Below are 57671 nucleotides of genomic sequence, written 5' to 3'. Positions count from 1 at the left end.
TTACTACCGCCGATATTGTTCGCGTAGACGTAACCTGCGTCGACAATACCGTACAGCGTCACGCTGCTTTGTGCCTGGGCTGCACCAGTGAATGTTCCCAATGCTGCAAAAGCGAGAAGTAATTTTTTCATTTGTTTTCCAAAATTTTAGTTAGCAGACGACGTGGGGAAATTCTTTGCTTCATCAATTTTCGATGAGATGACTAGCACTACATAAGACACTTTGATATAAATTAATTATGCAGTCCGAAATAAATACACTAAATCAAAATTCTCTGCCTGAGACTCTACGCCGCCACCGCTTCGAGAAACCAATGATCGTCAGACTCCTTTCACCCTCACCCAAAAGTGCGAGTGACACTGCGCGCAACAATACGGAGCTCGGACGCCCTCAATCTCAGCTGACGGGGACATAAACATGCTTCATGTACCAAGAACCACAATTCAAATGAAGAGTTGAATCGCAGGTAACGCGGCGTCGCAGTTGAGCAAGTTGACTCGCTTGACCTTGATCTTGAGAACATCGTCGAAGACCATGAGATCGTGGAACACCGTAGCGGCAAATATCTGCTGCTCGTCTCCTCGTGTCTCGGTATAAATCATTGGGGTACGCATTCGGTAGATACCATTTTCCACGGCATATAACGCTGGACGATGCAGTACATGAAGACAGCGGCTTTCCGGTTGTTGTGAAAATGCCCGCGGCTGCTTCAGCCTGTCGATGCGCAGCTTAAGCAGCAAGCGATCCTCATACATGAGCGAAGCCTGATTGAGACCATCACTTTGATTTAGCGTAAGGGGCATCCAGTACGTGCCGTCTTCAGTAAAAAGCTCGTACCATTCCTCGAAGCGCTTCTCATCAAGCAGAAGCGTTTCGTCATACACGAATTCGATCAGCGCATCGCGCAAAGAGCCAGCGATTTCCATATGTTGTTTCCTTATATTTCGTCGACTGTCGGCGGTCGTCCGACAGAACACGCTAGAAAGAAGACATGGCAGCGGACCAAAACGAGGCCCGTTGGCCTGGACGCTCCCCCCACAGTCAAGCGTCAAGCACGAGCTTCGGGCCACGCGCTCGCGACACGCAGATTTGCATGACGCGACCCGCCCGCTTTTCCGCGTCAGTCAGGCAATAGTCGCGATGCTCGATATCGCCCTCGAATACCGAAGTCCGGCAAATGCCGCACTCTCCACGTTGGCAGTCGAAGATCGGATCTAGACCTGCTTCAATCATAGCGTCCAGTATTGTCTGGTCCGATCGGACCGACAGCACCATCCCGGCCTGGCGTAACTCCACTTCGAACTCACGGTCGCCTGCCTGAGGCGCCGCCTCAGCGAACAGCTCGACGTGAATATTCTCTCGTGGCCAGCCTCGCGCAGTCGCCAGCGCGATAGCGGCATCGATCATCCCTTTAGGTCCGCATATGTAGAGAGGCTGCGTCAACTGAAGGGTCTCAAAAAGTCCCTCCAGATTCAGGCTCTTCGATGGATGGTCATCGGTATAGATATGGAGCCGTTCGCCGGCCAGTCCGCGCAGTTTGTCGACAAATGCCATATCCGGGAGGTTGCGACCACTGTAGTGCAATGTGAAGCCATGCCCCGCACTGACCAGTGCGGTCGCCATCGACGCAATTGGGGTAATGCCAATACCACCGGCAATCAGAACTGCGCGATCGCAAGCGTCCAGCGCGAATGCGTTCTCCGGTTCAGACACCTGCAACGTATCGCCAAGGCGTACGTTGTCGTGCATCCAGCGTGAACCACCCTGTCCGCCCTCCTCTCGTCGCACCGCGATCAGGTAAGCGCCGGGATTCAGTGTTGCGTGGGCGCCCAGTTCAAAGTTGACAAGCGAATAGTGTCGCCATTGACGACCATCCTGCGGCGAAACGCACACACGGATGTGCGCTCCGGCAGCAAAGGCTGGCAATGGCGTGCGGTCGGGCGCATGCATGCGGAACGTCTTGATTTCGGCAGTCACATCGCGGACCTCGTCGACAATCACATCCAGTATCTTTCCAGCGTGAGCATTCATCGCATACTCCTGCACTCAGTCCTCATATTGAATCAATCGTGGGTAGCCATCAGGTCAACCCAGGCGCGAAACTGATTGCGCATCAGAATTTCATTGTTGCCGCTAACATCCACGGGCAATTGACTACCTTCATCGACCTGGCATTCGCGGTGTAAGCTTATCCATGGATTGCCGCTGGAAGCCAACGCTTGCTGCATGGTCGTGAAGACGTGAATGTCGTCATGCGCAACGATGGACATCGGGGAGAATACGAGCCGGTTGTAAGTCAAGGTTCGCTGCAGCAGTTCGTCAGGCGCATCCACGGGCGCCAAGGCGAAAATCTCGACAAGTGTTCGGTTGACAGCGAGTGGGCGGATTGCGCGCAAGGTCTGCGGCGAACTCTTCAGCGCCAAAGTTGGAAACAACACTGAGTTCTGGGGGGCAAACGCTAGGATTTCCTTCGCACGTTTCTCCCCGTGCGCTGCGCGCATCGCGTCTTCGTATCCCGGCGGCGCGCCGTAGCCGGAATGAATGCTAGCGCGAGTACCAAGGATGCAATGTCCGTTCGCATAAACGCGCGCCCCCGCTTGCTGATAGAACTCGTAGCCTGAGCCGAATGGCAGTAATTGCTCCAACTCCATCGGGCGCGGGGTATCCTCGGGCCACGTTTTCACCGCGTCTCGAGCAGTTTGCCAGGCCGATTCGTGGGTGGAGATCGGGTGCACCGCGTCGACAATATTCTCGAGATACATCTTCCAGTTACACGGGATCACACTGCGCAAAATGCCACCGGCCACGCGCACTTCACCAGCGGGCGATCGATCGGCTAGATTGTCAAGCACGCCCAACATATCTCCGAAGTAATCACGAAAGGAAATGCCTTCGGGTGACATACGCGCAAACACAAAACCGCGGTAATTTTCGCAAGCCAGGCTGTCAAGCCCGGCAGACGCTTCGCACTCGTGTAGCCGTGTGCCTTCGTAGCCAATGCGCAGCGGCACGCCAAGTGGTTTGCCATCCGTGCGATAGGTCCAAGCGTGATAGGGGCAGCGCAGGAACTTGCCGGCGTTGCCTGAGGGCAAAGAGATCACCATTGTCCCTTTGTGGGCACAACGATTAAGCAGAGTGCGGATCGAGCCATCGGGTTGCCGGATCATGATGACCGGCTGACGGGCGATCTGAGTCGTGATGAAGTCGCCCGTATTGGGTACCTGGCTGGCGTGACCGACAAAGACCCAGCTCCGAATAAACAGTCGTTCACATTCGAGATCGAAGAGCTCCTCGTTCAGGTAGACATCCCGATGCACCCGATCTTTATCGAACAACGCTCGGATGGCGTCGGGGTCGCTGCGGTATTGAGACAGGTGGTTCATTGCGGATTACCGGGTAAAGTGCCACCTTTCCGACTAGCGACAAAGTGACAAGCCAGCTGAGATGTCATCGCCGCGCACTCCAACTCCTCAACCACGACGGGGGTCCCGAAGAACTGGGTGGCGACGGCTCGAAATATGCCGACTATCGGCGCACAGACTGTATGGGTGCAAGCGCCGTAGCCCCATGCAAACGGACTGTTGTGCACAGTCAGCTTGAGTTCTTCGGCACTCTCTTCGATGTACCATCGTCCCCAGCCGAGACCAGCCGATGCATCACACATAGTTTCTAGCAACGCGCGGCCGACAGCTGTTTTGCCGTACGCTTGCACGCTGCGTCCTCCATGGAGCGCCGCGGAATTGGCTAGAGAACTCAGCACGCGCTCGCGCGTCGTGTCGTCCAGGCTTTTCAACGTCCCCATGAGTACATCAGGTCGCATGATCAGGTAGCGGCGGTCGCCATCGCAGATCTCTCCCGCCTCAAGATCGTGCACCAGCCGTGAAACGATAGCGTTCATACCGATCGCTCCTTAGCGCGCTCTTCGGGCGGCAAAGTCTCGGGGGTGAATCTCAGCGCGACAACGATAGATAGACCCAGCAGTGCTAAATAGATGGCGACCGGCCACGGGCTTCGGTATTTCGCCAGCAAGGCAGTCGCCAGCATCGGAGATAAGCCCGCTCCGAGGACCGAGGCCACTTCGCGCCCAAGTCCCAAGCCCGAGTAGCGCACATCGGCGTTGAAAAGCTCCGACATGTAGGCTGGCTGCACACCCTCAAGGGCACCAAGAGCCACGCTGGTAGACAGAACGTAGGCCAGCACGATCACCCATGCCTGCCCGGACTGAAGCATCAGGAAAAAAGGAAACGCGACCGCTATGACGCCTAGTGCGCCCCACCTGTATACCGCGCGACGACCGATGCGATCCGACATATGACCGAACCATAGCGAGAAAGGGATCATCAGCACCATGGAAACCGTCAGGGCGCCCAACAGCAGGTTGCTGGACAGGCCAATGAACCTGCCGTACGCCAGCGAAAATGCGAAGAAAATATACGACGCGCCACCTTCACCAAAACGCAATCCCATTACCATCAAGAGCTCTTTGGGGTGGCGCCGGAGCACTTCGACGATGGGCGTGCGAACGCGCACTGTGGCTCGCTTAACCTTCACAAACTCAGCACTTTCCGGGATCTGTTTGCGAACGTAAAAACCCAGGGCGATAATGACAATGCTAGCGAGGAACGGCAAACGCCAACCCCAGCGAATGAACGCGTCATGCGGCAGCATTTGAGCAAGAAGAAATACCGCAGATGACATCACGAAGCCAGTTGTTGCCCCGGCAGGACTCCATGCGGACAGAAAGCCGCGCCGCGAGGCCGGCACATTCTCGCTAATGATAAGAATGCTTCCACTCCACTCACCGCCGGCTGCAAGGCCTTGGACGACACGCAATGCCAGCAGCAACACAGGCGCCCAGATACCAATGCTGTGATAGGTAGGCAGCAATCCCATCAGAAAGGTGGCACTGCCCATCATGAGCAGGGTCAGGATAAGCACATTCTTACGTCCAACACGATCGCCCAAGTGTCCACATAGGATCCCGCCGATCGGCCGTACCATGAAGCCAATGAGGAATCCACCGAAGGACAGAATGGTTCCAACGAGCGGATCCGTGCCAGCGGGGAAAAAGAGATCGCCAAACACCAAGGCGGCCGCGGTGCCGTACAGAAAAAAATCGTACCATTCCAGCGCCTGCCCTATCATCGAAGTGAGCACTGTGCGCCGCAACGTTGCTTCGGGTACCCGCGTCGCCGCAGGACCGCTCACAATCGATATATCAGAGTTCATACCGGTCTTCCCACAAGTTCAAGGTATGGCGAACGCACGCTATGTTCGGGTGATCTCACAGCCTGTTCGCCGGTATCGGTCTCACGTTCAATATCTGCCGGACAAAAGTTCGCCGCAGTCCGAGACCTCCGTATGCATTTCCAGACGTCGCAGCATTTGCCACGTAGTCGCGACCGCCGCCGACATGGTCGGGACACCCGACTCGTCCTGGACCTTCTGGATCGACGACAACGACTGCATCTGGACGCAGGCTGACAGCACGAGGGCGTCGATGTTGCCGCGATCGAGACGTTTATAGATGGCGAGCAGTTTCTCCGGGTCCTGCGCGGCAACCTGCAGGTTGTCCGGAATTTCGAGCGCAATATAGTCTTTCACTTCAATACCTTCACTTTCAACGTATTCAACAACCAACTTCGTCAGCGGCTTCATGTAAGGGCAGACTATCGAAACGCGTTTTGCGCCCATCGCGTGCAGGCCGTCAACCAGCGCGCCTGCGCTCGTCACCACGGGGGCAGGCGCCCCGTTCTCCATCGTTCGCTGGAACAGACGCTTCTCCGACACCCGGTGGTAGCCAGCGCCCATGCTCATGATGGCCACCAGGCACGCATAGCCGAGCACGTCGACGTGAGCATCTGAAAGCTCGATCGCACAGCGGTCGCTATCGCGATCCATTGCTTCGAGCTCTTCCTTCACGACCCTCTTCATTCGCATGCGACTAGAGTGGAATGTGAAGCGCTCGTCAGAGTCTCGCTCGCGCCTACGGAACATCGCAGGGATTTCGGTTTCCATCGTCGTATTGGAAGATGGGACAATCTGCCCGATACGCAGAACGCGCTGCTGAGCCATCATTTGCTCTCCACGGTTTCGAAAGCATTGAGTTGCACTGTTTCGGCGTCGACATCCGATGCCCCGCTGCCTTCATCGTTGAATTGCACGGGCGCGAGTGGCTTGCGGTTCACGCGTAGATCGAACACATCGAAGCGGTTGTAGTGACCGGTAATATCGTGCATCTGGCGCGGCTGGATACAGCGCGACAGGTCGATATCAGCGTAGACGATGCCCTCGTCATCGATTAGCGGCTCACCAATCACTCGACCGTCAGGCCCGAGAATCCCCGAGAACGCGCTGTTTCGACGCGCCAACAAATCGCGAGCCTGGGGGTGCGACGCGCCAATCGTCTGAATGATTTCCGGTGAAATGGTCGAGCATGAGACCACCGTAAATACCTTGCCTTCGAAGCAGTGCGCAGCCGCTCGCAGGCGGATTGCTTCGACCATGTCGTAATCAGGCGGTGCGACGGGGAGCGAGATATAGCTCGCTACGTGCACAAGCTCGCCCTGTGCGAGCAGGCTGAAACGGGCAAGCGTATTCGTGTTCTCGCCGCACGCTAGCGAGCCGAGCGGCCCTATGCTCGTATCGTGTACCCGCAACGCGGACGCGTCGCCGTTGGCCCACGTCAGCTTTTCGGCCCACGTCGGCACGAGCTTTCGATGTCTCCCGAGAATTCGGCCCTCGTCGTTGATTGTGACGAGCGTGTTGTAGAGCGTGCCAATGCCCATGCGGCTGCGTTCGTTCACGCCGATCACGACGTTGATATGGTTCGCCTTAGCTGCCCCTGCGATGCGTCGGATTTCCGGCCCAGGTATTTCGATGGCGGATCTGCACAACTTCTCGAACCAAGGGCTGCCTTCGACTGGGCTCATCACCCAGTTCCAGTACGGATAGCCGGCGACGAACACCTCGGGGAACGCGACAAGGCGCGCACCGTTGTCTGCGGCTTCGCGAATCAGCCCGCAGACCTTGTCGACGGTGGCGTCGGTGTCAAGGAACACGGGAGCGGCCTGCACGGCCGCTGCTTTGAATTGCGTGAGATTCAGCATGGAAGACGTCTCGCACTTTGTTGGGAAAATTTGACGCCGGCCAGTTGCCGACCGGATAGCGTCATACGAATGGCACAGGCTCAGACCCCCACGACCGGATGGCGGAGTTCTCCGATGCTTTCAACCTGAGCGCAAACCACATCGCCCGGCCACAACCATTCCTGCGGATTTCGACCTGCGCCGACGCCTTCGGGCGTACCAGTTGCGATGATGTCGCCCGGCTCCAGCGTAATGGCCTTGCTGATGTCCGCAATCAAAGCGGGCACATTGAACAGCATGTGGCGCGTGTTCGAGCTTTGTTTCATCACGCCGTTGACCGTCAGGCTCAGGTTCAGCGTTTGTGGATCGGGGATTTCATCAACGGTGACGATGCACGGACCGAACGGCGCGAAGGTGTCCTGCCCCTTCGAGTAAATCCACTGGCCCGCACGCCGACAGTCGCGTGCGCTTATGTCGATCATGACGCTGTAGCCGAACACGTACTGCAATGCATCCGTTTCGCTCACGCCCTTCGCGCGTGTGCCCATGATCACGGCAAGTTCGACTTCCCAGTCGAGTTGTTGCGTGATCGCCCTGTTGTGTTCGATCGCATCGCCCGGGCCGATCACCGTCGTCGGGGGCTTCGAGAAGATTACTGGCTCCTTCGGCAGATCTTTCGACGTATCGAGCGTCCGGCTCGATTCGGAAACGTGCTCGACGTAGTTCAAGCCGATACCGAAAATATTCTTTCGCGGGCGCGGGATCGGAGCGAGCAGATTGACGTTTTGCACGGGCACGGCAACACCGACCGGCCACTTGCCGCGATGCTCATCGAGCAGCGAACTCGTGGAGAGCACGGCCTGCGGACCGAGGTCAATGAATTCGAGCATGCTCGCCGGCAGCGGATGTCCAGTGGTTGCACCGAAGCGCGCCAGATCGATGACGGTTCCATCGACGATCGATCCTAGACGGGCAGCAGCGCAAACTTCCGGACGGTAGGTAACGAGACGCATGAAATGACTCCATCAGTGCCGCCCTCTCCGGGCAGCAAATAGAAACTGGTTAGAAAGAAGCCGATTGCAGTCAGTCCGACGCGACCTGATGGCCGCCGTTTTCCGCAAGGGCGTCTTCACGGTACAGCCCGAGCGAGTGCATGACAGGCAGATCGCTGAAACAGAACAGGCACGCGTCGTCCGACAATGAAGCGTTTGAGTGCTCGTGGAACGCCCACGAAGGCACGCAGAAGATATCGCGCTCCGTCCAGTCGAAGCGTTGGCCGTTGATGATCGAACAACCGCTGCCTTTCGCGACCTGATAGATGAAACTGCCGGTATGACGGTGCGCGCGGGTCTTTTCGCCTGGACGCAGCAATTGCATGCTTGCACCGATCGTCGGCATCACCGGGCCGCCGTTCACTGGATTTACGTAGTTCATTAGCACGCCGTCGAACGGCGAGCCGTCCGATACGCGCGCGTATTGCGTGAGCGCCTCATAGGTGGGTTCCCATTCGTATTTGAATAGCGGTGAATAGTGCTTGTCCCAGTCCCCTTTCTGCGCATGCAGGCCCTTTGCGCCCCAGATCGCGGTCAAATCGTCGACCGGGTGAGTGATCGCCTGCTGCAAGTCCGGATGCACCGCGTAAAAGCCTGCTTCCATCGCGTTCACCAGCGGGATGTCGAGGCCGTCCTGCCAGATGCAGGGCGTGCCGTAAGCCGCAACGCCATGCTCGTGCCAGGTGCCATTCGGCGTGAGCACGAAATCGTTTTTCCCGAGCATCACTTTGTGACCATCGACGATCGTGTATGCGCCGGTGCCTTCCATGATGAATCGCAACGCCGACGCCGAATGAGAGTGTGCCGAGGCCGCCTCCCCCGGGTTCATCACCTGCAAACCGGAATATAGCCAGCCCACCGCGGCCGATACTTCGCGTCGGCCTGGGTTGTTCAGATACACGACGCGGCGCCCCGCCTGCTCCGGGGTTACAAGTTCAACCGCGCGCAGCACGTGCTCGCGCAGATCGCGATAGCGCCACAGCACCGGAACCGATTCGGACTTCGGCTGCCACGGCTCGATCTTGTTGGCAACGGTCCATAGCGCGCCTGCGTCGAGTTGTTCGAGTTGCTGATAGTAGGCAGCGAGTGCCGGCGTATCTGCGACATTCGCACGGCCCGCCACGCTCTCCCGATAGCTATCGTAAGTGTTCCCTGCCATGTTCATGCTCCTGTCTATCACAGCGACGAGGGTCCGTACGGTCCGGGATGCTGTCATCGTCGGGCGCCCGGAGTTGTGTTCAAGGCAATCGTTCGCGAGTTGGTGGCTGAAGCCATCGACCGATTGCCCTGCGAAAATGCTGCCTTGCGTCTGCCTTGCGCGATCTCCACTCTGAGTGCTGGACCGCGTGAGGCTGCGCCCAATGATGCCGTCAAGCGATGTGCTTCTTTCTACATCATCGAATCAACTTATAAATAGGATACCGAAAGAAATATCAGGTATCTTTTACAGAAATTCCTTTTCCTCTTACTGCTGCCGAATTGATAAGTCACAGTTCAAACCCACCTGCCGCTCGAGCACAGCGCATTTAGCGCCAACGCAACACGACTGCATCAACTGCGGCTGGCCACGATTCGATGTTGCTCATCCAGTGCAAGGCATACCGTATCGCCCTTCTCCGCGACCGACTTAAGGCATGCGATTACGGTTGGACCCGCCTGCATCGCAACGCTTGCCAGATGAACGTCACCGCTGTTGTGTGCTCCGACCCGGTGCCGGACCACCGTCAGCGCGGTCACTGTGCCGCGTGCTGCTTCGATCTCCGACCATTCGGCACCCCCGCACACGGGACACAGGTAGCGCGCCGGGAACACAGTCGTGCCGCAGCGGATGCAACTGGAGACCGTCAGACTCATTGGCTACCTCCGCCGACAGCTTCAAGCACCACTGCGTTCGCACACATGCCGTACCGGTACTCGACCATCCCGTAACCGCTGACCAGTGCACGCGTTGCATCCCGCACCTGTCGTTCGCCCGCTTCGCCGCGCAGTTGAGTGACCGCCTCTACCAGTCCATGCATGCCGCCTGCCGCGCCGGCCTGCCCTGCGGAAAGTTGTCCACCTGACGTGTTGACCGGCAATTCGTGGGACGATATCCGCGAGATCAGCGCGCGCAGGTCCGCGTCAGGCGCGAAACCCAGGTCAGCGAGCTGCACGAGCGCCATCACCGGATAGTCGTCGTATACAGACACGAGATCCATTTGGTCCGGCGTCATGTCTGCGTCGCGCCATAACGCCGGCGCGAGCGTGACTAGCGACGTCTGCAGGCCATCGCCCATCTGGTGGTCGACGTTATAAGCGCATCGCAGTGCGCGCACCGCAACGCGAGTGCCATGCTTTGCGAGGTCCGTACGCGCAACGACGATCGCATTCGCGCCGCTCACCACCGGTACGCAATCGAAACGGCCCAGTGGGTCAGCGACGAGCGGTGCGTCCAGATAAGCATCGATTGACAGTGGCGTACGATAAACCGCCTGAGGATTGCGTGATGCCCATCCACGTTGCGCCACACACAGCGCGCCGTAATCGGTACGCGACAGGCCATAACGTTGCGCATGCTGCTGGGTCAACATGGCGAACAGCGCGTTCGGGCCGCCGCTCTCGAGCGGACGCAGCCACACACGCGTTGTCAGATTGTAGTGATCAACGAGCTGCTTGAAGTCCGAGGGCTGGAAGCGGTCGCCCGATACGAGCGCAATCACATTCGCGTCACCGCACTGGATAGCACGCACCGCGTGTTGGAGCAGATTGATTCCGCTGGCACCGCCGTGGCAGTCGTCCATGCACCACCGAGGCGAAAGGCCAAGGCGCCACGCGAGGTCAATCGCGTGATCGGGAGAAAGGGTAAAGGACGCCACGCCGAGTCCGTCGACTTCCTTTGCAGCGAAACCCGATTGGGCGAGCGCCATACGAAACGCTTGCGCGAGTAGATCACCCGTCGTACCTTCGGGAGCCTGCCGCCGATATGGAACTTCCACTCCAGCGCATACCATCACACCCGAGAATTCGCGTGAGTGCATGTTCAATCTCCTCGCCAGCATGTCATGCATTGCAATGCTGCGTGCAGCATGAGCAGGGCCTCGCACCGATCGCCGGCACCCCTGTAGCTCAATAAGGTGCCGCTTGGCCGCGCTCCAGAGCCGACGGCAACGTGCTCGAATGCGACCGGCGTCGCGACAAACGTTGGAGAACCTTGCGCCGTTGCCATACAGCTTCCTCTGTGCCGCCTTGCGGCAAGATAAAAATAGTCCGTCACTGCTTCGTTGCGCACTTTGCGGGTCTCAGACTATGGCTGGAGCACCCGACGGGCATAGCTGCTACGAGCGTCTGAGCCGGTATCCCGACGTTTCGAGATCCCAGGTTCTTTCGGTCACGCCTTTCTCGCGCAACCTGTACTTCTGGATCTTGCCGTTTTCGGTTTTGGGTAGCTCGCGCAGAACGTCGATAAAGCGTGGCACTGCGAAATACGGTAGACGCGGCTCGCAATAGCGGATTAGCTCAAGCGGCTCAAGGATCTCGCCGTCGCGCAACACGAGTGCAGCCATTACTTCGTCTTCGGCAAGTTCGGACCTCACCGCAAACACCGCGGCGGTTTCGACCGCGGGATGACTTAGCAGGACGTGCTCGACTTCAAATGATGAGATGTTCTCGCCACGGCGACGGATTGCGTCTTTAAGCCGATCGAGAAATTTGTAATAGCCATCAGCATCACGAATAACCCGATCTCCCGTGTGGAACCATAGATTGCGCCACGCATCGACTGTCGCTTCAGGCATCGAGAAATAGCCTCTCGAGAACGCAAAAGGCTCCGAGGCACGCAGGGTCAGCTCGCCAGGATGTCCGTCCGGCACCGGCTCGTCGTTCTCGTCAACGACGCGTGCTTCAAAACCTGGCGCCACACGTCCCATCCATCCGGCACGCTGGTCGGCAACACCGCACCCGATGACACAATTGCTCTCTGTCGTTCCAAATCCGTCAAGCAGGTGAATCCCGCAACGTTCGGTGAAACTGGCGTGAAATTGCTCCGGCACACCCGGAGCCAGGGCGATCCTGACCTTGTGGCGGAGCTCCATGTCTGTTGGCGCTTTCGACAACAGGATGGGAACCATCGCCCCTAGCAGGTACGTTACCGTGGCCTCGGTCTCAGCCAACGCCGCAAAGAATCGACTTGCGGAGAATTTCTTGTCGACGATTAGCCTTGCTCCCGTCACCAGGGCCTGGAAAAAACTGTTCAGGGCATTGGTATGGAACAGCGGCAGGACGGTATAGAGCGTATCTCCTGCCGTGATCCCGATATGTCTTGATGAGTAGATGCCCCACCAATAAAACTGTCCATGCGGGCAGACGACGCCTTTCGATAAACCGGATGTCCCCGATGTATAAAGGATGGCGAGCGTATCACCGGGCCTGACATCGGCGGCTTCATGTGCCTCGCCTCTCGGAGGAAGCTGTTCACAGGACACTGGCAGGGACTTAGCCGGCGCGCCGTCATTAATGAGCCATACAACCTTCAGGGCAACCCTCGAGAAATCGAGCGCACCAATCGCGTCGGTCAATGAGGCTTCTATTACCATCAGTTGCGCTTTGCAATTTTCGAGAATGTGTTGCAGTTGCGGGCCCCGTGACGCGGTGTTGACTGGTACCACGATTGCGCCGAGCCAACCACATCCAAGCACGATCTCCATGAATTCCACACGGTTCGAGCACATCAGTGCTACCCGATCGCCACGCTTCACCCCTGCGGCCGCCAAAGCGCCGGCCCGTCGCGCAGCCGCATCTAGCGCATCAGAAGTTGTCCATACCGTTGTACGATCGGAAAAGAGAATGGCATTGCCACGGGCTGTGGCACGGGCCTTCAGCAGTGCAGGGAGCGTGCGTTGCGACGGAGCGACGTTCCACTCGCTCACGTCCTTTGGATAATCAATGTGTTTCGGTTCCATAAGTTCCTGCACGGTGATGTAGTACACGATCGAGCGTTGAGGGTGAACTCGCGAACCCTTCCGTCCGGCAAATGGACGTCATGTGCGGAGTATGGTCACCCGGAAATGATGAGCAGCGCTCTTTACGTCACGGGGCGTCGGGAGCACTCTTTGCCCAGCGTTTCATCAAGGTATTACTCGGCAGTGTTTCATCCATGACTTTCCTGGCAGTTTCGATGCCGGCTACCGGAAAGTGCTCGGTATCGAGCAAACCAATCTGAGCCAGAACACTCCCTTGATCCCAATAAATGTGCTCATGACACAACTTGTCGCCACGAAATTTCACGATGCCCACCAGAGGAACTTCAACATAGCGCCCCGTCGGTGACACCCCCGGTAATAGCCAGTCAATCTCGCAGGTATGCGTAAAGCAGAACAGGACCTCATCGACGATTTGCGTGGCACCGACCGTGCGTGAGATTGGAATCTGTCGCGTGTCGGGAGGATTGGCATGGATGAAGTGATGCTGATAGAAACGCCTGAGCGACGTATGACCAACTCCGCCAGTCATCGTCGGGATATGATTGACGTAGGGTTCAGAGACCATTGTCGCCATCGTTGCATCGGCATCGCGAACCTCGAACTCCAACTGAAGGTGCCTTTCCCACAGCGCCTCAAGATCGAAATCCGGTCCAAGGATGTGACGCAACGCAGCAATCGAACGATCATGGGCTAGCGCGCTCGCCCGCTTGTCGAAATGCGGGCTCGCGAATCGGGCGAATGCGTGATCGACGCCGGGATAAACATATAGGCTTGCATTCTTCTGCTGCTGTAAGGCCGCGAATATCTTTGCGCGCGCCGACTCATCGCAGAAGGCATCGTTGCCGGCGAAATGAAGCACCAACTTGCTCTTCAAGTGATCCGCACGATCCAATAGATCCTCGATTCCTACTCCGTAATAGCCAATGGAAATGGCGGCATCGGTATGCGTCGCAGCCAGATAGGCAAACTTTCCACCGAGGCAAAACCCCACGACACCACACTGGCCATCCAGCTCCGGACGCTGGCGCAAGACAGTCAATGCGGCGTTGAGATCGGACACAGCATCCTCATCGCGGACCCCCGTGAGCAGACGCATCGCATGCTTGACGCCCGACTCATCCGGCTCTAACTCGATTCCCTCCTCCTGGCGCCAGAAAAAATCCGGAGCAAGAACTACGTAACCTTCTTCGGCATACAGGTCCGCCATTTTGCGGACGAACGCGTTCACGCCAAATATTTCCTGGCACAAGACCAGGCCCGGGCCGCGTCCAGCGGGTGGCAGCGCCAGATATCCCGTGAATTTCCTGGCACTGTCCCCTGATATTTTTATCGTTATTCCGGCCATCGTCTTCTCCAAAGTGGCCCTCGCCCGAACCTTCAGGCGGGTCATACGGCAACTGTGCCGACATTGCGCGACGGCTGGCAGCCGCCTGGATCAAATAATTTCACCACGGAACAAACAGTATATTGTTTACGATAGTTATTCAAGAAAATTGCTATTTATTTTAATTATCGTTATAAATCAATATGTTAAGCTAAAAACAATAGTATACTGTAAGTTGTGCGACATGCTACAATACGCCGAAAGTGCCTGTCCCTCTTTTGTACGGGGAAGCGAGCCATTGTGCGTGGGGTCAGCGTCGTTTTCGGAAGGGTCTACGCAGATTCGAGGTAGAGACCAAATTAAATCGGCCGCTTTGGTGGCCGCTTCCGCACGTAGGGCAGGATGACGTGCCGATCGCCCGCCATACAATCAGGAGCACGACATCTTGCGAATCAAAGGCGAAGCGCTCTTCAAAGCTACAGTGATTCCACGTGACGTAGACACGGCAACGGCTAGAATCGCTGTAAGCTCATGGATTGTTTGCCCACCTCAACCGGTACCTAGAAGAGATGGAAGTACAGTCATGCCGACATCGTTAACCGTGGCAGCGAAAGCGACGCCAAACACCGCGATGCAGGAACCCAAACAGAGCATCCGGGAACAGGTGTACCGTCACTTGCGCGACAAAATGCGAAGTGGCGAGATTACATACGAAGACAAATTGGTTGACCATGAGATCGCCAGTCAATTGGGCGTTTCACGTATGCCCGTGCGGGAAGCATTGCTGCAACTGAAGAGCGAGGGCTTTCTTGAAGGAACCTCGCGCGGGTTCGTTCTGCGCCGCTTTACTCCGACTGACATCGCCAATATTTTCGAAACTCGGCTCCTGCTTGAGCCCGCTGCGGCTGGCGATGCTTGCAAGAACGCTTCGATCAAGGGGCTTTCCGAGATGCGTTCGATGGTCGCTGCGGCCGAGCGTGCCTACGCTAATGACGATATCCCAGGCTTCATGGATTCGTCCGACGCTTTCCGCTTGACCTGGGTTGGAATGGTGCCCAATCCTCATCTCGTACAGACAATTGACCGCTTACGCGATCATGTCGAAGCCGTCCGACTCGCGACGCTTCGTGACAAGGCCATTCGCGAGTTGGCGTTAAAGCATATGAAACACATATTAGACGCATTCCTTGAGGCGGATGCCGAGGCAGTCAAGGAGCGGGTTGCCCATAACATGCGTGTTTCTGCGACGTGCTATTACTCTACGCAAGAGACGATCTTGAGCTCATCCGCTGAACGCGGGACCGAACCTTTGACAGCAAAGTCGGCGGATTTATAGAGAAAAAGCTGACCGAATTTAGATTAAACGGCTCGGTGAAATTCCACTACACCGCAGCTGATGGAGAAATGTCTCGTTCAGGCATTTTCTTCTGACGGTCAGACGCCAGACGATTTCATCAAGAGCATTCTTATCGCTCATTCAACGTGGATCGCAAATGAACTCAAAAAGCAAATCTTTTTTTGAAGGCCGCACAGCGCTCGTCACCGGCGCAAACGGTGGGCTCGGCCTGGTGTTAGCACGTGCGTTAGCAGGCCGAGGTTGTAAAGTGTATGCCGCAGTACGCAATCCAGACAAATTCGCCGATGCCTCTAATTACCGCCTAATTATCCCGGTGCGGCTTGATCTCACCGATCCAGACAGCATCGATGCTCTGATCCCGCTCGTAGCTGATGTGAGTTTGGTATTCAATAACGCTGGTAGCAATCGGCAAGATAGCGCTTTATTTTGCCGTAGCGAAGGTGCGGCGCGGGAAGAAATGGAAGTCAACTTTTTCGGGCCCTTACGTTTGGCTCGCGCACTCGCCCCATTGATGAAAGATCGTGGAGAAGGGACTTTTGTCAATCTCCTTTCCATACTGGCGTTTGAGCACCTGGTGGAGTGCGGCTCGTATTCCGCATCGAAGGCGGCGGCACACTCGCTTACACAAGGGATGCGAGCTCAGTTGCAGCCGTGGGGCGTGCGAGTGATCGGTGTTTATCCCGGGCCTATGGATACCGCAATGAGTGCGAGCCTGCCCCTACCTAAGGTATCCCCTGAAGTCGTTGCAACTGCAATCATGAGTGCGCTCGTGTCCCGCGATGATGAAATTTATCCTGGGGACATAGCTCAGAAATTCCATACGAAATGGCGACCATATCGCGGATAGCATCATTCTTTGCCGTTGTTGCATGTAGGCAGTTGCAAGGATGATCTGAGGAACAACGAACACATCGGTTACCTGCGCACGGTGTTTGAGCGCATTGCCGATCATCCCATCAACCGCATCGACGAGTTGCTGCCGTGGCGCCTGATGCCGGCTGCACACATCGAGCAGCAAGCTGCCTGACAATCAATCCGATGGCCCAGCCCCGCAAACCTGCCGTGCGCCTGGTCAAGGCGCCAGTGCCCGATTACGTACTGCGCGTTGAGCTGAAGTACATCAAGCCGGCGATCTGGCGACGAATCATCGTAAGCGGCCAGCAAACCCATCTTGAATCTGGCTGCGGCGCTTGGGAGTATCGTGTCCACTACACGAATAAGCGGACACGTGAACACTATAGAATCGGAATCACTCCCAGAGCGTCGTCGTCGGCAACGCTATAGCGAGGAGTTCAAGGCCCAGGTGGTAGCGGCCTGCCAGGGAATCGGCGTATCGGTTGCGGCAGTTGCACTGGAACACAGGCTTAATGCGAATCTGCTTCGGCGCTGGATCGATCAGGCAGAAGGTCGACTTCCCAGGAGGCCGTTGGGCCGCCCACCTGCCACGCCACCGTCGCTGCCAGCCTTTGTGCCAGTACCATTGGGAACACCGGATACGCACTCGTCCGAGATCCGCATTGAGGTTCGCCGTGGAGGTCAGTCGATAACGGTTAGCTGGCCGACATCAGAGGCAGCACAGTGCGCCGCCTGGCTGCGCGAGTGGCTCGCGTGATCCGCATTGATGAGGTGTGGCTGGCAGTCGACCCGCTGGATATGCGGGCCGGCTTCGATACGGCCCTGGCTCGGGTGGTCAGGGTATTCGGCGCTGCGCATCCGCACCATGCCTATCTGTTCGCCAACCGGCGAGCCAACCGCCTGAAGGTACTGGTTCACGACGGAATCGGTATCTGGCTGGCAGCGCGACGGTTGAACGAGGGACAGTTCGTCTGGCCTCACGCCGGCAGCGAACCGAAGCAACACGCACTCACGCAGGAGCAGCTCGCGGGTCTGGTAATCGGTTTGCCGTGGCAGCGCATCGGCCCGAACGGTGTGATCCGCGTCGTATAAGGCCAACAGGGACGTAAACTGTTGCGCTTCCACGGTGCCAGGGGTTCTGGCAGACTGGTTTGCATGAACCTGCCCGCCGACCTCAACGCCCTCAGCCCGGAACAGTTGCGCACGCTCGCCGCGCAGCTGATTGCCCAGGTGCAGGAGAGAGACCGGGAAATCGAAGAGAAGGCGCGGGAGGTCAAGGAGAACGAACGCGAGCTGCATTACCGGCAGACCCGTATCGAGCAGTTGAGCCACGAGATCGCCATCCTCAGGCGCCAGCAGTTTGGCCGGCGCAGCGAACAGCTCAGCAGCGAGCAGATGAACCTGCTGGACGAAGCCGTCGACGCCGATCTGGCCGCCATCGAACTGGAGCTCCAGCAGCTTCAGCCACAAGCAGCAGCCGACCCGTCACCCCGGCAACCGAAGCGCGCATCGCTGCCGGCGCAACTGCCGCGCACGGAGATCCACCACGAGCCGGACAGCACCGTGTGTCAGTGTGGCTGCGAGCGCGTGCGCATCGGTGAGGACATCAGCGAGAAGCTGGACTACACGCCGGGCGTGTTCACGGTAGAGCGGCATATCCGTGGCAAGTGGGTCTGCAAGAAGTGCGAAACGCTGATTCAGGCGCCAGTGCCCGCACACGTCATCGACAAGGGCATCCCGACCACGGGGCTGCTGGCCTCGGTGCTGGTTGCCAAATACGCTGACCACCTTCCCCTGTATCGTCAGGAACAGATCTTTGCGCGGGCGGGTCTGGCAATACCGCGATCGACATTGGGTGCCTGGGTCGGCACGTGCGGCGCACAGTTGCAGCCACTGGTCGATGCCCTGCATCAGGAACTCTTGCAGCAGGGTGTGCTGCACGCGGATGAGACACCGGTACAGATGCTTAGTCCAGGTAAAGGGAAGACACACCGGGCGTACTTGTGGGCGTATACGCCCACGCACTTCAGTGATCTGCGCGCTGTGGTCTACGACTTCGCAGACAGCCGCGCAGGCGAGCATGCTCGCACGTTCCTCGCCAACTGGCAGGGCAAGCTGGTGTGCGACGACTATGGCGGATACAAGGCCGGCTTCCAGCAGGGCATCACTGAAATCGGATGTGCTGCGCACGCACGGCGCAAGTTCTTCGACCTGCATGCCAATCACAGCAGCCACGTCGCTGGACAGGCCATGCCGTTCTTCGCTGCGCTTTACGATATCGAGCGCGACGCTGCAGTGCTGGATACCGAAGAGCGGCGCAAACTCCGGCAGAGCCGGGCCAAACCGGTGTGCGATGCACTGCACGAATGGATGACGGCGCAACGCAAGCTGGTTTCGGAAGGTTCAGCGATTGCAAAAGCGCTTGATTACAGTCTCAAGCGTTGGGAGGCGCTCACGCGTTATCTCGACGACGGGCACGTGCCTATAGACAACAACTGGGTAGAAAACCAGATCCGTCCATGGGCCATCGGCAGAGCGAACTGGCTGTTCGCCGGCTCACTACGCGCAGGCCAGCGCGCTGCCGCCATCATGAGCCTCATAAGGTCGGCACAGCTTAACGGCCACGACCCGCACGCCTACCTGAAGGACATCCTCACGCGATTGCCGACCCACAAGGCCAGCGACATCTCTGCATTGCTGCCGCATCGCTGGCAACCAACCGTGACCGTCGATTAGCGTAGCTCGTCAAGGCGCGTTCCCCAGCCGCTTACGAATCATCGTTCCCGGCTCGATCCGGCTGGGCAAGCTGCATGTCGTGCTGCAACTGGCCATGGGATGGGAAGGCGGGCACCTGCACGAGTTCGTCTTCGGCGAAACCAACTATGGTGAACCTGATGACTTCGGATTCCAGAGCTCTCCACCGATGCTCAATGAAGCACGGGTCACGCTGGCGAAGGCGCTGGGCGGGCTGAAGTCATTCACCTACATCTACGACTACGGCGACAACTGGCAGCATCGGATCAAAGTCGAGAAGGCGCTGGTGCCTGATCCAGACATGCGCCGGCCGCTGTGCCTGGACGGGCAGAATGCGTGTCCACCAGAAGACGTTGGTGGAGTGCCAGGATATGCCGACTTCCTCGAAGCGATCACCAATCCGACGCACGAGGAGCACGACCACTTCCTCGAGTGGTGTGGCGGCAGCTTCGATCCCGCCGCCTTCGATCTCGTGCTCGCGAATCAGCTGCTCTCAGAGGTCAAATTCTGATCGTCAAGACGGCCTCAGATTGACGCTTACTTTCGAGTCGCCTGGAGAGAATAGTTGTGCGGCAATGAGTGCGGCCGGCAGCCACGCTGCGGTCGGATCGAGTACAAAAGGGGGCCTTGCTGCTTCCGCGACTCCCTGTCACTCAAATTGCGTCACGAATGGCCTTCCTGATCCAAGTTGTGAAAACGTCCATCGTGGACTCCGTTCGTGCCGGCAGATGACGTTTTTTCGGATAGAGAATCGATACTTCGGGAGCGGGTGTCTGCCATGACGTGAAGATCCGCTCGAGCTTGCCTTCGGCTGATAGTGATGAGCGACCAGTGCTCCACTCCGATCGCGGTGCACACTATCGTTGGCCGGGACGGCTATCGCGGATGCGCGATGCCACGCTCGTTCGCTCGATATCACGCAAAGGATGCTCGCCCGATAACGCAGCCAGTGAGGGCTTCTTCGGTTGGCTCAAGACCGAACTGTCTTATCCTCGTGACTGGCGGGCTACGACTGTCGATCAATCCATCGAAACCCTCGACGCTTATATCCGCGTATATAACATAGCGCGAATCAAGGTCTCGCTTGGCTCTCTGATCCTCTGGAATACCGGAAAAGTCTCGGGATCGCGGCATAAACCGGTCCAAGATTTTAGCCGCCCCTCCTTCCATTCGGCGCAACTCAATCAGTCTCGGTTGTGCTGCTTACCTGAAACTGACTACGCATTGATCCGGTCTCGCACAGATGACCTGTGAATCGCATGCTGTCATATGGTCTGTGATATGGATCACGTCTAAAAATAATATTGTTATCCGAATCATCCTCGCTCTACCATCAGTTCGATAAAGCAAGCGCAAACCAAAAAAACTAGACGAGACAGGAGATGACAATGTGCAAGACAATGCAGGCTGCTAGCGCACTTACACTTGCCGCTTGTGCGGTGCTTTCCGCATGCGGTGAAGGCATCAGTAGCACTTCCGTAATGCCGTCATCAGCGACAATCGCTGGGAACTGCGCGAGTCTGATGAACTATTCGGGTGCAATACCCACAACGATTACAAGTGCCGTTCAAGTCACACCGGGTGCTGGCACACCGTTCCAGACGCCGACCAACTTCCTGACGCCCGTGAGTCTTAGCGTGACTACGCCGTTTTGTCGTGTGACAGGTGTGATCAAACCAGTAGCAAATTCCACTATCGCCTTTGAGGTGTGGTTGCCGCTAGACCGCGAGAAATGGAATTCGAAGTTTGTGGGAAGCGCTGATGGTGGCTCCACGGGCGTTATCAACTACACCTCGATGGTAGATCCTCTCGCTCGGGGATATGCGGTCATGGGGCACGACAACGGGCACACCAGCACGGATGTTTTTGAACAATCGTGGGCCTTCGATTTTTCAACAAACACCGTCAAAACCGATCAGATAATCGACTTCGGATACCGCGCCGAGCACGTGGTGACGGTGGTAAGTAAGGACATTACCAACACTTATTTTTCCTCGCGGCCTGTGCACTCCTACTACGTGGGTTGTTCACAGGGCGGTCATCACGGGATGATGGAAGCTCAACGATACCCCGATGACTATGATGGCATTGTTGCTGGCTCACACGGGGGCGACTGGCTCGGCATGATGTCTTCGGAGGCCTGGGCCGGCGTATCAGTTCTAAAGAATAACCGTGCGGGGGGAATGAACGCCGCGCAGCTAGCTGCGTTAAACACCGCCGTCATCTCGGCTTGCGATGCGAAGGACGGGTTGGTTGACGGTCAGATCGACGATCCGAGGCAATGTAGCTTCGACCCCGCGACTTTGCAGTGCGGTGCGCCTGGCGCGAATCCGGCTACCTGTCTCACGCCGGCACAGGTTCAATCTGCGAAGGATATCTATGCGGGTCCGAAGCGTCAGGACACAGGCGCGTCGGTGTCGCCTGGGTACGCGATTGGGAGCGAAGGAGGCTGGGTAACAACTTGGAATTCGACAACGAGTTTGCAGAGCGGGAGCTACTACGATTTCTTCCGGCTGATTCTTAAGGGAAATCCCAATTTCGACATCCTCACTTTGAATTGGGACACCGATATTGACAGGGGCAGATCGCAGTACGGCTCAATCTATGATGCGATCAATCCTGACCTCTCGGCATTCCAGACAAACAAAGGCAAACTCATTATGTACCACGGTTGGGCCGATCCCCTGATCTCTCCCTATCTTTCCGTCGCTTCCTGGGGACGAATCCAGGACGCTATGGGGCCCGATATGGTCAATCAGTTTGCCCGCCTGTATATGGTTCCTGGTATGGGGCACTGCACTGGTGGCCCGATTGGTACGGTGGACTGGCTCACTCCGCTTGAAAACTGGGTTGAGAAAGGGATTGCGCCTGACGCGACGAGTGCGACGTCGACTATCGTTGGGTCGGGTACGGTAAACGGCGTTACCAGAAGTCGTCCGCTCTGCCCTTATCCAATGGTCGAAAAGTACAAAGGGACTGGCGACATCAACAGCGCAGGCAATTTCACTTGTGTAACCCCGTCCTGAATTGACACGACATCCGATCTCGAAGTCCGTGTCAAGACACTTCATGCGGCAGGAATCGCGTCGATCACCTGCTGGCAGATTCTCGACCGGTTTTGGGGACGCCAAGCTAACGCGATTTCGAGGTTCAGGTGGCCCTGGTCTCCGGTTACATCGCGGTACACAACGCCCGGATGAGGTATGTGCTTGACCTGTTCCGGTAGAAGAGCGATCCCCATTTGCGCAGCTATCAAGCTAACCATCGTGGGCATTTGCCATGCTTCAAGTCCTGTTCGTGGACTAAAGCCGGCGGCATGGCACGCCATCATCGTTTTTGCATGCAGGCTTAGCACTAGATGAGAGGGGAACATCATGAAGGTTTCGTCGGCAAGCAATTTCAATTCGACGATTTGCCGCTTTGCGAGCGGGTGGCCGATGGGCAAAACGGCAATCATGCGCTCGCGTTCAATCACCTTCATTTCGAGGTCGCTGGCGTTGCTCAATGGCAGCCTCACGATTCCTAGTTCGATCTGTTCTGTGCGAAATGCGGAGAGTTGCCCAGACGAAGGAAGTTCACGCAGATCAAACACGATGTCGGGATACGTGCGCCTGAACTTCGACAGCAGTTCTGGGAGCAGTCCGTAGCTGACGGAGCCGACAAAACCCAGAGAGATTCTCCCAGTCATTCCAATGCACGCTTCGCGTGTATGTGCAATGGCCAGTTCCTGCTGTTCCAGCAGTCTTCGCGCCTCTACGAGAAACACACTCCCAGCGTCGGTCAGAGATACGGACCGGCTCTTTCGAAGGAACAACTGAACCCCGATGGTTTGCTCGAGCCGCATGATGGCCTGGCTCAACGGTGGTTGCGATATATGCAACCGGTTTGCCGCCCTACCGAAGTGCAACTCTTCCGCCAGAACAATGAACTGCTCCAGGGCGCGGGAGGATAGCATCGATGAAAATCGGCCAGTCATCGTGGACAGAAGCAGGCACGACTTCGTTGCAACATCATGAGTTCCTGAGCGCATCTTCGATACGCTTGCCTAGCGAGATAATTTTTGGTCCCCACGTATCTTCGAGCTCATCCATCGACATCGCGGACGCGTGCGCGACAAGATTGACGCTAGCGACCGGCCTGTCATTCGCCACGATGGCAACAGCTATCGCACGTCCATTAGTTAGTGTCTCGCGGTCTGCCGTCGAATACCCCTGTTCCCGGATGACTTCGAGCAAGCGACGGAAATTGCGCGGGCTGCGCGCGGCCTCGAACTCGTCCTCGGGTCGCACAGCCAGCTTCGCCATCAACGCATCGCTTTCCTGTTCAGGCAAAGCCCCCAGGTAAGCGCGTCCCAAAGCGGTTTTAAACAGGGGCACGCGCGAGCCGGGCTTCCGGTTAACGGAAAGATAGCCGGGCTGCCGGCTCGTATTCAGAATGACCATCGCATCGGTGTCAAATACACCGAGTTCGACCGGCCACCCGGCAAGGCTGCGCAACTCGTCCAGTAGCGGGCCAGTCACTTCCAGCAACCAGCGCTGTTCCTCATACCCGTTGGCGAGACTCAATACTCGCGGCGTCACGGCATACCGCCTGTCGGCATTTCCGGCATTCACGTAACCGGCGTGCTGCAAGGTTTCCACGATACGCACCAGGGTCGGCTTTGCGATACCCGTGACCCGATACAGGTCTCCGATCGCTTGCGGCCCCCCTTCATTGAGCACTTTCAGCACCTCGAGACCGCGTAGCAACGCTGCAATAGGTTCGTAAGAAGACATTTCAATAGATGAATTATCGTTTCAATATGAGAGTCCTTAGTACCTCTGGATTGCGTGAAAACTCCCGACAGTCACAGCATGCTACCCAACTCCAGCATAGCAGGCGTGAGGGGTAAACCCGTCTTATCACGTCGGTCATCTCGATTATAATTATCGAAATGATGTTTCACTAGGTGAAACATCAAGCTGCAACGTTTTTTGTCCGAAGTCCTGTGCAAATGGATACGTCTCTCCAACGCTGCTGATACCGGTCGTTGGAGTGTGCGCAGAAAATCCTGGCTCGCATTTGGGCCGGCACATCACTTACATGCAGTCGGAGACAAGTAAATGAAACGATTCGAGAAGTTGCTTCTCGCGGTCGAACAACTATGTCAAGTGGTCACGGTCGTACTGATGCTTGCGATCATGCTGATTGTGTTCTGCGACGTAGCGTCGCGCCACCTGTTCAACCATCCGCTGGGCTGGGCCTACGATCTCATTGGCCTGTATCTGATCGCTGGCGTTTACTTTCTGAGCCTGTCCGATTCGTATGCGGCGCATGCGCATGTCGGCGTCGACATCCTCGTGCGCAACTGGCCGGAGCCCTGTCGACGAATCTCCGAGATGCTGACCAACGTGGTCGGCATTGCACTGTTCGGTCTGATCTGTTGTGCCGCCTCCATGCGAGGCTGGCAAAGCTACCTGGGTCAGGATGTCGTGTCGGGATTGATCGCGTGGCCCACCTGGATCTCTTCGGCACTGGTCGCTCTAGGCTGCGGACTTCTTGTCCTGCGACTTGTATTCAGGTTGACCGGAAACGCGCTCAGCCTGATGCGGGGACATAGCGTCGTCGATGCCCTGCCACTCGCTGGCGCGCACTTCGGGGAATAGGCATGGCGATGTCTGTAGCAATGATGGGGCTGTTGTTCGCGCTGCTCGCCCTCGGTGTGCCGGTTGGCTTCTCGATGGGTACCGCAGGTGCCGTCGGGCTGTTTGTCACCGGCAACTGGGATGTTCTGCTGGGTGTGCTGCGCACATCCCCGCTAAGCACTGTGGGCTCTTATGAGCTGATCACTATCCCCATGTTCCTGCTGATGGCCGAGTTCGTGCTACTCAGCGGTATCGCAGATGAGCTGTTTGTTGCAGCCGCCGCCTGGGTCGGCCGCTATCGCGGCGGACTGGGCATGGCGACCGCGGTCACCGGCGCCGCATTTGGTGCGCTGTGCGGCACCAGCACCGCTTCGGCTGCAACCCTGTCATCGACCAGCCTGCCGGCGATGATCCGGCAAGGTTACAAGCCAGACCTTGCAGCCGGCGTGGTCGCAATCTCTGGCACTCTGGCGATGCTGGTGCCGCCCAGCGTGACGCTGATTATCTTCGGCCTGCTTGCGCAGGCCAATATCGGTCAGTTGCTGGTAGGAGGCATCATCCCGTGCGCGCTGATCACGCTGACGATCATGCTAACGGTTGCCTTCCTCGCCTGGCGCGACCCGAAGGCGGCGCCAGCCAGCCCTAAGGTCGGTCTGCGAGAGCGGATCCGGCTGCTGCGTGTGGTGGGACCGATGCTGCTGCTAATGGGCGCGGTAACGGGTGCCATCTATAGCGGCGTGGCAACGCCGACTGAGGCGTCGGCGATGGGCGCAACCGGCGCATTTCTGCTCACGATCTGGAAACGCAAGGCTAGCCCGGCCTTGATCAGACAAGCGACCGTACGCGCAGCGCGTGGCTCCTGCATGATCATCACGATCCTGCTCGGCGCCCAGTTATTCGGTTATTTCTTCACGCTGACCCATGTCACGCAGGACCTGATCGAGTGGGTGGGGCACCTTGCGCTGAACCGCTGGGTCATCGTGGTGGCGATCCTCTGCGTGTACATCGTGTTGGGTGCTTTTATGGATCAGATCGCGATCCTCGTTCTGACTGTGCCCGTCGTAATTCCAATCATCGTCGCACTCGGTTTCAGCCCGATCTGGTTTGGTGTCATCAAGATTGTTACCGCTGAAGTCGGCATGATCACGCCGCCGATCGGACTCAATTGCTTCATCGTATCGCGCTACGCCAATCGTCCTGTAGCCGAGGTATTCAAAGGCACCTGGCCACACTTCATTGCACACCTGTTCGCGATCGCCGTACTGCTGTGCTTCCCCAGTCTCATTCTTTGGCTCCCTGGCCATATGCAATAAAGGCGCAGATGAAATCCAGATACTTTGTCCGGTTGTCGGAGATGCCGGGCTATCACCCGGCCAACCACGAAGGCACCACCAATCGCCGTCTCATTTCGCCAGACACGACGGGTGCGAAACACTTCGAAGTGGTACACGGCACGATCGAAAAATGCCAGGGCGCGTTGCCGCATGCTCACCCGGGCTTGGAGCAGGCGTGCTACATGCTGGCTGGGCGTGCGATCGCCGAGGTGGGCGGTGAGAGGCAGGAAATGATCGCGGGCGATGCCGTGTTCTTTCCAGCCGATGTACCCCATGTTTTTACTGCGGTCAGCGATGAGCCCGTCCAATTGCTTGTGATCTATTCGCCGCCGTATGGGGAGGATCCAGCCAAGGTTGTTCGTTAAGCCTGCCGTACAACAGGAGACATCGATGAAGAAAATAGTCCGGGCGGCTTCCCGGTTTGCTGCGCTGACACTCGCCTGCTGCAACGTACATGCTGAAACGACGCTACGTCTCGCCGACAGTTTGCCCAACGGTCACTTCATTGCTAGCGAACTGACCCGACCGTTTATTGACCAGGTGCAAAGGGACTCGAAAGGTCAACTCAAGCTCCAGTACTTTCCCGGCGAGCAACTTGGCAAAGCCAAAGACATGCTGATGCTGACACAGTCAGGTGTCGTGGACATCGGCTACGTCGGGCCCTCCTATGTATCGGACAAAATGCCGTTGTCTGCCGCATTCGAGTTGCCCGGCGCGTTCAAAGACGACTGCCAGGGCACACGAGCGTTGTGGGCCATGACGCATGACGGTGGCTTCCTGCAGAAAAGCGAGTTCGAACCCAATCATGTGATCCCGCTGCTGATATTGATGCTACCCAGATACCAGATCCTGCTGTCGTCGAAAAAGCCGGCAAGCGGCGTGCAGGGGCTGGCTGGCTTCAAGGTCCGCTCAGCGGGTGGTGCGATGGATTTCATGCTGCACAATCTGTCCATGGTGCCAGTCCGGATGACGCCACCCGAGGTGTATGAAAGCCTGTCGCGCGGCACGATCGACGGGGCGGTATTTCCCTATTCGAGCGCTCTCGCGTATGGCCTGAGCAATCTGGTCAGGCAGGGCACTGTCGGCGGCAGCTTCGGTACCGTGGTGTTGACCTACTCGATTAGCGAGAATCGCTGGAAACAGCTATCCGTTAATGAGCGGACCGTGCTGATGACAGCAGGCAAAGAGAATTCTCTCAATGCGTGCAAGCGCTTCGAGACGACCGAAAATCAGTCGATTGACAAGTTCAAGGCGCAAGGCATGAGGGTCATTTCCTTCACGGCCGCGGATCAAACGTTGATGGACAGCGCATTCTCCAAAGTCGGTCGCGAGTGGGCCAGTGGCCTGGACAGTCGCGGCAGACCGGGCACCCGGATGCTTGGTGAAATGGAAAAGGCGCTTGCCGCGGCCAAATAAATGGAAGACAGGCAATGCGCCTGTCCGTCGAACTTTGGAGTATGCAATCATGGCAGGACCGCTGGACGGTATTCGCGTCTTAGACTTGACGAGTGTTGCAATGGGACCCTATGCCACGCAGATTCTTGGCGACATGGGAGCGGACGTCATCAAGGTCGAGACCCACCTCGGCGATGTCTTTCGACATGTGTCGTCGAATCGCAACCCGGCGATGGGAGCGGCGTTTCTCAATCTGAACCGCAACAAGCGCAGTGTCGTACTTGAACTCAAAAGTAGCGAAGGTCGCGATGCATTTCTCGAACTGACAAAGACCGCAGATGTGCTGATCTTCAATGTTCGACCACAATCGATGCGCAAGCTCGGCTTCGACTTCGAAACGCTGAGTGCACTCAATCCGCGCCTGATCTATTGCGGTGCGTATGGCTTTTCGGAAACCGGCCCGTATGCAGGCCGACCAGCCTTTGATGACATCGTCCAGGCAATGAGTGGTACTGCGTCATTGCAAGGCCGCAATAGTGATGACGGACCAGCCTACGTCAACACCATACTGGCGGACAAGACTGCGGGCCTGACCGCCGCTTATTCGATTGCAATGGCATTGTATGAGCGAGAGCGCTCTGGGCTAGGCCAGGCGATCGAAGTACCGATGTTCGAGACCATGGTGTCGTTCACGCTCACCGAGCATCTTGCTGGCGAGACATTTCGACCCGCTGAAGGATCGATGGGCTATGACCGTGTCTTGTCCGCACACCGCAAGCCATATCGGACCCGCGATGGCTTTATCGGCCTGCTGCCCTATACAGATGCACAATGGCAGCGCTTCTTCGCAGTAGCAGGATATCCACACTACGCAAGTGACGTTCGCTTTGAAAAACTGAACGAACGTAGCAAGAATATCGATGCGCTCTACGATATTCTCGCCGATATCATTTCACAGCGCAGTACTGGGGATTGGATGACCTTGCTGCGCGATGCCGATATACCCTCTACGCCAGTTTTGACACCCGAAGAGGTTCTCGAAAATGAGCACCTTGCAGCGACCGGCTTTTTCCGCGACGACATACACCCGACGGAAGGCCCTCTGCGGACGATCTCGATACCGGTGAAATTTTCCAGAACGCCTGGAGACATTCGCCGGCTAGCGCCTAATCTCGGCGAACACACTCATGAGATTCTGGCTGAGATACAGCATTCACGATAACAGCATGCCGGCAGGACAGGCGCTTTGTAGCAATCGCCAAGCGATTCTGGCGTCCCACATAGTCGATCTTACTCAGCCATGCCGGCAATCTGCTGCGGCCGATTATTCTCCAAAGGAAACTCAAATTCCTGTTGTTGCTCAATCGTGAGCTTGCACCCTGCACGAGCCTTGAGTATCCGTTGGGCGTTTTCGACCAGAGCATGCCCTGCCTTCTCGGGATTCCCAACGTTGAATGGTGGCGCGGGATCATATTCCATCAAAAGCTGCACCGTCCTGGCGGCCTCCTCGCCGCCCAAAATCGCAAGTAACTTAAGTCCGAAGTCCAGTCCCGCAGTCACTCCTCCACCCGACAGTCGATTTCGATCACGCACAACGCGCTTCTGCACGGGCTTCACTCCGAGAGATGACAATATCTCGTGCCAACCCCAATGTGTCGTTGCTTCATAGCCCTTTAGAAGCCCGCAGCGCCTTGCATGAGAGATCCAGTGCAAACGGAGGTCGCGCACCCTGCTTGCTCTCCTCTGTCACGCACAAAGTGAAGTAGCTCTAAGTCTATATGGCTTCTTTCAGGAGATCGGGATCGAAAGCTTTCCGGACCGAATACGCAATCTGATTGAATGTCGGAAACGGCTCACCATTACGCGAAACGATTCGAAAGTCTTCTCTGCTTCGTCTTGTCGTACACCCAAACTGCGATCCGATAATACGCGAATAAATATCTTTCTGGGACCGGCCAACATCCTCATGTTTGACGTACCCCTCTTCGATCTTTTTCCCAATCTCCACAGTCACGTGGCGATAGGTACCTCGTCGTTCATGCGGCTCAACTTGATTAGCCCTATGCCTCGACTTCCCTCTCAAATAATCTGCGCGTCTTCGAAGTTTGATCTGATGCGCTGGTAGTGCGCGTCATCGTCGACGGGCATAGCGACTCGTTCCAGATGCTCCGTCATCGTTAGCTTGCGGAGTTGCAGGAGAAATGGCTCGTCACCCTGAGATGCAGTGCGCAAATTGATTGTTGATTCATCGTCCGTGTTATCCACCCGTGGCGAGATGAACGGTCAAGGGAAGCTCGACTGCAGCTTCCATGGTAATAGCGCGCCGTCTGTTCATGCATTGTGGGGTTCGATTGTCGGTAATCTTCGGAAAGAGGTAGCCGCAAATCCCCCACACTGCACGCTCTCCGATCGTAGTTTTCCGGAGGCTCGCACGACTGCGCACCTGCGTTGAGCAAGTGCGGCTCTTCAAGCGATCGGCTGGCTCTTCCATCTGCTAATTGGCAAGCCGCACGAACTCCCTTACCAATGCGGCACGCACCTGCGCCTTGAGCCACAGCACGCCGACAGTACGGCTCAGCCGCGGCTGTGGCAGTTCCCACTTGCGCAATGACCGGGCCGAAATGTCCGTCATCGGCCAGTCGGGCAGAACGGATACCCCCAAGCATTCCGCCACGAGTCGCGCGATATTCTCGATGCCGTCGAGTTCAAAGCGCACTTGAGGCTGGATGTTCTTGCGGCGCAGGTAGTCGTCGGCCATCCTACCCCCGATCACGTTCCGGTCATAGCGAATGTAGGGTTCGCTCTCCAGTGTGCGCAATGGATCCCGCACATGCATGCAGGCGGGCGTGACCAGCACGAGGTGTTCCTGCCTGAGCGTATGCCAAGCCGCCGACTTCGGAAGCTCGAAAGGGGGCTGGACGAGCACCGCGGCGTCCAGTTCGCCCTCCATCACCCGCGCGTGCAGTATCGTGGTTGGACCCGGCTCGATGTAAATCGCAATGCCAGGATGCTCCGCCACCCATTTTTTGAGCACCGCCGGCAGCATGCCAGTCATCGCGGTCGGCGTGGCGCCCAGCCGCAAGGGGCCGGCGGGCAGGCTCGTGTTCGACGCGGCCGAACGCAGGTCGCGGACCTCGCGAATCACAGATTGAGCGCGCTCGAGCACGCGCAGACCCGCCTCGGTCGGACACACAGTTCGGCCTGAACGCGTCACCAGCTTGCCACCGATGTCGGCCTCGAGAACCGCCAGCCGCTGAGCAACCGACGCAGAGGTGAGCCCCAGATGGCGTGCCGCCTCCGCGATCGAACCGAGCTGGGCCACCAGCATGAAGGTTTGCAGGAAACGCACATCCATCGGTCAAGCTCCATGAAAAAGATGATTTTGCCATCTTCTTAAGCAGTTAAACATCGATTGCTCCTATGCCTCACGCATTGTAGATTTGCACACATTAATCAGGGGATCCTTTTCGTGGCCAAGATCCAGCGCATCCAATTCTGTCATGTCGCCGTCCCTCTCGACGCCTTGACATCCTTCTCCAACCGCACAGTCCACACCCGTCACTACGGCCTAGTGCGCGTGCGCTCCACCGATGGCGCCCAGGGCCTCAGTTTCTTGTACGTCGGCAGCGCTGCGGGCCGGCTGTTCGAGGGGCTGTGGCAGGCCATGTACCAGGAAGCGCTGCTGCAGGGACGCATGGGCACCGTAATGCGTGCCCTCAGCGCGCTCGACACGGCCCTGTGGGACCTGAACGCGCGCACGGCTGGCCTGCCGCTGCACAAGTTTCTCGGAGGCATGCACGCAGAGGCCGTTCCGGCCTACGCCAGTGGCGGTTACTACATGGAAGGCAAGACGACACAAGGCGTGGCCGACGAGATGGCCAGCTACGTTGACATGGGCTTTCAGGCCATGAAGATGAAGACGGGCCGCTGGTCGCCCCGAGGCGAGGGGCAACGCGTGCAGGCTGCCCGCGAGGCCATCGGCCCTGATGTGCAGCTCATGCTCGACTGCAACAACGGTAAGGTGGACACGGTGCAAGCTACGGAGTACATGCGTCGCATTGAGCCCTTTAACCCCTACTTCATTGAAGAGCCCTTTGAACCCGACGACATCGAGAGCCACGCGAGGCTCACCCAGCTGACTCGCGGTCCCGTCGCCACGGCCGACCGCCATCCTGCGGCTGTATCAGGACCGGCGCGCCGACGACGCCGACGCGCAGCAAGCGGCGCTCGACCACACACGCGCAATCTTCCAGGCCTATCGTCTGATTGCAGCGATGAAGACCGCGATCGCATGGAAGTCAGGCGACGAGCACTGGCAGCATGTCCGCCCGCCGCTCAGTCCGTTAGCCGCGCAGCTCGCCGGGAACTGGAGTGCTCGCTCGCCCGCGCGGGCCTCGACATCCCGGCCGCGCAACGGCTATCGATGGCAGCGGCTCTATGACTAACTCTCCTGAATGGAACAACATGTTATGAACCGCAACTCCCCTCTCTTCGACAAAGTCCTCGGATGCCTGCTCGGCGGCTTCATTGGCGACGCCATGGGTACCCCCACGGAAAACCTCTCCCACGACGACATCCAGCAACGCTTCGGCTGGGTGCAGACCTTCTCCGGAGATGGAACAGACGACTCCCTGCTAAAGCACATCCTCTGCGAGACACTGGAGCGCACCGGCGGCCATGCCACGGCCGATGCCTGGGCCGCTGACTGGATTCGACACAGCCAAACCTTCGTGAACAGCAAGCTGTTCTTCGCCCCCGTGGTGGCGACGTTCTGGAAGCTCAGCGGGGAACAGGTGTTGCCCCGCGACGCAGGCGCGGGCAACATGGCCAGCAGCAGCTCGGCCATGTGCATCTCGCCGATGGGAATTGTGAATGCGGGCAATCCGCGCCAGGCCGTGCTAGAGACCTTCGAAGTCGCAGGTCTGATCCATCACAACTTCTGCCGCGACGGCGCCTGCGCCATGGCCGCGGCCGTCGCGCAGGCGTTCGTGCCGGGCACCAACGTCGAGTCGGTCCTGCGGGCCGCGTCCGAGTTTCTCCCCGAGCGCAGCGCGGAGGCCATGCGGGTGGCACTGCAATCGACGCTGGCCATGGCGCGCGAGAGCGCAGGGTATAAGGATTTCCGGGCCCGCTACTATAGTGCCGCCATCGACGTTCGGCGGCACTTCACCGATTCACGCGAGACCGTTCCCCTGGCGCTGGCCCTCGTGTGGCTGGCCGACGGGGACGCGCAAAAGGCGGTGGAATACGGCGCGAACTTCGGTCGCGATGCTGACACGATCGCCTCCATGGCGGGTGCCGTGGCAGGCGCCATGAGGGGCGCGAGCGCGCTGCCACAGGCGTGGCTCGACACATTGGGCTCACAGGCTGACAAGCAGCGCGCGCTGGCCGACCGGATGACGCGACTCGTGCATGCGCGGGCCGAGGCGGCACGCGCGGCTGCGCTGATCGTGCTGGAGACCTCGGCGTGACGCGCAAAACGTTGTTCATCACGGGCGCTGCAGGCGGCATCGCTACACACCTGCGCCGGGAACTGGCAGGCCGCTACCAACTGCGCCTATGCGATCTGCGGCCGATCTCCGACCTGAAGCCGCATGAGGAATTCGTCGCGGCGGCGTTGGAGGACCTGCCGGCGCTCGAAGATGCGATGCGCGGCGCGGACGCGGTGCTTCATCTGGGCGGCCTGTCCATGGAGGGGCCCTGGGACGAGGTGCTGCCCTCCAACATTGAAGGCAGCTATAACACTTTCGAGGCGGCGCATCGCGCGGGAGTTCGGCGCTTTCTGTTCGCCTCCAGCAATCATGCGGTTGGCTTCTACAAACGCACGCACACCATCAATCACGAGGTCGCGCTGCGGCCGGACAGCCGCTATGGCGTATCCAAGGCCTTCGGCGAACTGCTGGGCCGCCTGTACGCTGACAAATACGGCATGGATGTTTTGTGTCTGCGCATCGGCAACGTCAACGTACGCCCTCTGGACGAACGCCGGCTGGCCATCTGGCTCAGTCCTCGCGACATGGCGCAACTGGTCACGATCGGCGTGGAACATCCCGACATCCGCTTTGAGGTCGTGTATGGCGTCTCTGGCAATCGTCGCAGTTGGTACGACAACCGCAATGCCCACCGCTTGGGTTACCGACCGCTGGACGACAGCGAGACCTTCGCGCTGGAAGTCATCGCTGGCGCGCCCGAGGAAGATCCATGCGGCGCGCCCTACCAGGGCGGCGCCTTCGTGCACGAGGAGGCCTTTGCCAACCCCGCGCCCCTGCCCGGGCGGAGACCGGCACGCAAGGGTTCGGGCGCATGAGCTGGACATTCCCTGCGGGCGCATGCGACACCCATATGCACTTTTACGACCTACGCGTTCCGTCCGCGATCGGCGGACCGCCCCTGCCGGGCTGCTACACGGTGGCGGACTACCGCGCCTTGCAGAGTCGCCTCGGATTGCAGCGCGTCGTCGTCGTTCAGCCCAACGCCTACCAGTTCGATAACAGCGTCATGCTGGAGGCCCTGACGGAACTCGGCACGAACGCGCGCGGCGTGGCCGTGACATCAGCGAACACGAGCGATGCGCAAATCGACGCAATGACCCAGGCCGGCGTGCGCGGCCAGCGCTTCTACGCGCTTCGCTGGGGTGCATTGGGCCTAGACGCACTGGCCCCCTTGATGCCGCGGCTGCATGCGCACGGCTGGCACGCGAACGTCCAGTTGGATGGGCATGCCCTGGCCCAATGCGCCGGGTTGCTCACAACGTTGCCCTCCGATTGCGTGATAGACCATGTGGGCAAGTTCCTGCCGCCACCACGGGTGGATGATCCGGCCTTTACAGCGCTACTGCGGTTGCTCGACACCGGCCGATGCTGGGTCAAGCTCTCGGCTCCGTACGAATCATCAACTCGGCTGACTGGAACTCGCGCCTTCGATGATGTCGCCGCGCTGATCGGCGCGCTAGTGGCCCACGCGCCACAGCAGCTGCTTTGGGCCACCAACTGGCCGCATCCTTTCCCGCCAGCCGACTTCATTCCCGATGACAGTGCACTGCTGCGCTTCTTTCTGGACTGCGTGCCACGCGAGCAGGACCGTCGCCGCATCCTGGTCGACAATCCAGCGCGGCTCTATGGCTTCAGTTGAACGCCGGTTCGATCAGAACTGATAACACAAGTACTCAACGCATGTCTGCTGTCGATCACGCTGCAATGAGGTCCACGCAATGCAGATCTCTCCACCTTGCCCTCGGCTTTGCAACGACAGCAACACCAGTCGTCCAAGTCTTGGACTGCAGAAACCTGACGAAGCCGATGCAGTAGATGCCGCAGCGAAGAGCAACCAATGCTTTGTCGACCACAACAAATACAGCCAGATGGAGGAGTCCTTATGATAAACCCCAATGCTTACCCCACGCCCCGGCGCGCCTGGCTGACAGTATTCATTCTCTTGCTCGCTTACGTGCTGTCCTTCATGGATCGGCAGATAGTGTACCTACTGGTGGCCCCGATTCGGCGCGACATGGTACTGACCGACACGAAGATCAGCCTGCTGATGGGCCTGTCCTTTGCCATCTTCTACGCGATTGCAGGCATTCCACTGGGGCGAGTTGTCGACACCAAGAGCCGACGCGGCCTGATTTTCTGTGGGGTGCTCTTCTGGAGTCTAATGACTGCCAGCTGCGGCCTAGCAAAGGTTTACTGGCAGCTCCTGCTTATGCGTGTCGGCACTGGCGCTGGTGAGGCGACACTGTCGCCCGCTGCCTACTCCATCCTGGCAGACAGTTTCCCGCCCCAGAAGCGAGCAACGGCCATCAGCGTCTATGGAATTGGCGTGTACATCGGAATAGGCATGGCCTACTTGCTGGGGGGAGCGATCATCACGTGGGCGAATGCGCGAGGCGACGTAATCCTGCCGCTGCTCGGCCATATCAAACCGTGGCAAGTGATTTTCCTTGTACTAGGCGCCTTGGGCATCTTGTTCGCCCTGCCTCTTCTCGCCATCAAGGAACCCACGCGCAAGGGCGCTGGCGCTGGCGTGGTGGTGCCACTCAAAGACGTTGGTCGCTATATCGTCGGCATTCGCAAGGCCGTGCTCTCGCACAACCTTGGTTTTGGTTGTCTCGTCTTCGCGGCTTCTGGCGTCGGCGCCTGGACTCCGACGTTCTTGCTCAGGGATCATGGCATGACGCTGGGCAAAGTCGGGCTGTACGTAGGAAGCATTTCAATAGTCGCAGGCTCTCTTGGCGTTATGTCCGGTGGCCGCCTTGCTGACTATCTGGCGCGGCGCGGATTCCGGGATTCGAATATGCGCGTCGGCCTCCTCGGAGGCGTACTGACGGCGCTTGGCGGTGTTGGCTACTTGATCGACAACCTGACCTTGCTGTGGATCTTCATGTTCGTCTACACCTTTGCCGCAGCCATGCCAAACGGCGTCGCGGCCGCAGCGATTCAGGAAATCATGCCGAACTCCATGCGTGGACAGACTTCCGCCATCTATCTGCTCGCCGTGACGCTGATCGGACTGGGTCTTGGCCCCACCGCTGTGGCACTGGTCACAGATTATGTGTTCCGCGATGACATGGCCGTTCGCAACTCCATCGTTTGGGTTGGAAGCATTGCAAGCGGCTTGGGCGCGCTGCTGATCTGGTCTGGACTCAAGCCATATGCGCAAGCGCGCCAGACGCTTGAAGACTGGGGGGCCCAACACGGAAATTCAGACGGCCTGATACCTGCACCCCACGAGGGTACAACCTTGCAAAGAGCATCTCTGTGAGAAAACAAGAGTGGATAACTGAATAGATTCAAGCAGATCCGCTCCTGCCACGTCCGCACGTGGAATCCGCTTACATCGACGTAGATCTATTATGAGCAGCATATTGAAGCATAAAGCTATTTTGGCGATGTTGCGGGCCACCGTGGCTGGTGTTGTCAACTTTCAAAGCAGCGTTACGATGTATGGATGCGAAGTGCTGGAAGTCGGTCCCGGCGGATATCATCAGCGCCGACAACGAACCGCACAGGCCAAGCCGCGCCGAGATGTGAGTGACGACGCACTGCTTGCGCATGGCGTGGTTCCGGTACCGCCCTGGAGCCGGTGTAATTGTGTATAGCGACCGCGGCAGCCAATATTGCAGCGGCCTGTTTCAGGGCACGTTGAAGGCCTATGGCATGCGTTCGTCGATGAGCCGGCGCGGCGATTGTTGGGAATGCGCCGACTGAAAGTCTGTGGGGTTCGCTCAAGGTCGCACGTATGCACGGGCGGCACTTCGCCACGCGGCGTACCGCAATGGACGAGGTAATTGACTGGCTGGGCTTTTACAATGCACGCCGGTTACACTCGACGCTCAACTCAGTTAGCCCGATGACATTCGAGCAGAACTGGTTCGCAGCACAGCAAGGCAAGGCCGCATAACATCCTCGGTTACGGGATTCGCCAAACGGGGGCAAGGTCAATTCGATTGTGCCGGATGTATCCGAGTACAGCTGTCCGGTTGATGTTCAACTAATCAGTTACCCAGATCTGCCCAGCACCTATGAAGGCGAATTCCTATGGAGCGCGGACGCTAGAAACCCCGCACTCGATCAGTTCATCCAATATTTTAGGCCTTGATATCGCGTCCAGCGTCGGCGTGATCGGTTTCCCTCGTTGGGCGACCAGTCGAATCTCCGGGAGTCTGGCTTCGTGACTGGGCCTTTCCCGGAGGCGTTGTACATGACCTCGCAAGCCTGCCCTCCCTTGTATCAGCGCCTCACCCTGTCAGAGCGCGAGCGAGGACGCCAGGTACATGACGACTACCCAGCTCTTCCTGAGCGTGCTAGCCTTAAAGAAAAAGGTCTTCCAGCGTCTACTGCTGGACAGCCACTTTTGGGCGGAGACGGGAACATGAAACAGCAACTTTCTACCGATATTAAGTTTTCGGACTGCAGGGCTGCGCCATCGTCTATTGGCGAAGCGCGTGTCGAAGGCGATCTCAACAGCACCGCGCCCAGAGTCGTCTCCGCGCACCCATGTTCAACGCGAGTGTCGGCAGCTTCAGGGGCACAGGGAGCGTTGCTCGCAACGGGTCATTTTGGACGGGTGATGGGCTGTTGGACGCAGCGCAACATTGGATTGCATGCCCATGACGAGATCCAGATTACGTTCAATCTCGGTGCCGGTCCGCTGAATTACAGGATCGATGACACACTTGTAGTGGTGAAGCCCGGTCAAGGTGCAATCATTCCCTCTTGGGTGAAGCATTCGCGTGACGTCGACCCCACCCTACCAACATATCTGATTGTGATAGCGATTTCGCCTGCATGGCTTCGTGCACATGATAAAGCCGGCTATAACCTCAGCGGAGGCGTGGAAGTCTTTGCTGTGCCTCGCTCCCTCGCAGAGATCCTGGCGCATTTGCGATTGTCGTTGACAAATCCAGGGTTGGACGCGCCAGAGCAGGTGACGGCGCTCGTCGACGCGCTTATCGATGGCGTGGGCTCAATGGGCACATCCGCCCCGGTTCTCAATTCAGGGCGTCTGAAAGGCTATTGGGACAAGCGGATTCTGGACGCGGCCCACAGTATTCAGCGGTGTAACGGGCGAACAGATGTCGATCATCTGGCGAAAGAATACGGACTTTCAAGAAGCCACTTTTCCAGCCGGTTCTGTGCTCACTTTGGCTTTTCGCCACAGTTGCTGATTAACGCCGTCCGGATGAAAGCTGCGCTCCATCTTTTACTGGAGAGCGACGATTCGATTGCGACGATCAGCGATATTTTGGACTTTAGTATGCCCGGCCATTTCACCCGATTCTTTACCCGGCACACCGGTGAAACACCGATGTCCTACCGGACGAGAAACCTCACCCTCGAGTCACTGTGAGATTTGAATTCAGGAAGCCCGTGCAGTCTTGGTTCACTATGCCCACGTCCGATGAAACGCACAGTGTGTTGCCGAAATAGGCGGCGCATTCTTCATGCGCAGAAGCTCCATGGGGTACAGAGTACAAGAACGGCACAACCTCAACTTATCTTTCGCTAGGCTGCGCGCGAATTGCCAGGGCGACGCGGCGGGTATTGGAACTCGCTCCTAGGTTTGAGCGGGGTGCGTGGGTGGAGCGGGTGTTGCCGGTTGGAGGACAGGCAAGCGGTTCGCTACTAACAGAATAGCTCCGAGTACCAGCAGCCCGACCATCACATACAGACCGGCTTGTATGCTGCCGGTTGCGGTCTTGGTCCAACCGATGATCGTCGGACTCAGAAAGCCGCCTAGCAAACCGATCGTATTGATCAACGCAATTCCTCCTGCAGCTGCGTCGCCTTTCAGATAATCGGAGGGTATCGCCCAGAAGACCGTATAGGAGATCGACATCATGGCGGTGGCGCCGGTCATGAAAATCAGGGAGATCGCGAGTTGTCCGCTCGCCCACGTCGCGGCGGCTAGGGCAAGCGCACCAATCAGCGCCGACACCGCGCTATGCCAGCGCCGCTCGCGCTGGCGATCTGAACTGCGGCTACCAAGGTACATAGCGATTACCGCGGCGATGTAAGGGATCGACGAGTAAAACCCGATCTGCAGCGTGTCTTTCACGCCATTGGCCTTAAGGATCGTCGGTAGCCAGAAATTGACGGTGTAAATGCCGCAGATCACGCAGAAATAGGCCATCGCCATCAGATACACCCGGGAATCGCGCGCCACCTGCCTAAACGAGTGATGAACGACGGCGGGAGCAGCGAGGCCGCTTTCGAGCGTTCGCTTTTCTTGCGCCGACAACCACGTCGCTGAAGCCGGGCGGTCGGCGAGGAAAAACCATGCGACGACACCCAACATGATGCAGGGCAAGCCTTCCACTAGAAACATCCATTGCCAGCCAGCAAGACCGAAGGCCCCCGCAAAGTAAGTCATAGTCCAGGCTGACAGCGGCCCGCCTACCACGCCCGCTAGCGGCTGACCTATCATGACGATGGCAATGGCGCGTGCCATGCGCGCCTCGCCATACCAATAGGTGAGGTAAAAGAGCATGCCAGGTGCGAAGCCAGCCTCGAACACGCCAAGTAGAAAACGCAGCCCGTAGAACATCGTCACGTTGTGCACAAACAGCATCGATGCAGATGTTAGCCCCCAAAGCACCAGGATACGGCTAATTGTTTTGCGAGCGCCTAATGCGGGCAGTAAGAGATTACTGGGGACTTCGAACAACATGTAGCCCAAGAAAAAAATTCCCGCACCTACTCCGTAAACGGCGTCAGAGAAGCCGAGGTCGCTTTGCATCTGCAATTTCGCGAAGCCGATGTTGAGGCGGTCGAGGCAAGCGAACAGATAGCAGGTGACCAGAAATGGCAAGAGACGCCAGTTCAATCTGTTGTAGAGCACCGTGGTCTGATCAGCGCTCGAATTCGAAGAGATAGCAGACATGCACGTTCTCCAGAAGAGGCTCTGCAGGCGGACAGTGAATGACAGTACGGGATTCAGCCACCCATATCAACGTTGCCCCAAGCACCGCCTGCTCGGGCGGCGTTGGGGCTCAGGCAAACACCGGACTACTGTTTCATAAATTCTTCTACATGAAAGCAAGGTGACCGTTCGCCGCAATCGGTATAAGGCGAAGGGTCGCCACGCGGTGGCTCAGGGCGGTATGGCCGTGGTCCAGCACGTGGATCTTCCGACCGCGCGGGTTCGCCTCATAAGCACACCGGTTAGTTACACTGTGTGCAAGTTCTAAGCCACGGACGTGACCGAGCGCGATTGTGCGAGCGCGACGTGCGTCGCTTTTCACGGAGAGCGGAATCGAACTTTATTATCCAAATAGATTATTTACTAAGCCCTGAACGGATATTCATCTCCAGTTCAATCTGCTGCTCGATCAGTCGCCGTCCGCGCAAGCCAGGCGCATCGGACCGGGCATGGATTTCTGGGCCAATCCCACCAAGACTAACCATGGCCTCGCAGTACTTCACTCCCACCACGTCCTCATCCAACGCAGCGGCGATATCTGCTTTCAGTGATTCGGTAAGCTGTTGATCGCCGAGCCCGAAATTTCGACTAAACGCCCAGAAGTAGTGGGTCGTATTCTCTGTCTCGGGCGTAATCGCATGATTTACCCTAAGCGCGCCGTATGGTTTTCCAGGCTCCGCGCCACCATTTGCCGCACTATGGAAACTCGAGCCCGTGGAGTGCAACCCCGGAGGGAAGAAGTACTGGATCATAGTACGGTCGACCAGTCCAGTCATATTCAGTGTCTTTGCTAGCGGAAGGTGTTCGACCTTATCACTCTTGATAAAGCGGGAGACGATAAACTGACGCTCATCCTGCTTCATCTCCGCTTCGGTTTGGGCGATTCCGGGACCACCAATTGTGCTGCCGTGCAGGTAGCTCAGATGCGACAGGTCGAGCAAATTGTCATGCAGAAAGATGTATCGCGATTCGACCCGTTCATGGCCGCCGATCGTTGGTTGCCAACCTTCATCCGACACACGAAGGGGCCGGTGATCGGGAATCAGACTCTCGTCCGCAACCGATGGATCACCCATCCATATCCATAGCCACTCCCAGCGCTGCACCAGAGGATATTGGGCGACGCGATAGCTCGCTGGAATGTCCGATTGAGAAGGAATGCGAACGCACTTTCCACTGCAATCGAACGTGAATCCGTGGTATCCGCATTCAATCTGATCGTCGATGAGCTTTCCCTTGGAGAGGGGAAACCTTCTGTGTGGGCACCGATCGGCCAGTGCTACGGGATTTCCCTCTTGGGTACGGTAGAGAACCACCGGGACGCCCAATATCGTGCGGGCCAGCAACTCCGGGCCAACCTGATCAGACCAGGCCGCAACGTACCATTGATTCCTCGGGAAATTCACGTCTTTCTTGAGGGGATACATTTGCTCATCTCCGATATATGTAGTTGTACGTCCGCTTGCACCTTCGGCGCCCTATCGATGATCTCGCGATCGGCTACGCAGAACACCTGTGCACATAGAGACCGGTTTCCGCCGCCGCTATGCCCGACCGCTACAACACGGTTGAAGGTCCACCGGCATTCAGGTTCACCTTCGATCTGCTTTCATTAAGCGTAGTTATAGACGAAGGTTCGTGGATGCCGGTAACCGGAATGTTTGCAGAGTTACCCTTTTGTTTGCTCGAACAGCCCCCAGACGACAGCTTGCCGTGAGGGGAAGACTGGATCTCATGCGGTCCCGCGCGGAATGCCCGGCTTGATGCCGCGAATGTTGTCGTAGGGGCGCTCGCGTGGACTGCGGCAGAGCGAATATTGTCCTGCCAGTACGACTTCAACATCGATGTGTGCGCCAGCCGTAAACCAGGGCAGCCCCCTTCTCGTCCGGCATCTCAAGACGCACAACCATCCGCCGCATGTATCTTGACCGCAACTTCTAACTCAATCCACGACTCATTCCTTCACGACGCTCAGTTAGCACCCACCATTCGCCTCGAGATCCAGAAGGCCTCTCGCGCGCCCTGCGGACCCGCATAGCACCTGCGTCACACGTCAGCGCCACCGGTTGGATAGCGTCAAGCAGCACGGCCGGTTTACCGACAACCATCTTGGCCGGTCGACCGGGTTGATTGTCGGTGGTTATTCGGCCATGTTTGTCGCTCCTTCACTGTGGTTGTCGGTGGATGAATGTCGGCGCCGGCTGTTCTGTTTGTCGCTGGCGGTGCGACGGCGGTAGCTTTCGACATTCATCTCGAAAATCGTCGAATGATGGACGAGCCGGTCACACAATTACACCGGCTCCAGGGCGGCGCCGGAACCACGCCATGCGCAAGCAGTGCGTCGTCACTCACATCTCGGCGCGGCTTGGCCTGTGCGGTTCGTTGTCGGCGCTGATGATATCCGCCGGGACCGACTTCCAGCACTTCGCATAGCACCGAGACCGCCAGTGGCGTCGATTGCGCTCGATGAATGCGTACTTCTCATCGACTCCTTGGTGAAGTACGCGGCCGCCTAATGGAATGGTCTGCCCCACCTCCTGCGCGATACTAGGCGTGTCCACTCTGGGAGAGCGACCATGAACGATCACCGCGTCTATGTCATTGGCATTGATCTCGGCAAGAATTGGTTCCACCTCGTAGCGAACGACGAGCGAGGTACGAACTGTTCCGCAAGAAGTTCAACCGAGGCCAACTGGCAGAATTTCCGGTCACGGCACCCCGATGCTTGATCGCCATGGAGGCGTGTCCTGGATCCCAATTCTGGGGGCGACGGTTCCAGCAGGCGGGCCACGAGTTGCGCATTATCCCGGCCCAGTTTGTGAAGCCGTACCTCAAATCGAACAAGAACGATTTCAACGATGCTCAGGCGATTGCGGAAGCTGCAAGTCGCGGAAGCATGCGCTGTGTTCCGCTAAAGACAACTGATCAAATCGAGCTACAAGCATTGCATCGAGTTCGCCAACGATTCATTGTCGAGCGAACCGCCGTCGTCAACCAGATGAGAGCGCTGCTTCTCGAGCACGGCATTGTCATACCGGTTGGGCGTGCTCTCTTCGCTCGACGCCTGCCAGCAGTATTAGCCGATCCCCAGAGCGGCTTATCGCCACGACTGAGTCAGCTCATTGCGCGGTTGCGTCAGCGATGGCTGGCCTTGGACGAAGAGATCGACACGGCGTCGGCTGAAATTACCCGGATCGCTCGTGAATCGGACCTCTGCCGACGTGTCTGCACGGTACCCGGCGTCGGGCCGGTTGTGTCAACGGCTCTTATTGCTGCAGTCGGCAATGGTGCTGCGTTCAAGCGGGCTCGCGATATGTCAGCCTGGCTCGGCCTTGTAACGAAGCAATACTCAACGGGAGGCAAATCGAATCTTGGTGGCATCAGCAAGCGCGGTAACACCTATTTACGGATGATGGTGATCCAAGGCGCACGTGCTTTGATGATACACATGAAGCGCGATCAGTCCCGAATGGGCTTATGGCTTCGCGAGGTCGAGCAACGTAGTCATCCGCACGTCGCCCTAATCGCACTGGCCAACAAGATCGTCCGTATCTGCTGGAAGGTGTTGACCAGCCAGCAGTCCTATCGACCGTTTGCGGAAGCACCCGCAGCTGCCTGAGCAAGTCCGAGCACTACCGTCCTGTTTTGCGAGCCCTGCATAGCTGATGACACAGAACCGTTGACCGGCATGCCGAAAGCCCGGCTAAAAAAGCAGTCTTTAATGACGGAACGCTTTATTGGGTTAGGTGTGCGCGGATTCCATCACGGCCAGCAGTCTCGAACTGCGCGAACAGGCCGGATACATTCACGCAAACGATGTTCTGTCGAGACGGCTAGACAGTCCTTGCAAACCTGGGGCAGACCATACATTTTTTAAAATATCCCGCTCCATCTTCAGGCGAGCCACTTCGGCACGCAGCCGCGCCAGCTCCATCTGTTCCGGGCTCACGGGCTTCGTGCCCGCTCCCGTCAGTTTGCCTTCCCGGTCAGCCTTTACCCAGTTGTACAGCGTCTGTTCGACCACACCCAGTGTCGCTGCCACCGCTGCCATGCTTTGCCCGTCCTTGACCAGCCGCACCGCTTCCAGCTTGAACTCGAGCGTGTACTGCGCTCGCTTTGCCTTGCTCGTCATCGTTCCTCTCCTTGCTTGAGTTTACCTGCTCAGCAAGGGATTCGTTTTTCGGGGGCAAGCTCAGCTACGATTCTTTCTCTGCGGCTGCTCCTGCCCTCACGCATGGATTTCGTTCCGGTCACATGGGATGCGATGGGACGAGGACGCGAGCCGTCGCATTCGACCACGGCGAAGTAGAGCAGGAACTAAGTGGTGTCCCGATATTGCGGCACTCGAAGGCACACGCAAGGGCATTGGCAGCACGTACACGGTACGACATCATCTGGATGAATATCGCTTATACGATCATTCGATTTCCCGACAACGCCTCTCTTTGCCACACTGTTTCCAGATAAATCAATGCGTTTTCTGTACTGATACACCTAGAGCAGAAAGGAACAAACAGAGAGGCAACATGAATCCTCGAAAGATCGTTGATTCACATCACATGCGGCTGCAAACGATGTGTCGTGGTGAGCTACCACGCACCCTTCTCTAAAGTGATGCGCTTCAGTCTTTCGGGCTCGGTTGCTGGTATCGGCGAGGTTCCAGTTGCTTGGTTCAAACGGCGAATCAGTCCCGGCAATCTCAAGTCAATGCGAACGATTCAATCCCATGATCTGATTGACCTTCCTGGTGCCCTTCACTTCTCCCCCAACGGCCTTCTCGGATTCACGCCACGGTTCGGAAAAAGCACGAAAGAGACAAACATGAGAAACATTGCTTATAGGCGCTTTCGTTCGCGTCCTTTCATCACAATTTCGTCATCGAAAATGCCGGCGCTCGCCCGCAAGGCAAATCGTGCGCCGAAGCACGTAAAGATCGACCCGATTACCCCGTTCGAGGGCTTACTCGGACGACTCGAAAACCCGGTGCTCTGATCACATGATGATGGTCGACTTTCAGGAGGCGAGGCGGGTTGCGTTGGCGGTGCTTGACTCGGCCGGTGTCCCACTGGCCCACGCGACGTTGCAGGTGGATCTGTTGCTGGAGGCGGAGCTGCGCGGCCGCTCCTCTCATGGGCTGCTGCGACTCAAGCGCATCGTCGAGCGAATTCACAATCGCGTTGTGGACCCACTCACCAACGGCTCACACCACTGGCGCGGCAACGTGCTCGAGGTGGATGGGTACATGGGCTTAGGACCGGTGGTTGCGGTTGCCGCATTAGAACGAATTTCTGAGCGAGCTGTTGCAGCCGGCATAACAATGGCCGCCATAAAAAACAACAACCACCTTGGAATGCTGGCTTGGTACGCAGACCGCATTGCTCGACAGGGGCAGATCCTCATTGCGCTGTGCAACAGCGAGGCGCTAGTGCACCCTTGGAACGGACGACGTGCCATGCAGGGCACCAACCCGTTTGCTATAGGTATTCCGCTCGTCGGGGAGCCTTTCGTGCTCGACATGGCGACCAGCCTGGTTTCGATGGGCGAGATACACCACCATGCCAACCTGAACCGCCCGATTCCGTCCGGCTGGGCATTGGACGTGTCTGGAGAGCCAACCACCGACGCTCACGCTGCCAAACGGGGCGCTATCGCGCCGTTTGGAGGCGCCAAGGGTTACAGCCTCGGTCTCGGCTTCGAGGTGCTGATCGGCGCCCTAAGCGCTTGCGCGCTGGGGCCGGGAGTGCATGGCACGCTTGACTCGGACCAAGTTTGCAACAAGGGTGACATCTTCATCGTAATAGACCCAGGTGCCGACCAAGGTCGCTATGCGGCCATTGAGACTTATCTTGACGCAGTGCGCGCGTCTGGTTCCCCCGACGCTGCCGTGCAGGTGCCAGGCGATCGCGCGCTCGCATCTCGTCGCGAGCGTTTGTCCAATGGCCTACCGCTCGATGATCAGGTATGGCATGACCTCCAACTGCTCGCGGCTTCGCGCAAGCGTGATTGAGAAAACGACCATGAATAATTTCGGCATTGCCCGGACCGGCCAGACCGTACTTTTCGGCTGGGGTCAGCGCCACGCGCTGCCTCGCCTAGTCAAGCCGCTCGGGAATCGGGCTTTCATCTGCACAGACGATCGCTTCCCCCAAGACCCGTTGCTTTCCGCATTGGCGACCGACATGCGCAGTGAAGGCATTGCTGTCGAGGTGTATGACGCAACCGTTGCAGAGTTGCCGCTCGACTGCATCCTGGATGCCACTTCGCAGGCCAGAGCTTTCGGTCCGGCTGTCGTCGTCGGAATCGGAGGTGGAAGTTGTATGGATTTGGCCAAGCTGGTCGCCTTGGCGTTGAGTCATTCGGGCGAAATGTCGGCGTTCTACGGCGAATTTAAAGTGCCTGCCCCGGTCCTCCCGGTCATCGCGATACCGACCACCGCTGGCACCGGCTCCGAAGTAACCCCGGTTGCTGTACTCGCAGATCCAGCACGTGACATGAAGGTCGGGATATCCAGCCCTTACCTGATTCCACAAGTAGCGGTTTGCGACCCCGAGCTCACGATGAGTTGCCCCCCACAGCTCACCGCCATCGCGGGCGCAGACGCAATGACACACGCCATCGAGTCCTTTACCGCGATTCGACGCGAGCCGACTGCCGAACTGGGTTTGAATCAGGTGTTTGTCGGAAAAAACGTCTTTGCGGACGCGCACGCACGCCTTGCAATCAATGCTTTGGCCAGCAATCTCGCGACGGCCGTGAAATCTCCAAACGACCGATCGGCGCGCGAGCGGGTAATGCTCGGCGCGCTCGCCGCCGGAATGGCCTTCGGAACCGCAGGGACTGCAGCCGCCCACGCCATTCAATACCCTGTCGGCGCCGTCACGCATACAGCGCACGGACTCGGAGTCGCGACCCTAATGCCTTATGTAATGGAATTCAATCTGCCGACTTGTCTACCCGAGTACGCAGAGATCGCACACATTTTTGGTGTTGCCGAAACAGATCACTCGGACGAACAACAGGCCAAGCGCGGCATTGACGCTGTTCAAGCGCTGTTCGCTCAAATTGGTGTGCCCGAGTCGCTCGCAGACCTTGGTCTCGCGGGAGACAAACTCGATTGGGTCAGCAAGCAGTCAATGTCAGCTGCCAGACTCGTCAACAACAATCCGCGGCAGCTCAGTCGCGAAAGTATCAACAGAATTGTGCGGGCCTGTTTCGAAGGAAAGCGCGATCAACTCAGAGGTATCTAGCAATGAATGATAGATCTATCGACTCGTCTCCAGCCCACTGGTCAACACATGACTTCGACTCGCTTCCGTCCGACCTTTTTATCGGCGGCGCATGGATGCCGTCGACTTCCGGTAAACGGATTGACGTCATTAATCCTTCCACGGAGAAGACGATCGCGTCCGTTGCCGACGCAACGGTCGAAGAAGGTATTGCCGCCGTTACGGCGGCTGCCAATGCTGCTCGTGCGTGGGCGGCGACGTCGCCTCGTCATCGCTCCGAGATCTTACGCAAGGCGTTCGAGCTGATGACGGCGAGACTCGACTGGTTCGCGAAGTTGATCTCCATGGAGAATGGCAAAGCGCTGTCGGACGCGCGCGGCGAAGCGGCCTATGCGGCAGAGTTCTTCCAGTGGTACGCCGAAGAAGCCGTGCGAATTGTCGGTGACATCCGGCTCGCACCGAGCGGCGCCAATCGCATGTTGGTCCAATACCAACCTATCGGCATTTCTGTGCTGGTCACGCCCTGGAATTTTCCGGCCGCGATGGCGACTCGCAAAATCGGTCCAGCACTGGCAGCCGGATGTACTTGCGTGCTAAAGCCGGCGACGGAAACACCCCTCACCGCCTATGCGATGGCAGCGCTTCTTCAGGAAGCTGGCGTTCCACCTGGCGTAGTCAATGTAGTGACAACGTCAACGGCCGGGAAGGTGGTCGGCGCGATGTTGCATGATCCGCGTGTTCGAAAGCTGTCCTTCACGGGATCGACTGAGGTCGGTCGAATTTTGCTGCGGCAGGCCGCTGATCAGGTCATCAATTGCTCGATGGAACTTGGTGGCAATGCACCGTTTATCGTCTTCGATGACGCGGATATCGACGCCGCGGTTGGAGGCGCAATGGTTGCGAAAATGCGCAATGGCGGAGAAGCATGCACAGCGGCAAACCGTTTCTACGTGCAGCGTGGCGCCGCTGAGCATTTCTCCGCGGCGCTGACCGCGAAGATGAGCGCACTGAAAATCGGTGACGGCTGCGCGGCCGAGACTCAACTGGGTCCCTTGATCAACAGTGAATCACGCGACAAGGTTGCGCAATTGGTCGCCGACGCTGTCGCCAAGGGCGGGCGCGTACTGACAGGTGGCAAAGCGCCCGCACGTGACGGATATTTTTATCCGCCCACGGTCATCGTAGACGTTGCCGACGATTCCAGGTTGCTGGATGAAGAGATCTTCGGGCCGCTCGCGGCAATCGTTATCTTCGATTCTGAACAAGAGGTAATCGACAAGGCCAATCGAACGGAGTATGGCCTCGTGGCCTACGTGTATACGAAAGATCTCGCGCGTGGGTTGAGAGTTTCGGAGGCCCTCGAAAGCGGAATGATCGGCCTCAATCGTGGATTGGTTTCCGATCCAGCTGCACCTTTTGGAGGCGTCAAGCAAAGCGGGCTCGGTCGCGAAGGTGGGCACCATGGCCTTCTCGAATTCATGGAAGCGCAATACATCGCCACAAGCTGGTAGCCAACACCCAGTCTCATTTCATCTCCGAATTGTTTTCATATCAACATTCGATTTCAAATCAATCGATTGTCTTGAGAACATTGGCTAATAGCGACCACTCGAGTACGAATCAAATGAATATTAAAGACGGTTTGCGCATTGCGGTGGACATTGGTGGGACCTTCACCGATTGTGTGATGCTGAGCGAGTCGGGTTCACGGTTGACGGCCAAATCGCTGACGACATACGACGATCCATCTAGGGGCGTCATCGACTGCCTCGATATGGCGGCAAAGCGGCTAGAAATTACCACGCCGGAACTTGTCAGCCGCGCCACGGAATTCGTTCACGGAACGACTGTCGGCACCAATGCACTGACTGAGCGGCGTGGCGCACGAACTGGAATGTTGATGACCGCCGGTCACGAGCAGACGATCACAATTGGCCGGGCCAGGCAAAAGGTGATCGGCCTTTCGGAACGAGAAAAGACCCATGTCACGCATTTGGAGAAGGCGACACCTCCGATAGTTTTGCCGGAGGACATCCGTGGAGTGATCGAGCGCGTGGACCGTGATGGGAGAGTTCTGGTCGAACTCAATCTTGATAGAGCAAGTCGTGACGTCGATCACCTCGTTGAAACAGGTATCGAGGCATTGGCCGTGTGCCTGCTGTGGTCATTCAAGAACCCGTCACACGAGCTTCAGCTGCGCGATCTGGTGAAGAAGCGACATCCAAAACTGTTCACGTCAATTTCATCTGAAGTGGTTCCCCGCACCGGCGAGTACGAGCGCAGCGTCTCAACCGCGTTCAATTCCTATATTGGACCGGTTGTCGGCGAATATCTTGTGCGTCTGGAACGTAGGCTCAAACAGCTCGGCATGGGATGTTCGTTGCTCGTCGTGCAGTCGAGCGGCGGCCTGTGCACCGTCGACTCGGTCCTCGGGCGGCCAATTCTCACTGTCGACTCGGGGCCTGCCGGAGGTGTGCTCGGAGCCCGGTTTTGTGCCGGTCTCATCGGCGAACAGAGCGTTATCTGTGCCGATGTTGGCGGTACGACTTTCGACGTTGGCCTGGTATTCGAAGACAAGGTGCAGATGGACCCGGCACCGGTGATCGGCAAGTATGCGTATCTTGTTCCCAAGGTGTTCGTCAAATCGGTTGGTGCTGGCGGTGGCAGCATTGGCTGGCGCGATGACGGCGGTAGTCTGCGAGTCGGGCCTCGAAGCGCCGGATCAACGCCCGGGCCGGCCGCCTATGGTGGTGGAGGTCTTGAGCCCACTATCACCGATGCACACGTCGCGCTTGGCTACCTCGATCCAGACTTCTTGCTTGGGGGCAAAGTCCGGCTCAACAAGACTGCGGCCGAGACCGCACTTGGAGCGTTGGCGAGAAGCGTCGGGCTTTCGATTACTGACGTTGCTGCCGGCATGATTGAGATTTCGAACGCTCAGATGGCGGACTTGGTTCGCAAGGTGACAGTCGAACGCGGGCTCGATCCACGTAATTTCGCGCTGTTCGTTTATGGAGGTGCGGGGCCGGTATTTGCATCGTTCTTGGCCGCGCAGGTCGGTGTCAAGCTGGCTTACATACCCGCGGACTCCGGCGTCTTTTCCGCACTTGGCATGTTGACGACCGACATTGCCCTGCAGGAGGAGCAGTCTGTAGCGCTGGAGCTCCCGATCGACGCTAACGCGCTGGCCGGGCTGAATGAGTCTTTCGCAAGCCTCGAGCGCCGCGTGTTGCAGCGCTTTTCCGAAGCCGGACTGAACGACCAACCTATAACGTTGCGGCGCGCGGTCGAGATGCGATTCGGGATGCAAGTCCATGAGCTTGAAGTCGATATCAGGCCTGACGAACTGACTGCCAGCGATATGGAGAAGCTAAAGCAAGACTTCATTCGCACCTACGAGATGACTTACGGGAAAGGTAGCGCGTATGTCGAAGCCGGAATTGAACTGGCCACCGTCCGTTTGACGGGGACGATAGACATCGTGAAGCCATCGCTCGAAGTCGCAAATGGAAAATCGGCGGGCGACTCCCTAGTTGGGCGACGGTCTGCATATTTCAGGTCGAGCGGTGGGTTCATATCAACAGCCGTCCACTCCGGTGATCGGCTAAGGCCTGGGCAGCATCTAGATGGTCCCGCCATTATCCAGCGCTTCGCTGACACCGTGGTGCTGCCGCCCAATTCACACGCTGAGGTTGATCGCAATGGCGGTATTACATTAACGTTCGGGAGAGTCGCGCATGCAGACGTCTAAGACCATCGACATGGTCACCTTCGAGGTGCTTCGGCACCGGCTCTGGGAAATCAATGATGAAATGGGGCTGATTGCAGGCCGCATCTCCGGCTCACCTGCCGTCTACGAGTCGGGCGACTTCAACACGGCGATTCTGACAGCCGAGGGAAAGGGACTTTTCACCGGCGTATATGTCATTCGGCAAGCTGCCGCACTGGACATCGTCGTGCAGTCTGTGCTTCACGACTTCGAGGGGAATATCAACGAGGGCGATGTATTTATGACCAACGACCCTTGGTCCGGCGCACTGCACGCCATGGACTACGCGGTCGTGTGTCCTGTCTTCTGGCGCGAAACCCTCGTTGCCTGGACGGGTATCGTCATGCACGAGATGGATGTTGGCGGCCCACGTCCCGGAAGCTGGAGTGTGGGAGCCACAACGGCATACGAGGAGTGTCCCTTAATGCCTCCCGTGAAAATCATTGAGGCTGGTGTCTTCAGGAAGGACATCGAGTCCATCTTCTTGAGAAACACACGGACTCCGGAGGTGAATGCTCTAAACCTTCGCGCAAAGATTTCAGCGCAGACGACTACTCGCGACCGCCTGCGTGAGATCATTCGCGAATATGGGCTGGATGTGTTTCTCGGCGTTCAGGACCAAATCCTGGGCTATGTTCGCCAGAGGATACGCAAGCGGCTGGCCAATATGCCCGACGGTGAGTGGTTCGCCACAGCCCTGCTGGATCACGATGGCGTCCAGAATTGCCTCTACAAGATGAAGCTGACGATGACAAAGCTTGGGGATCGTCTCACCTTCGACTTCACCGGGACCGCAAAACAGGCACCGGGTTCCATTAACTGCGCGTATAGCGGCCTGGTAGGCGGCGTAACACAAGTGCTACTGCCCCTTCTTTGTTTCGATTTGCCATGGGCGCATGGCGCCCTCGCGGAATGCATCGAAATCATTTCGGAAGAAGGCACCCTCAATAACTGTCTATTTCCGGCCGCAACCAGCATGGCAACACTCAATGCTTCCCAATCGACAGGGAATCTCGTCTGGGAGACCATGGCCCGCATGTACGGGTGCTCGGAAGACCTGCGCGACGAAGTCATCGGCTTGGGCTATGGCGGAGCCAATATGGCGGTACTGGCAGGAACCAAGCTAAACGGTCGCCCGTTTGTCAACATGTTTACCGACTCGGTTGGCGGGGGCGGAGCACGTCCGTTCGGAGACGGCGTCAATAGCTGCGGCAATCTAATAGCGCCATCGTATGGAATTCCCAATGTCGAACGGATCGAAGGACTCTTGCCCGTATTGTATGTATATCGCAAGGAGCGAAAGGATACCGCTGGAGCCGGCATACATCGTGGCGGTGTGAGCCTTGAATACATGATTGCGCCGCACGGCGTAGGTTCCGATATCAATGCTGTCTTCTTTGCAACGGGTTACAGCCATTCAGAAACGAAAGGCGTAGCGGGGGGCCTACCCGGATCAATCCAGCGGAATTTCGTTCTTCGCAACACGGACTTAGCCGAGAAATTCAAAGCAGGTCGATTGCCAGGGGGCCTCGATGAACTCGCAAGCGAGAAGATAGAAGTCCCCGAAGCCAAGGACGTTGCCGATCTTGGTGTGTCTGACGCGTGGATCAACTTCTGCTCTGGCGGCGGCGGATATGGTGACCCATTGATGCGACAACCGGATCAAGTTTTGCGCGATGTACGTCTGGGCTTCTGCTCCGCTGGTGAAGCCGAGGTCCTATATGGTGTCTCAGTGGTGGAAGGTTTAGGTGCGCGAATTGACGAAACTGCCACCACCCTGCTTCGTCGCAAGACGCGTGAGGATCGCATGACATCGGGCGTTCGCCTGGGCAACGATTGGGATGGCGATGAACCATTCAGCGGAGCGCAAATGTTTCGCGTTGGCGAAACTCTCGCCGTTAGAGCCTCGAGGTTCGGCCCACTACTGGGTTGCACCAATTGCGACCGCGCATTCGGCCCTGCCAATGAGGATCCGCGACAACGAGCCTTGATGTTGGAGTCTCCACTGTCGAGTTTGAGCGAGTCCAACCGATACCTCAAAGATTCAGAAATTGTCCTCCGGCGATATTGCTGTCCAGGTTGTGGCACGATCTTTTCAACCGATGTGCAACAGAGTGACGACGATCCGCGAGCACCCGAAATGCGATTGCGTCTCGACGCACTGATCGTCTGACGCGAGGAATATCGGCGAGCGGTTCTTTGGCTCGCCGGTGATGCACAGGAGAATTGCGGACCACTCAGCGTGAGAACGTGAACTCTGGATGAAGTTCAAGACGTGCGAATCTGTATTTCTCGCCGTCTTGAATGAAATCGCATTTCACGACAAAGATTCCCAGCGGGGTGCGAATTTCCACTGGCTTTATCGGCAGTTGCCCGGAGTCATTGCCGTATGCTGTCATGTACGCCACAGCTGACGGTTGTTCGCCTCGGCTCGACGTGAACAGAAAGTTGCTGACTACGTGACGAATGATGTAGGTCGGGGATCTCATACATAGGGCCGCCATGATTTCTTCCCGGCCTTTCAATTCCTTTCCCTGGCGAAGCCAGACCCCGTTCTCTTCGAAGAGATTGACGAGCCCGTCGTAGTTTCGCTCGTCTAGATCGTGAAATAACCGTGCGACGATTTGCTGGCATTGCCATTCAACTTGGTACATGGGAGCTTACCTCTCGGATGCGACGGGATTGACGAGCGTGCCGATTGATGAGATCTCGACTTCGACGGTATCTCCGACCTTCAGCCACAGCGGTGGCTTACGCACAAAGCCGACGCCTTCTGGCGTGCCAGTGGCGATCACATCCCCGGGTTCCAGACGAGTCCACCCGGAGATATAGGAGATTATTTGAGCAACGTTGAAGATCATGTCGTCGACGCCTTTGTGCTGGACTTTTCTCCCGTTGATGCGCGTCGCCAGGATCAAGCGCGACGGATCGGGAATTTCGTTCGCTGTCACGATCCAGGGCCCCAACGCTCCCGTCTTCGGGAAATTCTTGCCGGCAATCAGCGACTGCTTTAGCTGAACATCCCGGATCGAGCCGTCATTGAAGCAGGTGTATCCGAAGACATGCTCCAAAGCATTCTCCTCGGTGATGTGGCGACCAGCCTTTCCAATGACTATGGCGAGTTCTCCCTCGTAGTCGAAATCGTCTGAAATCAACGGCTTTTGCAAGGGTTCATGGTGGGCAACAAGCGTGTCGCTCGCTCGCATGAAAACCGAAGGGAAAGCTGGGAGTTCAAACCCGCCTTCCAAAGCATGTGCCCGATAATTTAGCCCCACGCAAATGATCTTGTGCGGATCTGGAATAGGCGGTCGCAGGATGACGTCCTTCAACGCAAATGTCTGCCCGCGAGCACCCAAACTATCTGCACTCAAACCGGCGGCAATGGCAACGCGCAGGCTAGGTTGTGGAGGGTTCTGGCACGCACCGAGGTCGACGATCGTTTCGCCTTCGACGATGCCGTACGATTCGGTGGATCCGTTCGAGTAACTGGTGATTTTCATGCGGTCTTGTATCTCATTGATCTGGTAGAAAAACGCGGGCTTGTATGCGCTGTTGCCGTAAGGGAGATCGCTGATCTATCCCGCGCAAACTTCCGGGAAAATGGTACGGCGGCTTGCATTCCTACTCAAATCGATTGAACATATGAACGTCATAATCGGCATGAATTTCCCTACCAGTGGAGCTGCAACGTGAACCTCGCCGGCGTGGATCTAAATTTACTGCTTGTATTCGATGCGCTGATGATCGAGCGCAGCGTGACTCGGGCAGCGAGTCGCGTTTGTCTGAGTCAACCAGCTGCAAGTGCCGCGCTTGGCCGCCTTAGGCATCTGATGAACGATGAGCTCTTCGTCCGGCACGCCGATGGCATGCATCCAACACAACGCGCCCTTGAACTCGAAGGGCCGTTGCGTCGTGCACTGCTTCAAATCAACGAGGCGCTCGAACCACAGACATTCACGCCAAGCAAGTCTTCGCATAGCTATCGAATTGCCTTCAACGATCTCGGCGCTGCTATGATGATGCCATTGCTTACGTCTCGCCTCGCTCATCTCGCCCCAAACATCGGTGTCGTTGTGGAGCATGCTGACGGCAACCACGCAATAAGTCGTGTTGAGGGCGGCAAGGTCGACATGGCCATGGGGCTATTTGATGCGAGCGGTGTCGCTTATGACTTCGAGAAGCTCTACGACATCCCATTCTCCTGCGCCATGCGCTTCAATCACCCTCTGATTGGAAAATCCATCAGCGTGGATGACTTTTGCGCCACACCGCAACTCGCGATCGCCCACGACGGTGGCGCTAGCACGATGCTGGACAGACAACTCATAGCGCTCGGCAAGCGTAGGCGCCTCGCCTTTACCGTCCCGCACTTTTTGTCCGGACTCTTTGCATTGAGCAACTCCGACCTCATCGCAGTGCTTCCGAGCAAGCTCATCAGACGTTTTGGTGCCGCCGCGGGTATTCGGGCTGTGGACATGCCCTTCACGCGGATTCACACGACGTGCGGCCTGATTTGGAACACCCAAAACGCCCCGAGCCCACCAAACAAGTGGATGCGATCGGTGTTGCGCGACATCTGCAGCGAATATCATCTTGACCGGTGGGAGGTAGTCGTTGCCGGCACAGCCACCACAAACTGACTGGAGTAGCCCCTTGATTCTCAGGACACGAGACACCCCTTAAAATAAGAGGGAGTCTTGTGACTAGTTTCAAGCCTAGGCAAATCGTGGAAAGCATTGAAGTTCTGACCGAGCCGGAGCGCCGTCGTCGGCGTTCGGTCCAGGAAAAAGTAGCCATCGTGCAGGAAACCCTGGAGCCGGGAGCAACGGTTTCAGCAGTTGCCCGTAGACACGGAGTGAACCCAAACCAGGTGTTTGCGTGGCGCAAGCAATACGAGGAAGGCAGCCTGGCAGCGGTGAAAGCTGGAGAAGCCGTGGTGCCTGCTTCGCAGTTGGCCACGGCGATGAAGGAAATCAGGGAACTGCAGCGTCTGCTTGGCAAGAAGACGCAGGAGGCAGAAATCCTGAAGGAAGCAGTCGAGTATGGCCGCTCAAAAAATGTATGGTCCGCCCTGGTTTTGCAAGCGGGCACCGACGAACGAAGCAGTTTGCGTAAATGTATCCGGCCTCTCGCAAGTCAGCCGCTTTTGGCGGCAAGGCCATGATGGGATATGCGCGCTCGGTTCCCAATAACTGGACCGGCCACGAAGGCCGCTTTTTTGGACCGGGCTTACCGAGCGCCGTTGCACTGTTTCGTCATCAATTACTCGTCTGCAAACTTTGAAGAGAGTGCGGCTACCTACAAGATACGTGGCTGGCGCAGGTAGAACGTTCCTTGTCGCGTGAGAATGGTCCACGCGATACGTGCAAGCTTATTGGCAAGCGCGACTATGACCTTGTTCCTGTGTATGCCCTTCGCCTCTATGTCGGAAATCCAAACCCCAAGATGATCTTTGGTCCGATCGAGATGCAGCACACATGCGCGCGCACCATGGATCAATAGCTTACGAAGGTAGGGGTTGCCCCGCTTGGTGATGCCGAGCAGGTGCTGCTTGCCTCCGGTAGAAAACTCCCGGGGAACAAGACCGAGCCACGCAGCAAAATTACGCCCCGACTTGAACTGGGTACCGCTGCCGGAGAAAGCTGTAATGGCGGTTGCTGTCAGGTGAGCGATTCCTGGTATGGATGTTAGCCGCGTTGCAACATCGTCTGCTCCGGCGATAGCTTCGATCTGGCGTCGCAGTTGCAACAGGCGCGCCTCGATTGACCGATACTCTTGCCATAACTCCTGCAAAAGTTCACGCATGGCAGTCGTCAATCCGTTGGTCTCGTCAGACAGGATGTTCGGGATATCGCGCACGAAGTACGCAGCTCCCGTGCCGATAGTCAGGCCATATTCAAGCAGGAAAGCACGAGACTGATTGATGACGGCAGTCTTGCTGGACACCAGTCGCTGCCGGACACGATGCAGCGCCTGCAGATCTAACTGGGCTTCGGTCTTTGGCTGCGTAAAGCGCATGGTGGGGCGTGAAATTGCTTCTGCGATCGCTTCTGCGTCGACGATATCAGTCTTGTTGGACTTGATGAACGGTTTGACGAATTGCGCAGGCACGATACGAACCTGATGCCCCTGGTCAACAGCCTTGCGTGCCAACCAGTTACTGCCGGGGCAAGCCTCCATACCAATGATCGTCGGAGAGGCGCGGGCAAGGAATTCAAGTAACCGTTCGCGGTTGAAGCGGCCTTTGAACACGGGCTCGCCGTTATCATCGAGACCGACGACATGGAAAACGGATTTCCCAATGTCTATGCCCATGCGGGCGATTGAAGTCGTGCTACGTTGACTCATGACACACCTCCGGGGGTGAGGATCGGCGTCAGCGTCGATTATGCCCCTGTGGGAAGGGCGGACCATCCTATTACTGGATTGCGCGCTCGCCCTTACTGCCCGGGGACGACCAATGAAAACGGTCTGCGATGTTCTCGGCGTGGCGCGCTCTGCTTTGGCAGTCAGAA

At 57.6% G+C, this 57671-nt stretch carries 49 protein-coding genes and 8 pseudogenes (1 of these 57 running past the window's edge); 30 read left to right on the top strand and 27 right to left on the bottom strand.

The features are described from left to right. The 14 genes from P3T24_RS36675 to P3T24_RS36610 form a co-directional block, all read right to left on the bottom strand. Nucleotides 1–131: the 5' end (the start) of a porin gene (locus P3T24_RS36675; RefSeq protein WP_074265582.1), read on the bottom strand. The gene continues 1027 nt to the left of window position 1, outside the view; only the first 131 of its 1158 coding nucleotides appear in the window; its start codon is at nucleotides 129–131; its stop codon lies beyond the left edge, outside the window. 312 nt (nucleotides 132–443) lie between these two features. After that, nucleotides 444–926, bottom strand: a complete 483-nt coding sequence (locus tag P3T24_RS36670; RefSeq protein ID WP_074265583.1) for an aromatic-ring-hydroxylating dioxygenase subunit beta — start codon at nucleotides 924–926, stop codon at nucleotides 444–446. 115 nt (nucleotides 927–1041) lie between these two features. Continuing rightward, nucleotides 1042–2031, bottom strand: coding sequence for a PDR/VanB family oxidoreductase (locus P3T24_RS36665; RefSeq protein ID WP_074265584.1), 990 nt, complete (start codon nucleotides 2029–2031; stop codon nucleotides 1042–1044). Nucleotides 2032–2063: 32 nt separating this feature from the next. Next, entirely contained in the window at nucleotides 2064–3383 is a 1320-nt protein-coding gene (locus P3T24_RS36660) for an aromatic ring-hydroxylating dioxygenase subunit alpha (RefSeq protein WP_429408686.1), read from the bottom strand. Then, a complete protein-coding gene (locus P3T24_RS36655; RefSeq protein WP_074265585.1) occupies nucleotides 3380–3898 on the bottom strand; it encodes a V4R domain-containing protein in 519 nt (172 codons plus the stop codon). The genes P3T24_RS36660 and P3T24_RS36655 overlap by 4 nt, the downstream gene beginning before the upstream one ends. After that, a complete protein-coding gene (locus P3T24_RS36650; protein ID WP_429441649.1) occupies nucleotides 3895–5229 on the bottom strand; it encodes an MFS transporter in 1335 nt (444 codons plus the stop codon). Before P3T24_RS36650 ends, P3T24_RS36655 begins: the two co-directional genes overlap by 4 nt. Nucleotides 5230–5316: 87 nt before the next feature. After that, a complete protein-coding gene (locus tag P3T24_RS36645; RefSeq protein WP_074266180.1) occupies nucleotides 5317–6075 on the bottom strand; it encodes a maleate cis-trans isomerase family protein in 759 nt (252 codons plus the stop codon). Further along, nucleotides 6075–7109: a carbon-nitrogen hydrolase family protein gene (locus tag P3T24_RS36640; RefSeq protein ID WP_074265587.1), complete on the bottom strand. Its 1035-nt coding sequence runs from the start codon at nucleotides 7107–7109 to the stop codon at nucleotides 6075–6077. The genes P3T24_RS36645 and P3T24_RS36640 overlap by 1 nt, the downstream gene beginning before the upstream one ends. An 80-nt stretch (nucleotides 7110–7189) precedes the next feature. Next, nucleotides 7190–8101, bottom strand: coding sequence for a fumarylacetoacetate hydrolase family protein (locus P3T24_RS36635; protein ID WP_429441647.1), 912 nt, complete (start codon nucleotides 8099–8101; stop codon nucleotides 7190–7192). A 70-nt stretch (nucleotides 8102–8171) separates the two neighbouring features. After that, nucleotides 8172–9299 (bottom strand): cupin domain-containing protein, encoded by a 1128-nt coding sequence (locus tag P3T24_RS36630; protein ID WP_074265589.1) that lies wholly within the window; start codon nucleotides 9297–9299, stop codon nucleotides 8172–8174. Nucleotides 9300–9691: 392 nt separating this feature from the next. Continuing rightward, on the bottom strand, nucleotides 9692–9994 hold the full coding sequence (locus P3T24_RS36625; protein WP_074265590.1) for a Zn-ribbon domain-containing OB-fold protein: 303 nt from the start codon (nucleotides 9992–9994) through the stop codon (nucleotides 9692–9694). Further along, nucleotides 9991–11157 (bottom strand): thiolase family protein, encoded by a 1167-nt coding sequence (locus tag P3T24_RS36620; RefSeq protein ID WP_429441645.1) that lies wholly within the window; start codon nucleotides 11155–11157, stop codon nucleotides 9991–9993. The genes P3T24_RS36625 and P3T24_RS36620 overlap by 4 nt, the downstream gene beginning before the upstream one ends. 297 nt (nucleotides 11158–11454) lie before the next feature. Further along, nucleotides 11455–13077 (bottom strand): ATP-dependent acyl-CoA ligase, encoded by a 1623-nt coding sequence (locus tag P3T24_RS36615; RefSeq protein WP_074266181.1) that lies wholly within the window; start codon nucleotides 13075–13077, stop codon nucleotides 11455–11457. Between the two features lie 127 nt (nucleotides 13078–13204). After that, a complete protein-coding gene (locus tag P3T24_RS36610) occupies nucleotides 13205–14443 on the bottom strand; it encodes a dienelactone hydrolase family protein (protein WP_074266182.1) in 1239 nt (412 codons plus the stop codon). 562 nt (nucleotides 14444–15005) lie between these two features. Between P3T24_RS36610 and P3T24_RS36605 the strand changes: the two genes are divergently transcribed. The 9 genes and pseudogenes from P3T24_RS36605 to P3T24_RS36565 all read left to right on the top strand — a co-directional run bounded on the left by P3T24_RS36605 (nucleotide 15006) and on the right by P3T24_RS36565 (nucleotide 22414). Continuing rightward, nucleotides 15006–15758 carry a GntR family transcriptional regulator gene (locus P3T24_RS36605; protein ID WP_083611462.1) on the top strand — a complete coding sequence of 251 codons (753 nt, stop codon included), beginning with the start codon at nucleotides 15006–15008 and terminating at the stop codon, nucleotides 15756–15758. Between the two features lie 157 nt (nucleotides 15759–15915). Beyond that, on the top strand, nucleotides 15916–16626 hold the full coding sequence (locus tag P3T24_RS36600) for an SDR family NAD(P)-dependent oxidoreductase (RefSeq protein WP_074265592.1): 711 nt from the start codon (nucleotides 15916–15918) through the stop codon (nucleotides 16624–16626). A gap of 69 nt (nucleotides 16627–16695) precedes the next feature. Continuing rightward, nucleotides 16696–16806 (top strand): annotated as a pseudogene (locus P3T24_RS36595) (transposase domain-containing protein); the annotation flags it as partial. A 174-nt stretch (nucleotides 16807–16980) separates the two neighbouring features. Next, nucleotides 16981–17391, top strand: a complete 411-nt coding sequence (gene tnpA, locus P3T24_RS36590) for an IS66-like element accessory protein TnpA (RefSeq protein WP_429282678.1) — start codon at nucleotides 16981–16983, stop codon at nucleotides 17389–17391. Continuing rightward, nucleotides 17388–17726 carry an IS66 family insertion sequence element accessory protein TnpB gene (gene tnpB / locus P3T24_RS36585; protein ID WP_429441643.1) on the top strand — a complete coding sequence of 113 codons (339 nt, stop codon included), beginning with the start codon at nucleotides 17388–17390 and terminating at the stop codon, nucleotides 17724–17726. The genes tnpA and tnpB overlap by 4 nt, the downstream gene beginning before the upstream one ends. 63 nt (nucleotides 17727–17789) lie before the next feature. Continuing rightward, nucleotides 17790–19370 carry an IS66 family transposase gene (gene tnpC / locus P3T24_RS36580; protein WP_429441641.1) on the top strand — a complete coding sequence of 527 codons (1581 nt, stop codon included), beginning with the start codon at nucleotides 17790–17792 and terminating at the stop codon, nucleotides 19368–19370. Then, nucleotides 19366–19899: a plasmid pRiA4b ORF-3 family protein gene (locus P3T24_RS36575; protein ID WP_429441661.1), complete on the top strand. Its 534-nt coding sequence runs from the start codon at nucleotides 19366–19368 to the stop codon at nucleotides 19897–19899. The genes tnpC and P3T24_RS36575 overlap by 5 nt, the downstream gene beginning before the upstream one ends. Before the next feature lie 299 nt (nucleotides 19900–20198). Next, nucleotides 20199–20524, top strand: a pseudogene (locus tag P3T24_RS36570) (IS3 family transposase); the annotation flags it as partial. A gap of 252 nt (nucleotides 20525–20776) precedes the next feature. Continuing rightward, on the top strand, nucleotides 20777–22414 hold the full coding sequence (locus P3T24_RS36565) for a tannase/feruloyl esterase family alpha/beta hydrolase (protein ID WP_074265594.1): 1638 nt from the start codon (nucleotides 20777–20779) through the stop codon (nucleotides 22412–22414). 41 nt (nucleotides 22415–22455) lie between these two features. Here P3T24_RS36565 and P3T24_RS36560 read toward each other — a convergent pair whose 3' ends face one another. Continuing rightward, nucleotides 22456–23343 carry a LysR family transcriptional regulator gene (locus tag P3T24_RS36560; RefSeq protein ID WP_429441639.1) on the bottom strand — a complete coding sequence of 296 codons (888 nt, stop codon included), beginning with the start codon at nucleotides 23341–23343 and terminating at the stop codon, nucleotides 22456–22458. Between the two features lie 55 nt (nucleotides 23344–23398). Continuing rightward, nucleotides 23399–24163, bottom strand: coding sequence for an IclR family transcriptional regulator domain-containing protein (locus P3T24_RS36555; RefSeq protein WP_074265595.1), 765 nt, complete (start codon nucleotides 24161–24163; stop codon nucleotides 23399–23401). A gap of 327 nt (nucleotides 24164–24490) precedes the next feature. On the opposite strand from P3T24_RS36555, the gene P3T24_RS36550 reads away from it, so the two are divergent. The 5 genes from P3T24_RS36550 to P3T24_RS36530 are packed head-to-tail and all read left to right on the top strand — an operon-like array spanning nucleotide 24491 to nucleotide 28963. Further along, on the top strand, nucleotides 24491–25033 hold the full coding sequence (locus tag P3T24_RS36550; protein WP_074265596.1) for a TRAP transporter small permease: 543 nt from the start codon (nucleotides 24491–24493) through the stop codon (nucleotides 25031–25033). A 2-nt stretch (nucleotides 25034–25035) separates the two neighbouring features. Then, the gene (locus P3T24_RS36545) at nucleotides 25036–26325 is read left to right on the top strand and encodes a TRAP transporter large permease (RefSeq protein WP_167379395.1); all 1290 of its coding nucleotides are present in this window, start codon (nucleotides 25036–25038) and stop codon (nucleotides 26323–26325) included. Nucleotides 26326–26333: 8 nt separating this feature from the next. After that, nucleotides 26334–26711 (top strand): cupin domain-containing protein, encoded by a 378-nt coding sequence (locus P3T24_RS36540; RefSeq protein ID WP_074265597.1) that lies wholly within the window; start codon nucleotides 26334–26336, stop codon nucleotides 26709–26711. A 25-nt stretch (nucleotides 26712–26736) separates the two neighbouring features. Then, nucleotides 26737–27762, top strand: a complete 1026-nt coding sequence (gene dctP, locus P3T24_RS36535; protein ID WP_074265598.1) for a TRAP transporter substrate-binding protein DctP — start codon at nucleotides 26737–26739, stop codon at nucleotides 27760–27762. A gap of 49 nt (nucleotides 27763–27811) precedes the next feature. After that, nucleotides 27812–28963, top strand: coding sequence for a CaiB/BaiF CoA transferase family protein (locus P3T24_RS36530; protein ID WP_074265599.1), 1152 nt, complete (start codon nucleotides 27812–27814; stop codon nucleotides 28961–28963). A gap of 68 nt (nucleotides 28964–29031) precedes the next feature. On the opposite strand, the gene P3T24_RS36525 is transcribed toward P3T24_RS36530, so the two are convergent. The 3 genes and pseudogenes from P3T24_RS36525 to P3T24_RS36515 all read right to left on the bottom strand — a co-directional run bounded on the left by P3T24_RS36525 (nucleotide 29032) and on the right by P3T24_RS36515 (nucleotide 31096). Next, nucleotides 29032–29349: a hypothetical protein gene (locus P3T24_RS36525; RefSeq protein ID WP_429441637.1), complete on the bottom strand. Its 318-nt coding sequence runs from the start codon at nucleotides 29347–29349 to the stop codon at nucleotides 29032–29034. Nucleotides 29350–29823: 474 nt separating this feature from the next. Further along, nucleotides 29824–29979: pseudogene (locus P3T24_RS36520) on the bottom strand (GNAT family N-acetyltransferase); the annotation flags it as partial. Nucleotides 29980–30235: 256 nt separating this feature from the next. Beyond that, entirely contained in the window at nucleotides 30236–31096 is an 861-nt protein-coding gene (locus tag P3T24_RS36515) for a LysR family transcriptional regulator (protein WP_074265601.1), read from the bottom strand. A 114-nt stretch (nucleotides 31097–31210) separates the two neighbouring features. On the opposite strand from P3T24_RS36515, the gene P3T24_RS36510 reads away from it, so the two are divergent. The 7 genes and pseudogenes from P3T24_RS36510 to P3T24_RS36480 all read left to right on the top strand — a co-directional run bounded on the left by P3T24_RS36510 (nucleotide 31211) and on the right by P3T24_RS36480 (nucleotide 38589). Next, nucleotides 31211–32182: a mandelate racemase/muconate lactonizing enzyme family protein gene (locus P3T24_RS36510; RefSeq protein WP_429441635.1), complete on the top strand. Its 972-nt coding sequence runs from the start codon at nucleotides 31211–31213 to the stop codon at nucleotides 32180–32182. Between the two features lie 28 nt (nucleotides 32183–32210). After that, a complete protein-coding gene (locus P3T24_RS36505) occupies nucleotides 32211–33212 on the top strand; it encodes an ADP-ribosylglycohydrolase family protein (protein ID WP_074265603.1) in 1002 nt (333 codons plus the stop codon). Next, a complete protein-coding gene (locus tag P3T24_RS36500; protein ID WP_429441633.1) occupies nucleotides 33209–34048 on the top strand; it encodes an NAD-dependent epimerase/dehydratase family protein in 840 nt (279 codons plus the stop codon). The genes P3T24_RS36505 and P3T24_RS36500 overlap by 4 nt, the downstream gene beginning before the upstream one ends. Then, nucleotides 34045–34872, top strand: coding sequence for an amidohydrolase family protein (locus tag P3T24_RS36495; RefSeq protein WP_074265604.1), 828 nt, complete (start codon nucleotides 34045–34047; stop codon nucleotides 34870–34872). Before P3T24_RS36500 ends, P3T24_RS36495 begins: the two co-directional genes overlap by 4 nt. Nucleotides 34873–35115: 243 nt before the next feature. Further along, entirely contained in the window at nucleotides 35116–36501 is a 1386-nt protein-coding gene (locus P3T24_RS36490) for a spinster family MFS transporter (protein WP_074265605.1), read from the top strand. 269 nt (nucleotides 36502–36770) lie between these two features. Then, nucleotides 36771–37140 (top strand): annotated as a pseudogene (locus P3T24_RS36485) (transposase); the annotation flags it as partial. A gap of 471 nt (nucleotides 37141–37611) precedes the next feature. Further along, complete coding sequence (locus P3T24_RS36480; RefSeq protein WP_429441631.1) at nucleotides 37612–38589, top strand: helix-turn-helix domain-containing protein; 978 nt, start codon at nucleotides 37612–37614, stop codon at nucleotides 38587–38589. Nucleotides 38590–38796: 207 nt separating this feature from the next. Here P3T24_RS36480 and P3T24_RS36475 read toward each other — a convergent pair whose 3' ends face one another. The 4 genes and pseudogenes from P3T24_RS36475 to P3T24_RS36460 form a co-directional block, all read right to left on the bottom strand. Next, a complete protein-coding gene (locus P3T24_RS36475; protein WP_429441629.1) occupies nucleotides 38797–40122 on the bottom strand; it encodes an MFS transporter in 1326 nt (441 codons plus the stop codon). A 395-nt stretch (nucleotides 40123–40517) separates the two neighbouring features. After that, entirely contained in the window at nucleotides 40518–41588 is a 1071-nt protein-coding gene (locus tag P3T24_RS36470) for an aromatic ring-hydroxylating dioxygenase subunit alpha (RefSeq protein ID WP_074265608.1), read from the bottom strand. 713 nt (nucleotides 41589–42301) lie between these two features. Continuing rightward, a pseudogene (locus P3T24_RS36465) lies at nucleotides 42302–42445 on the bottom strand (ATP-binding protein); the annotation flags it as partial. A 41-nt stretch (nucleotides 42446–42486) separates the two neighbouring features. Beyond that, nucleotides 42487–42668, bottom strand: a pseudogene (locus P3T24_RS36460) (IS3 family transposase); the annotation flags it as partial. Nucleotides 42669–42784: 116 nt separating this feature from the next. On the opposite strand from P3T24_RS36460, the gene P3T24_RS36455 reads away from it, so the two are divergent. Further along, the gene (locus P3T24_RS36455; protein ID WP_429441627.1) at nucleotides 42785–43780 is read left to right on the top strand and encodes an IS110 family transposase; all 996 of its coding nucleotides are present in this window, start codon (nucleotides 42785–42787) and stop codon (nucleotides 43778–43780) included. Nucleotides 43781–44032: 252 nt separating this feature from the next. Here the strand turns inward: P3T24_RS36455 and P3T24_RS36450 are convergent. Further along, nucleotides 44033–44293: pseudogene (locus P3T24_RS36450) on the bottom strand (transposase); the annotation flags it as partial. A 449-nt stretch (nucleotides 44294–44742) separates the two neighbouring features. Between P3T24_RS36450 and P3T24_RS36445 the strand changes: the two are divergent. From P3T24_RS36445 to P3T24_RS36420, 6 genes are all read left to right on the top strand, one after another. Further along, nucleotides 44743–45153 (top strand): hypothetical protein, encoded by a 411-nt coding sequence (locus P3T24_RS36445; protein WP_429408673.1) that lies wholly within the window; start codon nucleotides 44743–44745, stop codon nucleotides 45151–45153. Nucleotides 45154–45157: 4 nt separating this feature from the next. Then, on the top strand, nucleotides 45158–46168 hold the full coding sequence (locus tag P3T24_RS36440) for an Ldh family oxidoreductase (protein ID WP_254368873.1): 1011 nt from the start codon (nucleotides 45158–45160) through the stop codon (nucleotides 46166–46168). Between the two features lie 10 nt (nucleotides 46169–46178). Then, complete coding sequence (locus P3T24_RS36435) at nucleotides 46179–47408, top strand: iron-containing alcohol dehydrogenase (RefSeq protein WP_429441659.1); 1230 nt, start codon at nucleotides 46179–46181, stop codon at nucleotides 47406–47408. Between the two features lie 2 nt (nucleotides 47409–47410). Continuing rightward, nucleotides 47411–48898 carry an NAD-dependent succinate-semialdehyde dehydrogenase gene (locus P3T24_RS36430; protein WP_429441657.1) on the top strand — a complete coding sequence of 496 codons (1488 nt, stop codon included), beginning with the start codon at nucleotides 47411–47413 and terminating at the stop codon, nucleotides 48896–48898. Between the two features lie 113 nt (nucleotides 48899–49011). Next, on the top strand, nucleotides 49012–51138 hold the full coding sequence (locus P3T24_RS36425) for a hydantoinase/oxoprolinase family protein (RefSeq protein WP_429441625.1): 2127 nt from the start codon (nucleotides 49012–49014) through the stop codon (nucleotides 51136–51138). Then, nucleotides 51125–53329 carry a hydantoinase B/oxoprolinase family protein gene (locus P3T24_RS36420; protein WP_429441623.1) on the top strand — a complete coding sequence of 735 codons (2205 nt, stop codon included), beginning with the start codon at nucleotides 51125–51127 and terminating at the stop codon, nucleotides 53327–53329. Before P3T24_RS36425 ends, P3T24_RS36420 begins: the two co-directional genes overlap by 14 nt. A gap of 64 nt (nucleotides 53330–53393) precedes the next feature. Here P3T24_RS36420 and P3T24_RS36415 read toward each other — a convergent pair whose 3' ends face one another. After that, a complete protein-coding gene (locus tag P3T24_RS36415; protein ID WP_074265614.1) occupies nucleotides 53394–53810 on the bottom strand; it encodes a nuclear transport factor 2 family protein in 417 nt (138 codons plus the stop codon). Between the two features lie 6 nt (nucleotides 53811–53816). Next, a complete protein-coding gene (locus tag P3T24_RS36410; RefSeq protein WP_074265615.1) occupies nucleotides 53817–54656 on the bottom strand; it encodes a fumarylacetoacetate hydrolase family protein in 840 nt (279 codons plus the stop codon). A 189-nt stretch (nucleotides 54657–54845) separates the two neighbouring features. On the opposite strand from P3T24_RS36410, the gene P3T24_RS36405 reads away from it, so the two are divergent. Both P3T24_RS36405 and P3T24_RS36400 read left to right on the top strand, forming a co-directional pair. Beyond that, complete coding sequence (locus P3T24_RS36405) at nucleotides 54846–55796, top strand: LysR family transcriptional regulator (RefSeq protein ID WP_074265616.1); 951 nt, start codon at nucleotides 54846–54848, stop codon at nucleotides 55794–55796. Nucleotides 55797–55891: 95 nt separating this feature from the next. After that, nucleotides 55892–56245, top strand: a pseudogene (locus tag P3T24_RS36400) (transposase); the annotation flags it as partial. 209 nt (nucleotides 56246–56454) lie between these two features. Here the strand turns inward: P3T24_RS36400 and P3T24_RS36395 are convergent. Next, entirely contained in the window at nucleotides 56455–57504 is a 1050-nt protein-coding gene (locus P3T24_RS36395; RefSeq protein WP_429441620.1) for an IS110 family transposase, read from the bottom strand. Nucleotides 57505–57671 lie beyond the last annotated feature (167 nt).

The organism is Paraburkholderia sp. GAS33, from assembly GCF_050436645.1.
GTDB lineage: Bacteria > Pseudomonadota > Gammaproteobacteria > Burkholderiales > Burkholderiaceae > Paraburkholderia > Paraburkholderia phenazinium_B.
This window is presented reverse-complemented; position numbering and strand designations above follow the sequence as displayed.

Excerpts from the sequence above, each read along its gene's own strand:
- P3T24_RS36645 (WP_074266180.1), bottom strand. The coding sequence starts at position 6,075 with ATGGCTCAGCAGCGCGTTCTGCGTATCGGGCAGATTGTCCCATCTTCC.
- P3T24_RS36475 (WP_429441629.1), bottom strand. The coding sequence starts at position 40,122 with ATGTCTGCTATCTCTTCGAATTCGAGCGCTGATCAGACCACGGTGCTC.
- P3T24_RS36560 (WP_429441639.1), bottom strand. The coding sequence starts at position 23,343 with ATGCTATCCTCCCGCGCCCTGGAGCAGTTCATTGTTCTGGCGGAAGAG.
- P3T24_RS36600 (WP_074265592.1), top strand. The coding sequence starts at position 15,916 with ATGAACTCAAAAAGCAAATCTTTTTTTGAAGGCCGCACAGCGCTCGTC.
- P3T24_RS36555 (WP_074265595.1), bottom strand. The coding sequence starts at position 24,163 with ATGTCTTCTTACGAACCTATTGCAGCGTTGCTACGCGGTCTCGAGGTG.
- P3T24_RS36545 (WP_167379395.1), top strand. The coding sequence starts at position 25,036 with ATGGCGATGTCTGTAGCAATGATGGGGCTGTTGTTCGCGCTGCTCGCC.
- P3T24_RS36470 (WP_074265608.1), bottom strand. The coding sequence starts at position 41,588 with ATGTATCCCCTCAAGAAAGACGTGAATTTCCCGAGGAATCAATGGTAC.
- P3T24_RS36565 (WP_074265594.1), top strand. The coding sequence starts at position 20,777 with ATGTGCAAGACAATGCAGGCTGCTAGCGCACTTACACTTGCCGCTTGT.
- P3T24_RS36660 (WP_429408686.1), bottom strand. The coding sequence starts at position 3,383 with ATGAACCACCTGTCTCAATACCGCAGCGACCCCGACGCCATCCGAGCG.
- P3T24_RS36505 (WP_074265603.1), top strand. The coding sequence starts at position 32,211 with ATGAACCGCAACTCCCCTCTCTTCGACAAAGTCCTCGGATGCCTGCTC.
- P3T24_RS36425 (WP_429441625.1), top strand. The coding sequence starts at position 49,012 with ATGAATATTAAAGACGGTTTGCGCATTGCGGTGGACATTGGTGGGACC.
- P3T24_RS36435 (WP_429441659.1), top strand. The coding sequence starts at position 46,179 with ATGAATAATTTCGGCATTGCCCGGACCGGCCAGACCGTACTTTTCGGC.
- P3T24_RS36410 (WP_074265615.1), bottom strand. The coding sequence starts at position 54,656 with ATGAAAATCACCAGTTACTCGAACGGATCCACCGAATCGTACGGCATC.
- P3T24_RS36610 (WP_074266182.1), bottom strand. The coding sequence starts at position 14,443 with ATGGCCGGAATAACGATAAAAATATCAGGGGACAGTGCCAGGAAATTC.
- P3T24_RS36625 (WP_074265590.1), bottom strand. The coding sequence starts at position 9,994 with ATGAGTCTGACGGTCTCCAGTTGCATCCGCTGCGGCACGACTGTGTTC.
- P3T24_RS36605 (WP_083611462.1), top strand. The coding sequence starts at position 15,006 with ATGCCGACATCGTTAACCGTGGCAGCGAAAGCGACGCCAAACACCGCG.
- P3T24_RS36515 (WP_074265601.1), bottom strand. The coding sequence starts at position 31,096 with ATGGATGTGCGTTTCCTGCAAACCTTCATGCTGGTGGCCCAGCTCGGT.
- P3T24_RS36440 (WP_254368873.1), top strand. The coding sequence starts at position 45,158 with ATGATGATGGTCGACTTTCAGGAGGCGAGGCGGGTTGCGTTGGCGGTG.
- P3T24_RS36665 (WP_074265584.1), bottom strand. The coding sequence starts at position 2,031 with ATGAATGCTCACGCTGGAAAGATACTGGATGTGATTGTCGACGAGGTC.
- P3T24_RS36550 (WP_074265596.1), top strand. The coding sequence starts at position 24,491 with ATGAAACGATTCGAGAAGTTGCTTCTCGCGGTCGAACAACTATGTCAA.
- P3T24_RS36630 (WP_074265589.1), bottom strand. The coding sequence starts at position 9,299 with ATGGCAGGGAACACTTACGATAGCTATCGGGAGAGCGTGGCGGGCCGT.
- P3T24_RS36495 (WP_074265604.1), top strand. The coding sequence starts at position 34,045 with ATGAGCTGGACATTCCCTGCGGGCGCATGCGACACCCATATGCACTTT.
- P3T24_RS36615 (WP_074266181.1), bottom strand. The coding sequence starts at position 13,077 with ATGGAACCGAAACACATTGATTATCCAAAGGACGTGAGCGAGTGGAAC.
- P3T24_RS36415 (WP_074265614.1), bottom strand. The coding sequence starts at position 53,810 with ATGTACCAAGTTGAATGGCAATGCCAGCAAATCGTCGCACGGTTATTT.
- P3T24_RS36530 (WP_074265599.1), top strand. The coding sequence starts at position 27,812 with ATGGCAGGACCGCTGGACGGTATTCGCGTCTTAGACTTGACGAGTGTT.
- P3T24_RS36395 (WP_429441620.1), bottom strand. The coding sequence starts at position 57,504 with ATGAGTCAACGTAGCACGACTTCAATCGCCCGCATGGGCATAGACATT.
- P3T24_RS36430 (WP_429441657.1), top strand. The coding sequence starts at position 47,411 with ATGAATGATAGATCTATCGACTCGTCTCCAGCCCACTGGTCAACACAT.
- P3T24_RS36490 (WP_074265605.1), top strand. The coding sequence starts at position 35,116 with ATGATAAACCCCAATGCTTACCCCACGCCCCGGCGCGCCTGGCTGACA.
- P3T24_RS36635 (WP_429441647.1), bottom strand. The coding sequence starts at position 8,101 with ATGCGTCTCGTTACCTACCGTCCGGAAGTTTGCGCTGCTGCCCGTCTA.
- P3T24_RS36620 (WP_429441645.1), bottom strand. The coding sequence starts at position 11,157 with ATGCACTCACGCGAATTCTCGGGTGTGATGGTATGCGCTGGAGTGGAA.
- dctP (WP_074265598.1), top strand. The coding sequence starts at position 26,737 with ATGAAGAAAATAGTCCGGGCGGCTTCCCGGTTTGCTGCGCTGACACTC.
- P3T24_RS36655 (WP_074265585.1), bottom strand. The coding sequence starts at position 3,898 with ATGAACGCTATCGTTTCACGGCTGGTGCACGATCTTGAGGCGGGAGAG.
- P3T24_RS36480 (WP_429441631.1), top strand. The coding sequence starts at position 37,612 with ATGAAACAGCAACTTTCTACCGATATTAAGTTTTCGGACTGCAGGGCT.
- P3T24_RS36540 (WP_074265597.1), top strand. The coding sequence starts at position 26,334 with ATGAAATCCAGATACTTTGTCCGGTTGTCGGAGATGCCGGGCTATCAC.
- P3T24_RS36420 (WP_429441623.1), top strand. The coding sequence starts at position 51,125 with ATGCAGACGTCTAAGACCATCGACATGGTCACCTTCGAGGTGCTTCGG.
- P3T24_RS36650 (WP_429441649.1), bottom strand. The coding sequence starts at position 5,229 with ATGAACTCTGATATATCGATTGTGAGCGGTCCTGCGGCGACGCGGGTA.
- P3T24_RS36670 (WP_074265583.1), bottom strand. The coding sequence starts at position 926 with ATGGAAATCGCTGGCTCTTTGCGCGATGCGCTGATCGAATTCGTGTAT.
- P3T24_RS36640 (WP_074265587.1), bottom strand. The coding sequence starts at position 7,109 with ATGCTGAATCTCACGCAATTCAAAGCAGCGGCCGTGCAGGCCGCTCCC.
- tnpC (WP_429441641.1), top strand. The coding sequence starts at position 17,790 with ATGAACCTGCCCGCCGACCTCAACGCCCTCAGCCCGGAACAGTTGCGC.